This window comes from Pedobacter antarcticus (assembly GCF_900103515.1).
GTDB lineage: Bacteria > Bacteroidota > Bacteroidia > Sphingobacteriales > Sphingobacteriaceae > Pedobacter > Pedobacter antarcticus.
Genome location: NZ_FNGZ01000004.1, coordinates 230,685 through 288,355 on the forward strand (window position 1 = coordinate 230,685; position 57,671 = coordinate 288,355).

The window sequence follows — 57,671 nt, forward strand, 5'->3', positions numbered from 1 at the left end:
AAACTGTTTAAGGTCTGTACAGCCTTATACTTTTCCGGAACGGCTACATACAGGTAACCCCAGTCTATCCTGACATTGTCCCCGGACTTTTGAAGCATGGGCTGTGCTACAGTACCGGTTTTCAGATAAGAGATGCCAGTTGCTTTACCTTTCCAGGCAGACACGGCCTGATCGGGCGTATTCACGGCCAGATCTGATGAAGCTGTAAATACGACATTGACCTGATGCTTTCTGCCATCGGTAGCACGTACCATATAATTGATATAACTTACCGGCCGCTCAGTTAATTCCAGGCTGTTTAGTAATAAAGGCGAGAGAAAAGTGACTTCGAGGTTAACCCCACCACAGGTAAAGTTATAAATGGTTCTGGTAGCTTCTACTTTGACTGATGTCTGTCTTGCAATTAATTCGCCGCTTTTCTGTGGTATGCTGGTTACGAGTGCGGCGTCTATATGTCTGCCGCCAGCAGTATTTTTCACCTGCATGGACAGTAAATTCTTTCCTTTTTTCAATACAGACTTTTTCAGGGGGACATAGATATAATCATCTTCCCACCCATCTTTCTTAAAGATCTGCTCGCCATTCAGGTAGACAATTATATTATCGTCATGACTGATTTTCAGAAATAGATCCTGCTCTGGAACATCGGCAATTTCGATAGTCTTACGCAGATAGATTTCGTCCATATCCCAGCTGGTTTTAGCTTTGACAGGGTCATCTCCAAAGGGGGCTATGCCTGCATTCCAATCCTGATCATCAAAATCATTTGTATACCAGCCGGACTCCTGATGCTCAAAGGTATAACGGAAAGCCGCGTCTGGGGTCTTATCCAGATTCAGCAGCGGCTCATATTGTAAGGTTTGTTTACCCAGGAAGCGGTAGGATTTATTATCGACTTTTAAGATACCGGACAATGCCTGCTCTTTCCCCGTCCAGTGTTTGGTTACTGAAGCGTTCAGCTGATCGGTAAAAGACCAGATACTAAAATTGGAATGGTGGGTAATCAGCGGATAAGCTGGTGCGCGGTCTGTCTGCTGAGCTGAAAGCCTGCTGCTCAGAATGAGGCAGGTTAGTAAAAGGAATAGCTTTCTCATGAAGTATCTGTAATTTAATTTTTATATGATTTACGGTTTTGTACTTAGCGAAAATGGCCGGTCTGCGAGTTTTGTACCTCGCTGTTTCTCAGGCGAAGCAGACATTTCCAAACGGAGCAAACCACCATTGGTAATATCGCTATGTTTAACGTAGTTAGCTGCATAAGGTTTGCCATTCAGCGTCGCAGATTTGATATATACATGTTCTGCATCATTTCCATCTGCCTGAATAACAAACTGTTTACCGTTCTCTAAGTTAATAGTAATCTTTTTAAATGCCGGACTGCCTAAAACATACTGATCTGTTCCGGGCGTGACGCTGTAAAAGCCTAATGCACTCAATACGTACCAGGACGAGGTCTGGCCCTGATCTTCATCTCCGGGATAACCGTTCTCGGTGGCATTGTAAAGTTTGGACATGATATTCCTGACCTGATACTGTGTTTTCCAGGGCTGACCGGAGTAAGTGTATAAATATGGCATATGCTGAATGGGCTGGTTACCGTGTGCATACTGCCCCATATCTGCCATAACCATTTCGGTCATCTCATGAATCATACCGCCGTAACTGCCCACATTAACTGTATTTGGTGCAGTAAATACGGAATCCATACGGGTATTAAAGGCTTCATCTCCGCCCATCAGGTCGATAAGGCCCTGAACGTCATGAAATACAGACCACTGCCAGTGCCAGGCATTGCCTTCGGTAAAAGGCCCACCCCATTCATAGGGGTCAAATGAGGCATTCCATTTCCCCTGACGATCTCGCCCACGCATAAATTTGGTTTGAGGATCCATTACATTTTTATAGTTATAGACTGTTTTTTTGAAGATATCCGAGTAAAATGTCTGACCGGTCATCTCCGCAAGCTGAAAACCGCAGAAATCGTCATAACTGTATTCTAGCGTTTTAGCAGTCGCCTCGCGGACTTCAGGATAAGGGACATAACCTAACTGATAATAATCCTTCCAGCCATCCCGTCCGTTCGCAGGCCCCCATGGCCCTTTATTGGTTGCTTCATGTAAATAAGCTTTTAGTGCTTGCTGCGGATCAAATGTCCTGATGCCTTTTGCCCAGGCATCTGTTAGCAGAGAAATTGCGTGATTCCCGATCATACTGCCGGCTTCACTCGGGAAAGACCAGGATGGCAGCCAGCCACACTGTTCCCAGGCAGAAATAAGTCCCTGCATATAGCGTCCGTGCATTTCGGGATGCATAATCGTATTTAGCGGGAATTGTGCCCTGAAGGTATCCCAAAACCCAGTGTCTGTGTACATATAGCCTTCATGTACCTTGCCGTCATAAGGGCTGAAATAATAGGGCTTCCCATCTTTATCCAGCTCATAGAATTTGCGGGAGAACAGGCTTGCACGGAAAAAACAGGAATAAAAAGTTTCCTTATCTTCTTTCGTTCCTCCTTCTACTTCGATTTTACCTAATGAGGCGTTCCACACCGCAGCGGCCTTTCGCCTGGTATCTTCGAGTTGTTTATCGTTTCCGAGTTCAGTTTCCAGATTAAGCACAGCTTGTTCCGGACTGATATAGGAAGAGGCGACTTTAACCTGTACTTTCAGACCGGGTTTAAACTCGAGGTACGCTCCTTTACCTTTCCCTTCTGCGCTGAGATTACCGGTTTGAATGGTATTTTGCTTATTCTCCCAAGTACCATAAGCTTTAAAAGGCTGATCAAAGCGCATCACAAAGAAGTTCCGGAACCCTTCCTTAAATCCTTCGCCATTATTTACATAACCTGTAATGGTGCGCTTAGCGACATCTATCTGCACACCGCTTAAATTAGTATAACCGTCTAATACGAGAAAACTCTTTTTACCTTTCGGATAGCTGAAGCGCAGATGAGCTCCTCTCTCTGTAGGCGCGATCTCTGTCTGGAGCTGGTTCGCAAATTTAACCTGGTAATAATCGGGCTTTCCGGTTTCCTGATCATGACTGAAGGCAGTTGCCCGCTTGTCTTCGTCTACAACCAGACTGTCCAGCACGGGCATTAAGGAGAATACAGCGTAATCTCTTGACCACGAACTGCATTGATGTGCCTGCTGAAAACCTCTGATCGTTTTTTTGTGGTACTGGTATTTCCAGCCATCTCCATTTTTACCGGTCTGTGGTGTCCAGGTGTTCATGCCAAAAGGTAATGCCGTCGTCGGATAGGTATTACCCCTGGTGAGCTCATGCGTGGAATTGGTGCCCTGTAAAGTGTTAACATACTGAACGAGGTTTTTTTGCTGTGCCGAAAGACCGGCACTGCTCAGGCCAATGGCCAGTAATAATATTGCTTTCTTTGTTACCATCCGGGATTTTGTATTAATTCTGAGTCTACGTTGACATCATTTGAAGGAATTGGAAACAGGTAATGTCTTTTAGTAAACACGCGTGTCTCGAAAGTAACCACATTCAGGAAACCGGGCAGGTTTTTACCAATATCCAGTCCTTTCATCGGTCCATTGTCTGTCTGTTCTGCTATTTTCCATCTGCGGGTATCAAAGAAGCGGACATTTTCAAATGCTAGTTCCGAGCGGCGTTCTTTGCGAATCGCGTCACGCACCTGGCTTTGTCCGCCTGGTGCCGGTAAATCTGCAGATCCGTAAGTAGGAATGCCAGCACGTTCACGAATCAGGTTTACATATTTGATAGCTTCACTGCTTCCTGGTTCTGCTTCGTTTATAGCTTCGGCATAGTCCAGAAATATATTAGCCAGCCTGTACAAAATAACGGGTCGTCTGCTGACATCCCAATTGCCCAGACCCATAGCCTTTCTGACAACATAACCTGTGGGGCAATAGTCGTTTCCACCGGTTGCTTTACCTGAATTACCGGTATTATATAATTCGGTAGTAATCTCGCCTTCGTTAGTGTTTAACCAGGTACTCCCATTATAGGTGATATTTACATAGAACCTTGGTTCGCGCCCTACCCACTGATTGTAAATTCCGGCCTTAGTATATTTAGTTGGCTTTTCTGCAAATCCTGTAGCGAGATAACCGGAGCCTGCATCATTAATATCTCTTCCATTGGCCGTAAAGAAGGCATCTACCTGTCCTTGTGTGGCCCCTAATGCTCCGGAACCTTTAAAGTCACGCGCATATCCGCTATGGTAAGGGGTCATCTCATATTGTCTGGCTGAAAGGGAAGATTCCGGTCTGGCCAGAATCACTTCTTTATTCCAGTCTGTTAAAAACACATCTCTGCAGGAAAGGTAAGGGTCATATTTGCCATCGGCATCATTCTTACGGAACAGGTCGTATGTACCGGGGACGTATTTACTGATAAAGGCTTTATAAGCTGCTGCCGCTGCGGCCCATTTACCGGCATCAAAGCTGGAATTAATTAATTGTTTTCCATCGCGGTTCTGCAAAGCTGCAAAGTCTGCATTGCCGTTAAATAATGGACTGGCATTCAGCAAAAGTGCCTGTGCGCGGAAGGCCAGTGCTATTCCTTGTGTAATTCTTCCGTAGCTGTCGTCGTTAGCCGGCGTGACCGGGAGTTGCACTGCTACTTCTTCGAGTTCTTTAGTAATATAGGCGATGCACTCATCCATAGAACTTCTGGCGAGCTGCACGTCTGAGGCAGGCGCATCGGGTTCGATGATCTCATCTCCCATGAGAATAACCGGGCCATATAAGCGCACGAGGTAGAAGTAAAACATAGCGCGCAGTGCTCTGGCCTCTGCACGATATTGGTCTTTCAGCATTTGTGACATCTGAGGCACCTTGTCAATATTGGCCATAAAAAAGGTTGCTGACCGGATTCCGCGGTAATAATTACGCCAGTAATCGTTTACAAAACCAGAAGTGGCATCCCAGTTCCCAATGTTCATGCTGTTGGACTGCACACCTCCCCAAAGGAACTCTGCTTCATCTGATCCGGCAGTCCATAATCCTGCATTACGGTCTCCACCGGGATTGCGCTGCCCGAATTCATCGGGGATATTATTATAAATGTTATTCAAAAATTTCTCTGAGGTCTGACGGTTGGCAAAAGTTTCATCAAGCGTAAGCCGGTCATTCGGTACCTGATCCAGAAATCCTTTTTTACAGGAACTGAATTGAATCAGCACGAGAATTGAAGTGATATATATAGCATTTTTCATGTTTTCCGGTTTTAAAATTTAATGTTGAGTCCTAAGGATACATTGGCAGTCAGCGGATATTTATTTCCATTGGAGGTCTGCAGTTCGGGATCCCATAATTTAAATTTGCTGAAGGTGAGCAGATTGGTCCCGATTAAATAAACAGCCGCATTTTTCAGTCTCAGTTTCTCGGAAAAACGGGGCGGCAGGTTATAACTTAACTGTGCGGTTTTTAAACGTATAAAACTATTGTCTTTCACCCACCAGGAGCTTGCCTGCGTATTGTTAAAGTTCTGGTCTTCTCCATAAGCCAGTCTGGGATAGAAGACGTCCTGACTGGGGTTCTCTTCTGTCCAGCGGTTAGTGATATTGCTATAGGCATTGCTCAGCCCGCCACCGCCATTGAAAGGGAAAATAGCCGAGCCACCCAACATGATATCTGAATTATGCATAGACTGGAAAAGGGTACTCAAAGCGAAGCCTTTATAGGAGGCAGTGAAGCCAAAGCCTATAATCAGATTGGGTACGTCACCACGGCCGATACGGGTTTTATCGTAATCATTGATCAGTCCATCGCCATTGAGATCCTGATATTTGATATCTCCTGGTTTAATAAGCTGCTTTGATCCGGGTACAGCGCTTGCATCAATCTCTTCCTGGCTATCAAATAGTTTTTCGGCGATATAACCGTAACGGGACAGGATATTATCACCAATATGGCTCATCCAGGGATAGGCTTGTTCAGGGCGGTCATCATTAACGAGTTTATCTTTATTGTACGTGACATTTCCACGAATGCCGAGATCGACAGATCCTAGCTTAACATTGTATTCTACAGTGGCATCAATACCTCTGTTATCCACTACACCCAAATTCCCATAAGGCGAGTTTACCAAACCTATAAAGCTGGGAACAGACTGGCGCTGCAGAAAGATTCCGGTTCTTTTCTCGCGGAACAGGTCAACCATAATGTATAAGTTGTCATTAAGGGTCCTGATCTCCATGCCCAGATCTTGCTTTCTTGATTCTGCCCATCTGATCTCCACGCCGTAGTCGGTAATATTAATTCCACCGCTGTTATTGAAGTTCTTGCCCAACTGATAGCCGGGGGCATTATCGGAAAGTAAGGTGAGGTAGGCAAATCGCCGCCCGACGAGATCTCCATTGGCAATTTTACCAATTCCTGTAGTACCAATGGAGTACCGGAATTTCAGAAAGGATATCGATTTCTTGAGCCCTTCAAAAAACTTCTCATTGGACGCTACCCAGCCCAGACCTAATGCTGGAAAGGAGCCAAATCTATTCTCTGGCGCAAAAAGTTCGGAGCCGTTGTACCCGAAATTGAATTCTCCGAAATAGCGGTCATCATAAGAATAAGTAGCCCGGGTAGCCAAACCAACGAATCTTTCGGGAATGGACGAGGTAAAGTCTCCAGCAAATGGATTGGTATAGTCCTGCGTATAACCCAACATTAAACCTCCAAAGCGGTGCTTACCAAAAGCGCGATCGTAATTAACTGCTCCTTCTGTATAAAATTTTCTGTTTCCTCCACGGGATGGTTCATAACTCAGATAATTTCCACCGCTGTTAAATGTCTGTACCAGGTTCAGGCTTCCATCTTCATTATAGGGTTTATTGGTATCGGGGAAATACGTGCTTTCGCGTTTTGATCTTTTGATAGAGTTATTATTCTTGACATCAAAAGCAACCATTGCTGTCGCAGTAAGGCCCTCGGTCAGGAAATTGAGGTCTTGCGTTACTCTTAAATTGGTATACAACTGGTTATCAAATTCAGTCCTGTATCCTCTGCGTGTCAGGTCTGCATACGGGTTCCTGAAGCCACCGTTGGAAGCCTTACCCGGAATGAAATTGCCTGGATACATAACCGGATATTCTACGGGTGAGATATCCATTGCCGAACCAAAAATATCTTCTGTCTTCTCACCGGGATAGTTTCCATTGGATGCAAAGCCCTGTAGCCCGAGATCCATTTTAGTAGTTCCGGTTAGCTTCAGGTTAAGGTTACTCGTGAAATTATAGCGTTTATAATCCAGCTTGGAATTATACTGGGAAAGGTCATCAGTTTTAAGGAATCCATCTTCATTATAATATGCAAGGGAAACATAGTACTGTGCATTATCGACTCCTCCGCTTGCATTCAGGTTGGCCCTGCGGTTGCGGCTAAACCTGTTGAAGATTTCTTTCATCCAGTCTACATTGGGATACAGCAGCGGATCTTCTCTTGAAGCGGTCTTCTGAATCAGTTCCTGCGAGAACTTTGGATCCATTCCCCTGCCAGCTGTGGCCTCATTAGCCATATTCATATAGGTGACGCCGTCTGCCATCTGCGGTCTTCTGGTAAACGTACTGAAGCCTTCATTATAATCGAGAAAAATAGAGGGCTTACCGACTTTCCCTACTTTAGTCTTTACAATGATGACACCATTTGCACCCCTGACACCATAAACCGCGGTACCGGATGCATCTTTAAGGACGGTAAATGATTCAATGTCTTCCGGATCGATATTATCGATAGACCGCTCGACTCCATCTACCAGAATAAGAGGTGCACTGGAATTTCCACCGAAGGTAGAGATTCCGCGGATCCAGATGTCAGCAGTGCTCCTGCCCGGCTCGCCGCTGCGTTGCACACCTACAACTCCAGCGATACGGCCGGCCAGTGACTGTGTAATGCTGGCAACGGGTAGTTTCAGTTCTTTCGCATCAATAGTGGACTGTGCTCCGGTTAAGGATACTTTACGCTGAGTGCCAAAACCAACGACAGCAACTTCTTCCAGCGCATTCTCTGATGGCACCAGGTTTACTGTGAGCGCTTTTTGGTTTCCGGCGACTATCTCCTGGCTCTGGTAACCGACATAACTGATAATCAGCACCGCCTGGGGCGAGGGTACATCAATGCTGAACGCACCGTTAATGTCTGTTGTCGTCGTCTGCAGCGTTCCTTTGATCTTAATACCCGCTCCGGGAATAGTGACTCCTTTTTCATCTTTCACAATTCCACGCAGGATCTGCTGCGCGGAAATCTGCGGGATTGTTTTTCGTAAGGTGAGCACAATTGTCCGGTCTACAATATGGTAGTCTACGGGCAGGTCACCAAGGCATGCCTTCAGCGCCTGATCCAGGCCTGCATCTTTAACATTTACTGTGATGGATTCTTTCTCTGTGTCAAAGCTGTTGCTGAGAAAAACATATCCGGTTTGTTGTTTAATAGCTTCCAGCGCAAGCGAAAGCGGCTGATTTTTTTGCCGGATCGAGATCCGCTGTGCACGAACTGCCGCGCTGACCTGAAGCAGGCCAAAAAGCAGAAATAAAGTGGTTAATTTCATGAGCAGTAGCAATTTCGATAAAGTCGGGTGTCGTATTTTACCCGGCTTGAAAGCTTGGTTTTTCATAGAAAACAATGGGTTTGGGCGCAGGGAACCTGATACTAATAGCTGTTTAAGGCTATTGTATGCTATGGTAAGGTTTCCTACTTTTGGTTGATTTGGGGTAATAGGCAATACTGTTTTATCCTTCTGGATGGGTTAGCTCAAATCATACTCCCGGACAATGCTCGAACATTGTCCGGTTTTTTTTTGGCTACCCTGGCCCGGCCTTAGCGCGGCTTTGTGTCTATTCTCTTCATAATTTATATTTGGTTATTATTTGGTTTATCTAGATCCGGTTATAATAATTCGTTTGATTTCCGGATTACGCACAGACTGAACGACCCTGAAGTTTATACTAGCCATACTCAGCAGCCTGAGTGCCTGTGTAGCATTCATATCCCTGTAAACTTCCCCGTTAAACTTCAGATCGGGTATTTTACCTTCATAGGCAACATCGATTGCATACCATCTTGAGAATTCTTGCATTACCTGCTTGATCCCTGCATTTTTAAATTTAAAAAGACCGTTCTTCCAGGCGAGTGCCATACTGGTATCAACCTGATGTATTTCGATCTGCTGACGGGCCGCCCCTCTTCCCACAGTGGCCTGTTCCCCGGGACGAATCTTACGGGAAGACTGATTCTGCTGGTGAATCCTGATACTCCCCTCTGCCAGTGTGGTTAAAGTTTTATCGTTTTCTGTGTAGGCCTGAATGTTGAAATGGGTACCCAGCACTTCCACTTCTTGATTTTGGGTGCTAACTATAAACGGGACTTTTCCTGCTTTTCCTGTGGATGAAGCCACCTCGAAATAAGCCTCACCCTCTAAGCTGACCTTTCTTGGTTCTCCCGGAACAAATGAACTCGGGAAGCTGAATGTTGTAGATGCATTAAGCCAAACGCGTGTTCCATCGGGTAACTGCAGCTGAAACTTTCCGCCGGCAGGTGTCTTTAAAGTATGTATGGCGGGTATCTTTCTCTCTGATTGCCTGGCATCAACCGGAACATAAACCAGTAATCCGCCCTGCTGCTTTCTTATTTTAAGGTTCTGATTCCGGAGAAACTCTCCTTCGGGCAGTTCCGTCAGTGTGATGATCTTACCGTTCTCCACAGTTAGGGTTGCCTGATTAGTTCCCGGTTCCACGGTACCTGTATATTGCTGAAAGCTGATGTTTTTTCTGGAAGGAGTATTGGTTAGTGATAAATAACCTCCGGCTAGTATAAGCAGTGCTGCTATCCCGATTATTAAGCGTTTAAGTTTTATAGTTTTCCCATTGAAAGTGGGACTGTTGCTGTCGGATCTGAAGATTTCCTGCAGTATTTCTTCCTGCTGAATTTCACTTAAACCGTGTCCTGAGTATTGTTCATCTTGTATCGCAACCAGAAAATGGTGGATGAGGAGTTCATTTGCCGGGTCGGAAGCAAACCGCATAAATTCCAGGATTTCTGCTTCAGAGGCAGTCTGATCCAGGTATTTTTTGAAAAGAGGATAGTAATCTTTCCTTTCGGCGTTCATATAGTTTGAATTTGGTTCACACTACTGACGCAGCAAAAAGTAAACAGGGGTAATGGAAATGAAAATATTTTTTACCGGGAGTGTTTACCAGTAACGGTAAAGGAGTAATAATAAAATTCCCTGCTCTGCCACACCAAAGTTTGAACGGATAGTTTGCAAGGCAAGCTTCATATGCTTATGCACGGTTCCTGAAGAAATATTGAGCCGGTCGGCTACTTCCTGATATTTCAAACCTTGTTCATGGCATAACTGGTAAACCAGTTTCCTTTGTGGCGGAAGCATATTCACAATGGTATTGAGACGGTTCACAGATTCATCGTAGAGAATTCTATCATCGGTGCTGACTTCACTCGCAGGGTCTTCTCCGGAAAGCTCTGTTTCCCTAATCCGTTGCTTTGCGATAGTACGGAGTGCGGTATAACTTTCATTCCTGACTGCCCTGTTCAGATAAGCGCCGAAATTTTCTACTTCCCCCAATCTTTCCCTGCCCTGCCAGATTCGGATAAAGATAATCTGTACGACTTCAGTAGCTTTATCCTGAGATTTTAATAGCCTGAAAGCAAAATTGTAAACCATGGCATGATGCTGATGAAAAAGCTCAGTGAAGGCTCTTTGATCACCTAAAACGATTTTGCACAACAAGAGGCGTTCCCTATCAAAAGGGTTGGATTCAGGATTATACATTTGGTTAGCTTAGGAATGGTTTACTCAATAATATGCATAATATTCGAAAGCTTGTTAAAGCAATTACATTTTTCGTGTCCGTTAAGGTGAAAAATGATGATGATCAGCGGATAATCCTACCCTTATTTCGTTTCTTTGCAACACGAAGATGAGAACAAAAATACGCCGGCATGCCAGGAAGGCACGTTACATTCTGTACAAGGAAACATTAATTGATTTCAAAGAGCACCTATGGACTTTCTTAGGCTCATTCTGCGGAATCGGTCTGTTGAGTCTGCTGCACAGCGACCACTTCACGGCAAATGACAACTTATTTCTGATTGCTTCATTCGGTGCGTCAGCAGTCCTGATTTTCGGAATTATTAACAGTCCGCTCGCTCAACCGCGCAACTTTATCGGAGGACATGTGCTCTGTGCAATAGTCGGGGTTACTGTCCACAAGCTGATTCCGGGGGAGATATGGCTTGCTTCTGCGTTATCGGTTTCTTTATCAATTGTGCTGATGCAAATAACCAAAACACTGCATCCTCCGGGTGGTGCTACTGCACTGCTGGCCAATATTGGTTCCGAAAAGGTTTTAAGCCTGGGTTACTGGTACGTTTTAAGTCCTGTACTTTCAGGTGCATTAATCTTATTGATGGTAGCGATTTTCTTTAATAACAGAACCAGCCACCGCTCCTATCCTGCAAATAAGCAATGGTATCTGTTCTGGAAAAGGCGTCAGCGGAAGGCGCTAAAATAAATTTATACTTCTTTCAGCTCGTCAATCAGCGTTTTAAGCTGACTGGCGTAGCGTCCGTACTGTTTAGAGACATATAGTTCTGTAATAATGGTAACTGAGACCATCACAACGATAAAGGTCGTGGTTGCCCATATTACCTGTGTATCTTTCAGGCCATGTTCCACAATCATTTTCATCAGTTTACCATCGCCTGCATTTAAAATAACTAATGCACCAAAAATCAGGGCAAAAGGTGACAGCGAATAGGTAAATGATTTATACACTTCAATATTCAGTTTAAGATTATAATAGGTTTCATACAGACTATCTTTAGTGCTTAATGTACTTACATCCAATGTTTTGTAAAAAATAATTAGCTTGGCCAGGTAATATGCACACAAACTGAAGAATACGGCATACATACCGTAAAATGGTAAGTACAATGACTGACTGAAATTTAGAAGTTGTGGTATAAAGGCTATCAATATCACAGAGATCACCTGCACATAAAATTCTCCATGCATTTTCCTTCTTAACTGTTCCACCGGCATATGTGCAGTTTTTAATTTCTCTATTGTTGCCGGTACTTTTATATCTGCTGCCTGCTCATCATTCCAGGCTGTTTTAAAATCATCAAAATTCATATCCTTGTAGTTTTATCAGTTCTTTAATTTTGTTTTTTGCCCGGTTTAGTTTTACCCGGACGTTTCCTTCTGTTATACCCAGACTTTCACCGATTTCCCGGGAGGAATAGTCTTCCAGATGATAAAAGATAATCGCTTTCTCGACTTTCTCCAGCTGTTGTACTGCCTGATAGAAATGCTTAAGCCTGGCTTCTTTTTCGTTATGCTGATCTTCTTCCTGCGCTATATTTTCGGGAAATTCGCCACTGGTATCTAGTTTCTTTTTCTCTTTCCTAAGAAAGATAATCGCCGTATTAAGTGCTACACGATACATCCAGGTAGAAAATTTACTATCGCCCTTGAAAGCTGCATATGATTTCCAAAGCTGGTATACGATTTCCTGAAACAGGTCCTGCTGATCATCCCGATCGTCCATATACATTTTGGTGATCTTATGAATGATGCCTTTATGCTGCTCAATCAATGAAAGAAATTCTTTTTCCCGGGTTTCCAATGTCTATTTAAATATAGGTTTAACCTGATATCCTTTAGCTCTTAACAAATGGATCATACCGTTTTCGCCAGGCAGATGTGCCGCGCCTACTGCAAAGAAGTTTGTTTCCTTTTCCATCATTTGCGGCATCCGCTCTGCCCAATTGTGATTACGTTCCGTCAACATATATTTCACGGCAGTCTCATCCATAAACTGTGGTGCTGTTATCGTATCATAGACCTGTTGCAATTCTCCCGCCTGATACTTCTTGCCCATTGCTGTTAACATGTTTGTAAGCCGGTCATAGTTTTTGAAATCTGCAATAGTACGCTCGTCCGAATACGCTTTTTTGAGATAGTCGAGTTGCTCGGTTACACGCTCGATCTGACCGGTTGCAATTTTATTGTCCGCAGCAATCTTCAGAAACTCGAATTCGAAGGATTTGCTCTCTTTACAGGGTGCTGCCTTAGCTAAAAGCAGACTTGAAACTGTTTGCAAGGTTAGCATATCAAAGTTCTTAAGCGGCGCGCCTGCTTTAAGCTGCACCAGGGAATCTACAGTCCGTTAATCGGCGGCACTCAAGGTCTGGCTTAGTGGTTTCTCGCCCATCATACCCTTCTGTAATTCTGCAAGCGTTTCTTTATTACTGAAGTCGAGCTCCATAACCAGCCTGTCGCTTGATTTGATTTTCTCTGCCACTACTGGTTTAATTTCAAAGTTCTCAGCGCAAATCAAATGAATAGTGCCGAAAAGGTAAGATGGCTTCTGTAATCCTTTACCGCTAATTTCCCAAAGCATAGCCTTCTCTTTAATAGGTTCCAGAGCTGCTTTATTTTTAGTCTGTGCTTGTGCAGGGCCGTTTACTAAAGATAAACCAATTAGTGCGATGCCTGCTGCGAATATTTTGAATGTCTTTTTCATGTTCTGTTTTTATTTTAGGTTGGTTTACTCTCGGGCCCTGAAAGATTTTTTATACTCAATAAGTAGCTCATCTCTAACTTTCGTTACAGCACATTGAAAATATTTACATGTTTTTAGAAAAAAGCAGGAAACGACGTTTATCTGCGAACCTTACGACCCTACCTTTGTTTTATAAAAAACATTTAAAATTTAAAGGAATGAAACGTAAAGCAAACGCCGTCTGGAATGGCACCATTAAAGAAGGAAACGGACATCTGACAACAGCAAGCACCGTCTTAAATCAAACTCCATATTCATTTAACAGCCGCTTTGCAGAAGGCACCGGTACTAACCCGGAAGAACTGCTGGCTGCCGCCCATGCCGGTTGTTTTACTATGAAATTAAGTCTGGATCTTACCACGGCGGGTTATGTACCTGATGAATTAAAAACAGAATCTACCGTTACCCTGCTGGATGGAAAAATTACCCAGTCTTTATTGGTCCTTGAGGCCAAAGTTCCCGGAATAACAGAAGAAGAATTCCAGAAAATTGCTAAACAAGCTGAAGAAACATGTCCGGTTAGCCAGGCTTTCAGCTTTGAGATTGTTCTGCAGGCTACTCTTATTCAATAATCCACGGATTCAATAAAGCGGACAGACCAATCATTTAATATTTCATTGATAAAAAACAGTTTTATGGCACAGGAAAGAAAGTTTAAGGCAGAAGAGGATCCACAGATCTTTGCTGAGGTAAGGTCCTTTTTAAAAGGTCTTAATTCTGCCGGCGGTAAGCCTATGGAGGAATTAAGTCCGGCAGATGCCCGGCAAGTCCTGGTTGGCGCGCAAAAATCGGTACGATTCGATTATTCGGACATCGTGGAATCGGAACGCACAATCTCTCAAGGTGGATATGACGTGAAAATTCATATTACCAAACCAGAAGATGTAGCCGAAAATGCCCCGGTGTTTGTCTTTATTCATGGTGGCGGCTGGGTGCTCGGAGATTATGATACCCATCGAAGACTGGTACGTGATCTGGTCGTTCAAAGTGGTGCAGTAGCTGTTTTCCCAGACTATACGCCCTCGCCTGAGGCGCAATATCCAACTGCCATTAATGAAATCTATGCAACAGTTGAATGGTTGGCAGAAAATGGTAAAGAAATAGGTGTAGACGGCAAAAATATGGCTATCGCAGGAAATAGTGTCGGTGGAAATATGGCTACTGTCGTCGCCTTAATGGCTAAAGATAAAAAGGGTCCGGAGATTAAATTGCAGGTATTATTATGGCCGGTTACCGATGCAGATTTTGATACCGATTCTTATCATACTTACGCAGAAGGAAGATTCCTGACCAGAAATATGATGAAATGGTTCTGGGATAACTACCTGCCGGATACGGCAAAAAGAAATGAGATTTATGCCGCTCCGCTCAAAGCTGATACTGAAAGGCTAAAAGGTTTACCTCCTGCTCTGGTTCAGACCGCAGAAAATGATGTTTTAAGAGATGAGGGTGAAGCTTATGCCAGAAAACTGGATGAGGCAGGAGTTCCTGTAACGCTAACCAGATATGGTGGCCTGATCCATGATTACGGCCTATTAAATCCAATCGCCGGAGTGCCTGCTATACAAACTTCAGTTTTGCAGGCCGCAGCAGTAATTAAATCAGCACTGAAATAATTAAAATTATGGGTTGATCTGCGGGTCGGCCCATTGTTTAACTTCCTGAAACCGGCAACTTGAAGAAAAATGTGGTGCCTTCTCCGGGCTTGCTCTCCACCCAGATCTGACCATGATGGCGCTGAATAATTTCCTTACTCAGATAAAGTCCGATACCAAAACCAGATATATGCTGGGTATATAGATTATCGACACGGAAAAAACGGTCGAAGATCTTCGGTATGTCTTCTGGTTGAATTCCTATTCCATGGTCTTTTACACTCACTTGAATATGCTCGCCGACCTGTCTGCAACCCACATTCACTACCCCGCTTAAGGGTGCATATTTGATAGTATTGGTCATAAAATTATAGATAACCTGACCAATTTTATCTCTGTCTGCTCTTACCAGCATGATTCCTTCAGACGTTTCTGGAATGAAGTCATGTGTTGTACTGCTGCTACTTTTCACGTCTTCGATAGTATCAGAAACTAACTGGCAAATATCAAACTCTTTAATATTAAGCTTAATCTTGCCTGTTTCCAGACCAGAGAGATTAAGAAAACCATTAATTAGCGTCTGCATTTTAATAACCTGCTTCTCGACCTTACTTAGTGTATTACTGCTAAACTCATCTTCTTTTTTCACAGCTTTCTGATGCAGCATTTGGATATACCCTTTAAGTGATGTTAAAGGTGTTTTCAACTCATGGCTCACCATACCGATGAAATCATTCTTCCTGATCTCATCTTGTTTCTGCTCTGTGATATCGATAGTCACACCGGAAAAATGCCGGACCTGATGTTTAGGGTTATCATATAATCTGCCAACAGCAAGCAGCCATTTAATTTTCTGATCATTAAATCCGATGATTGGATATTCTACCCGGTACGGCGCCCCTTTTTTAACTGATTCGTAAGCCAGTCGTTTGACATCTTCCTGATAAGCGGGGTCAATCTGATTAATAATATCCTGCTCGCTGATCTGGTATCCTGCATCAAATCCAAATAACTCATTCATTCTTGCCGAGGCTGTAAATACCCTGCTGTCCAAATCCATATGCCAGGTACCGATAGATGCAGTATCTAATGCTACACGCAGTAATTCTTCGGCTTTAAATCTTTCCTGGCTGGTATGCACGAGCTCTTCATTCATTGCGAAGAGTTCTTCGTTCGCAGTAATCAATTCTTCGTTGAGTTCCTGCTCTCGCTTACGGCCATGGCCCTGAAACTTAATTTCGCTTTGTTTCTGCTGAAGAATAGTTAATCTCGCTTCTGTTTCATTACTGACCAGCTGAGCCAGATCCTGAAGTACCGCAGCGTCATTATCGCTGAATGTTCTTTCTTTCTGATCGATAAGGCACAATGTTCCTAAAGCATAACCTGCGCCGTTTAATATGGGTACTCCCGCATAGAACCGCAGCTGAACCGGTCCGGTAACCAACGGAAGATCTTTGATAAATGGTTCTGATAAGGGCTGTGTAAATACAGTGGGATCCTGACGCAAAATGGACAGTGCACAAATGCTTTCTGCACGCGGAACAGACTTTACTCCGGGCAGACCAACATTCGCTTTAAAAAACACCTCTTCTTTGTTAATAAAGGTAATCAGCACGATGGGAACCTGAAATATTTTAGCCGCAAGACCTGCGATGTGATCAAATGATGGTTCCGCTGCCGTATTGAAGATCTGATATTTCTCCAAACTTTCAACACGTTGACTATCATTGTCCGGGATAATACTCATCCCCAAATTATTATTCATTTATATTGTTTTGCATCTGCAACAGCAACAGCAATTTATGAACCAATTATAAAGCAGTGCTTTTAATTTGACAATTCCGGGTTCTCAATCTCTGGTTCAGCGCATTTCCCGCAGAGTTTCGGAGATAAAAAAAGAGGATGCCTTTTTTAGGCATCCTCTTTTCCACATGTTATTAACATCATGTTAATAACGTCTTACTTCCTGTTTTTCACATATTTCTCTAACCAATTATCCTGCTCATAGAAGGTATGCAATATAGATTCACGGCTCCTGTAACCGTGGAATTCTTTAGGTAAAAGCACCAGGCGTACTGTACCTCCATGGCCTTTGATCGCGCTATATAAGCGTTCACTCTGAATTGGAAACGTACCTGAATTCTCGTCATCAATACCATGTGTTAGCAGAATCGGAGTTTTGATCTTATTCGCATAATTAAATGGTGACATTTTATTATACACATCTTCTGCCTCCCAGAATGTTCTGGACTCACCCTGGAAACCAAAAGGCGTAAGGGTTCTGTTATAAGCTCCGCTTCTTGCAATTCCTGCTGCAAACAGATCTGTATGCGCCAACAAATTAGCTGTCATGAAAGCACCGTAAGAGTGTCCTCCTACACCAATTCTCTTCCTGTCTACAACACCCAGGTCATCGGATACGTAATTAATGAGCGCTACTGCATTGGCTTCTATCTGATCAAGGAAAGTATCATTTGGTTCTTCTTTACCTTCGCCCACAATAGGCATGTCTGCCTGGTCTAAGACAGCATAACCACGGGTTACCCAGAATACCGGAGAGCGGAAAGCCAGCCTTGTAAAGCGATACGGCGACCCTTTAACCTGTCCTGCTGCTGCCAGTGATTTGAACTCTCTTGGATAAGCCCAAACCAGTGCTGGTAATGGCCCGTCTGATTTCTTATATCCTTTTGGTAAATAAAGGGTTGCAGATAACTTTACACCGTCTTTACGTGGATAAGACAGCAGTGATTTCTGTACGCCTTGTAAAGATGGATAGGGGTCTGCGAATTGGGTTAATGCAGTTTCTTTTTTGCTTTTCAGGTCTGAAACCAGGTAGTTTGGTGCTTGTTCTGCAGATTCTCTGGAGAAATATAAATACCCTGTGGCATGGTTATAATATACCGGCTCTTCGTAATAAGGAGCTTTAGATTTGAATAAGGTATCTTGTTTGTTATTAAGCAGGTTCCAGCGCATTAAAAATGGACGGTCTCCCTGTGGTGAAGCGCCGCCTCCAATGGTGTAGACCACAGGATTTGCTTTATCCAGTAAAAGGGTTCCGCTTCTGCTGATAATTCCTTTGCTGGAAACAAAATCTCCCGGATCTGTATAAGTATCTTCTGAAGACCGCTGCGCAATGACTTTTACAGTTTTACCGGTTTCGGGATTAATAAGACTCATTTTTACAGTACGATCTTTTCTCCAGTTTTCTTTGAGGATAGCATACTGCTGATTTCCCCAGCTAATACCGCCATAACGCAGGTTTAGTTTGATCAGTTCTTTTGGCGCTTCCGTAAATGGTGCCTTAAGCGTGAACAGTGCATCTCGTACTTCTGTTTTTACCGCAGGGTCTCCTTTATCCTGAGCTTCTGCCCAGACTACAGTTGACGGCACATCTTTTCGCCACTCAAATGATCTTGGTCCGGTAGCTACCGCATCGAAGCCAGAGGGTAATTTCTCTGCTAATGGAGCATCGTACAATACTTTAACTGCTTTAGTATCCAGATTCAGAATACTCGCCTGATAAGGAAAGTAATATACAGGCACCAGGTACGAGTATGGTTTTTGTACAACCTCACTCAGCAGGTATTTTCCATCAGGAGAATAAGATGCCGAACGGTAAATTGCCGGCTCACCAATAAACTTTACGCCACCATCCAGGTTTACCTGAACTAATTGCGAACGGAGATAATATTCCATCAGCTCCTGATCGTAATTATTCTGAAGCAGGTTCTGATAGGTTCTCGAAGGTGTTACCACACCCAGGTTCTCCTGAACCACCGGCCCTGTTGGTACAATCGGCTGTACCGGCGCAGCTCCGCGGGAAGGGATAAACTGGGCTAATATAGACTTGCTGTCCGGGCTCCACTGTAAAGTAGTTCCGAAAGCATCATTCAAATGATCGCTGGTTAATCTTGTTGCAGCCATAGACTGCAGGTTTACAAACCAAAGTTCTACGCCTTTAAGCGTATTGTTACTGAATGCAAAATGCTGACCGTCTGGACTCCAGCTGATATTAGTTAAACGTAATTCTTTTGGTAATCCACTGATCTGCTGATCTTTTTTACTAATTAGGTTCTTAACGGTTATTCCATTGAAAACGCCCGAAAGCTCACCCTCTGTGGAGTTATTCGCGGGGTTTATTCTTAGTCCTGCCAGGCCAATAACGGGTTGTGCAACCTGTTCGATAGAGGCATAACCGGGAGTCTGCAAAATAAGCATGAGCTTACCGTCCGGACTGAATTGGACCGATGGACTCGTGGCTGCGTCTACCAGGTCTACAATACTTTTTGGTGGAAGCTGATAGCTTAAATTTTCTTGTGCATAACCGGTGACTGTCAGTCCCGTAGCCAGGCAAATACTGAGAAGAAAGGTCTTCATTTTCGATAAGTTTGGTTTGTTCGCCTAAATTACCTTTTTATGAAGGAACAGGGTTCAACAATTTAGTTACACGAATGCAAAAAGGCCCCCTTTTTTATGGAAAAGGGGGCCTAAAGTTTTATAATTGGAATTCTTCTGCGTTTAAGCGGTCTGACCGAAAGGCTCTACCTTCTCTATCCGGTATACTTTCAGGCCTTCGGGCATTTCCCACTGGATTTCAGCACCTTCCTGATAACCCAGCATGGCTACACCTATCGGGGAAAGAATTGAAATTGTATTATGTTTTCTTTTCGCTTTAGCAGGCGCCACCAGATGGTGAACATGAATACTTCCGGTTGATACTTCTTTTACGGTAACCTTAGTATCTACAGTTACTGTTCCTGCCGGGATTGCTTTGCGCAATACCTGCTCCGCGGAACGTAGTTCCAGTTCCAGCTTATCTTCATTGTACTTGCTCAGTTTTCTTCTTCTCAGGTGATCTTTCAGCAGATCAAAAATTCCACGTGATAAAATGATTGGTGTTTCTGTAATTTTAACGGCTGTTGTTTGCATAATTTTAAAGATTTAGAGCTGCCCTGCGGCCTGCTCCGGGTTTATAATTAAATTGAATTTTTAATCGTAAGCCTCTGGTCTTCTTTTAATTCTGCTTTTTTATATATAGTAAACTCCATTGCGGTTTCTCCAGCATGAATGCGGTTATTGAAAATAGAAATGTGATAATTAACAGCATAGGGTTACATGCCCTGTTGAGGGCATGCCGCAAATATTTCTTCATAAATAGATAGCTTCTTTAAGACCAGAAGGTGTACCCCATACCGCAAAGGATGGGGTTTAAGAAATAAAGTCTTTGCTGCTTTTCAGAAAGGAGTCGCCCAGTTTATACTGCTGCGATAAAAAACGGTGATACATCGCTTCAGCTGCCAGCATTTGATTGGCAAACTGAGCAAAAAATATATCATATGTCCGTTTTGTTGGATTCATTGATACAAAGGTAAGGTATTAACGGAGAATACCTTACTATTTCAGAAATACTCATCTTAAAGAACGTATGAATCAATACAAACGAGCTTGTATTATTACAATAACAGCCCTAAACTGACTTTGTTTTGTTACAAAATTAACGTAAATTTGGTTTTGTTTTGTTACATACATTAGAACTTTAATCGTACTATGTCATTTAAAAGGAATATTGAAACTTACCTAAACAACTGGAAACTAAGTGATAATAGAAAACCTCTTATTATACGAGGAGCCCGTCAGGTCGGAAAAACGACATTAATAAGAAGTTTCGCAAAAACTTACAGACATGCTATTATACTTAACCTTGAAAAGGTTAATGACCGCCGTTATTTTGAGAACTTTGACGATGTTCAAACAATTTTAGAAGCCCTGCTTTTAGCTACCAATATTCCCTCATCCGATATTGCAGATACACTTTTATTCATCGATGAAATACAGGAAAGTCCAAAAGCAATTCAGGTATTAAGATACTTCTATGAAGAAGTGCCCGGACTTCATGTAATTAGCGCGGGTTCACTTTTAGAGTTTGCGATGAGAAGGGTAAATAGCTTTCCGGTAGGCAGAGTAGAATTTCTATACCTATACCCGCTAAATTTTCAGGAATATTTAGAAGCTACAGGCAAACAAGAGTTGCTGAAATATCTGAATTCTGTTCCGGTAAAACCAGTCGCCCATCAATTATTAATGGATGCCTTTCATCGTTATGCAATCATCGGCGGAATGCCAGAGGTAATAAAAAGAGACGTTCAACATCAGAATCTTTCAGATTTACCAAGGACATATGAAAGTATTTGGGCTACTTATAAAAATGATGTGGAGAAATATACTTCTAACGACACAGAAAGGAAGATTATTAAGCATGTAATGGATACCGCTCCGTTATATCTCGATGAACGCATTAAGTTTCAGGGCTTCGGTAACTCCAATTACCGATCACGCGAAGCAGGAGAAGCATTCAGGACACTGGAGGATGCAAAAATTATACGTTTGATTTACCCTACAACAGACATGGTTCCACCTCTTAAAACTGATCTGAAGAAATCACCGCGTTTACAATTTTTAGATACAGGCCTAGTCAACTATTCGCTTGGTATACAACTGGAAATGTTGGCGATGAATGATTTGAATAGTGCTTATAAAGGTGCCGTTATACCGCATTTAGTAACACAGGAACTTATATCAATCCAAAGCATTTCAGCACATAAACCTAATTTTTGGGTAAGAGAAAAATCTCAATCAAATGCAGAGGTTGATTTACTTTATAGTCATCAAAATATGATTATACCCATAGAAATAAAATCAGGAAGTACCGGGAGTCTGAAATCACTTCACCAGTTCATTAATGCTTCAGACCATCATTATGCTGTCCGTATGTATGGAGGTAGTTTTAATATTGAAAAAGCAGTTACACCAGGTAAGAAACCCTATATACTGATGAATTTACCTTACTATGCGGCTACCTGCCTGCCTGCGTACATTGCATGGTTCGTTCAGCAGGAACTTTAAATATTTTTAAACAAAAAAGCGCCTGAAAAATGATTTCAGGCGCTTTTTTGCTTTGCAGATCCGGCTTTATTTATTTGGGTTATCCCACCATACTCTCGCATCGAGGTTGTCCGATCCTCCATAAGGGAAGGAACTTACAGCCTGGTTATAATTATTGGTATTATTCAAACGTTCCTGAGTCGGGTAACCCTCTCTCCTGGGAATCTGCTTGTTATTATTATTCGGTGCCGGTGCTAATACAGGAAAGCCGGTTCTGCGCCATTCAGACCAGGATTCATACCCATTTAAAAAGAGATGCACCCAGCGTTGGGTTGCAATCTTACGGGTTCCTTCCGCTGCGGTATAAGCAACTTCCGGCTGCGTAAGGAAGTTATCAAGTCCGGTGACATCATTATTATTCCACTGTCTGACGGACGCTTCAATAGCTTGTTTATAGTTAGTTTCTGCAGCAGCATCTCCTCCCGGAATCCAGCCGGCTTTAGCAGCTTCTGCTTTCGCAAACAGCGCCTGTGCGTAAGTAACCAGATAAACGGGCGAAGTCTGCTTACGAAGATTGGAACCCAGCAGCGAATATTCTTCTACCTTTACCGCGTCACTTAAGCCATAAGCCAGGCCTACGTAATTCCCTTTCGCATTTTTATCTGCATAAGTGGCCAGACGCGGGTCGGCGGTGCCTTGCATCAGATCTACCAGCGGTTTACTAAGTGCATACCAGTTTCTCCCCTGACGGGTATAAGAAGTATACCAGTAGTTCTCATTAGTTTCTTCTGCCAGGTGCTTATAAACGAAATTGGCAGCATTATTATCTATAATTCCTGCATTCAATGCTTTATTAAATTCCGTTTTTGCCTTATTTTCATTCACCTTGGACAGGCGTAAAGCCATCAGCAAGTGAATCGTATTGGCAAACTTTTTCCAGCTTAAAGATGCTCCGCCATAAACGATATCATTTTTAATAGCACCTGTTGAATTGGTTAAAGTCGCATTTGCTTCGTCCAGCAGCAGGAACAGATTATCATAGATCTGTTCTTGTTTATCGTAGGCCGGATTTAAATTCTCACTGCCTTTCAGCGCCTGAGAATAAGGCAAATCTCCCCAACGATCCGTCAGATGCCAGAAGAAATACGCTTTCAGGATCTTAGCTACAGCGACCTGGTTCTCTACCGGGCCTTCATTTCCGTCGAGCGTCTTGGAATTAATTACACTTTCCAGGTTCATCAGCGGGCCGTAATACAAGGAATAGAAATTAAAATTAACAGTTGTATAACGGGCATCATCAATATAGGTGGTATTGGCTAAGTACTGAGGATACAAACTGCCATATGCATTATTTGCAATTCCGGGCAGATACATTTCTGAATTTGCAATGAGCTGCGTACCGGATACTTTTGCGGGTTTATTGGGGTTTGTATTGATGTCATCATCAAATTTGGTACATCCGGTAAAGCATACACCGGCTGCCAGTATGAGTATGTATTTATTAATTTTTCTCATGTGTCTTTCTTTTATGCATTCAGGTCGGACCTGCATGCCGTCAATTAAAATGTCAGGTTCAGGTTTACGCCGTAAGAACGAACTGTTGGTAATTGGCCTTTTTCTATCCAGCTGATAGAAGCTGCACCGGCAGAGAGATCTGAAGGATCCAGTCCTTTTGGTGCTTTCTGCCAGATCATCCATGGATTTCTAGCCATCAGCGCAATTCTTACTGCTTTGAACGGTAATTTCGTCAGCATTTTCTGATTCAGGTTATAAGCAATACTTACTTCCCGAAGTTTAATGTAGGAGGCATCCATAAGCCACTCTTCATAAACCTGTGTACCGAGTGTATTCCGGTAATAGTTCTTGGCATCGACATAGGCTGTTACTTCCTGCCCTGTTGCCTTAGAGATACCATTTACCTTTACACCCCCGCCTTCTGCAAGCGGATCACGTACATTTTTACCCTGATCATTTAATGCTGCTGTCTCTGGTGCCTGACCTGATTTTACAGTGAGCATCTTACTCCAGCTAAAGAATTTACCCCCGGACTGGAAGTCAATCATTGCACCGACATCAAACCTGCCGATATGAAAAGTATTGGAGAAACCACCAGTGAATTTAGGTAATACGCTTCCAAAGTCATGGTTGGCTTCATAAAGCGGCAGATTATTAGCATCCAGCAGTATTTTACCCGTAGCTGCATCACGCTGATAAGCCTGACCAACCAGGTTACCAAATGGCTGCCCGGTGGTGGCATTCAGGTATACGTTTACTTTTGAATAGACGTTTGCATCCAGTTGATAGATATCGATTCCCGGATATAACTCTTTAATCATACTCTTATTACGGCTAAAGTTAACTGCGACATCCCAGCTAAAACCAGAAGAAACAACCGGTTTTCCATTTAAGGCAATCTCAATACCTCTATTTTCAATCTTTCCGGCATTAATTACTGAAGATTCATACCCACTCGCCCCTGACACTTTAAGCGGAATAATCTGATCTGTATTCTGCTGTTTATACCAGGTAAGTTCTATGCCCACACGGTTCTTAAGGAATCTCAAATCGATCCCTGTTTCTACAGAATGTGAGAATGAGGGCTTAATCTGTGGATTATTCAGCTGATCGGGAATATACTGTGTATTGGTGTTGGAGGTTTCTGTTTTATAGGTATTACCCGTCTCATAAAAGAATGCAGTCTGATAAGGAGAAAGATCAGACCCTGCAATTGCATAACCTGCTCTGATTTTACCATAACTTAAAGGTGCCCATTTAACTAGCTCACTGAACACAAAACTTCCGCTCACGGATGGATACCAGTAGGAATTATTGTCTTTTGGCAGTGCTGATGAAACATCATTACGGATAGTCGCATCCAGGAAGTAAGTGTCTTTATAGCCAACTGATCCTGTTGCATATACACTCCTTACTTCTTTTCTTCTTTGATAAGATACGGTCTCCGGTCGGTCTATAGAAGCTTCTATATTATAAAAACCAGGGCTGGACAGGCCGCCTCTGGTGGCTTGTCTGAGGTAAGTATATTTTTGGGTCAGAATGTTTGCACCTACATTTGCACTTACAGAAAGGTCATTCCAGCTTTTGGTATACTGACCTAAGAATTCGTAGTTATTCTCTGTATTCTGATATTTACCGGCTGTATATCCTTCGGTCTCAAACCCGCCTAAGGCTCTTTTACTGGTAATATTCTGCGTAAACATATCTGAACGGATAAATCCGCTTAATTTTAACTCTGGTATAACCTGATAAGTGGCGTTGATATCTCCGAAGAAACGGTCACGGTTATCGTTATTCAGGTTTTCATAAAGATCAAAGAACGGATTATTCCAGTCACTCGGTTTGTTGTTGGCGATTAATCCGGTAGTCGTATTAGGATTTACATTCCAGTTTTTGATCGTTCCGTCTGCGTATTTATAGTTTTTGAGTTCGTTCATATCTATATTCCGCTGGAACCACTGTACAGCACCTGTCCCTGAACCCTGATAACCTTCTGCAGGGCGCTGTCCATTATTATTCGCATAATTCAGGTTAGCACCAACGCTCAGTTTCGGAGTAAGATCCAGTGATCCGTTTACACCGAGGTTATTTCTTTTTAACCAGGTATTTGGCAGTACTCCTTGTGTATAAGCATTATTATAACTGAAGCGCAGAGCGGCATTTTCATTTCCTCCGGCTACCGAAATATTATTATTGAAAGTGTATCCGGTCTGGTATAGATCTTTAATGTTGTTTGGCTGAGGTACAAATGGAGTCTGCTGTCCGAAACGTTCATCCTGCGGATAGAAACTATAATACATTCTTACCGGTGTGCCATCCATTTTTGGTCCCCAGCTTTCGTCATTCCCATTTACATATTTCTGTCCGTTAGCCAGCGTCAGGAAGGTCTGGTTATTTCCCACACCATAGGTGTTTTGTAATGGCATAAAATTACCGGTCTTATCTATCGTAAATGCAGAACTGAACTGTACGTCTGTTTTTTTAGGACCTTTTTTCCCTTTTTTAGTCGTAATCAGAATTACACCATATTGGCCTCTTAAACCATATAGTGCAGAAGCGGCCGGTCCTTTCAGGACATTCACAGATTCTATATCTTCTGAATTGATATCCTGCGCCAGGTTCCCATAATCGGCACCGTTAGAGGTAGTATTAGAGAAATTGGTATTAGAAATAGGCGTTCCATCGACTACCATCAGGGGCTGATCGTTCCCTGAAAGGGAGTTGGCTCCACGAATCTTAATCTTCTGCGTACCACCCATACTAGCACCGGATGACCCGGTAACCTGTACACCTGCAACTTTACCCGCCAGTGAACCTAATACATTCTGTTGTTTGGCTATAGTAAGATCTTCTCCTTTTACACTTTGAGTGGCATATCCGAGTGACTTTTCGGAACGTTTAATTCCCATCGCCGTAACGACAATTTCTGAGAGATTCTGGTCATCTGATTTCAACGCTATATTTACGGTATTACCCGAACCAACTGCCACTTCCTGCAACTGGAATCCGATAGAACGGAAAACAAGAACGGCTCCAGTGCCGGCCTTAATCGCATATTCTCCCTGTGAATTGGAAGAGGTTCCATTGCTGGTTCCTTTAACTGTAATGCTAACTCCGGGAAGTGGTTGTCCGTCTTCTGAGGAAGTGATTTTACCCCGGATGTCTTTCTCCTGCGCCCGTAAAAGACCGGCGCAACAAAAGAATAGAATGAGTAGAGTAATGGTTTTTTTCATAAGTTTTGGTTTAGGTTGTTTTGGTTTATTTTATTTTTTGCCGGTATTCTGGTAAAAAGGGTTGTCTTCTACCCGGCTGACCTGTGCACTGCCGACTGCGGTTAACATTCTTCTTGCACTCACCAGTGTGCGGGACTGAAAATCTGCATAATCAGCAGCCGATGGGATCATACTGTTGATTCTAACTAAGCCTGCCGCCTGAATAAATACGCCTTCTCCGATATAAATGGCTGTATGTGTAATCCGGGGATTCACCACTCTTCCTTTGGACGATGCAAAAAAGAGTAAATCTCCAGCTTTGAGATTCTGGAGACTCTTCTGCAGATTTACGGTGTCTGCTTCATAAATATCGACTGCTTCTCCTACCAGTGCCTGTTGTGATGCATCTCTCGGCAAAACAATTCCGTTTAGAAAATAGGCACTTTTGGTAAAACCGCTGCAGTCTACACCTTTAATGGAGGTACCACCCCAGAGATAGGGCACACCGACAAATAATTTAGCAGTTTCCAAAATCTGATCTGCAGTAGGATTAGGTCTGCGAAGCCATTTATTATAGTCTACAGCATCTTTGGTATGGATATATCCTGCTCTCCCATCTGGATAAAGGATATGATAATATTTACCTTTCTTTCCGGTTATACTCAGGATATTTCCTTTAACCAGATCTGATACGCGCAGCGATTTTTCATCCGGCTCTGTATAAGAGAACCCATTATCAGCAATGTAAACTATCTTTTTCTCTTGTTCCCACTCTTTGAAACGGGCGTCATCCATCAATGCAATAGATTCATTTTCCAGCCAGGAGATATAGTTATCCGGGGACCGGACCAGGGAATAGCCACGTTGCTTTTTAAGAATCTGCAGCGGTGTACCTAAAATAGTCTGTGTGACCATCTCCGCAGCATGATCTGGTGTTTTACGATTATTACCGACCGAGAGTTTAACTACGCCGCGTGTTACTGCACCTGGCTCTGCCAATGGCAACAGAGTTTGCTTTATAATGGTACGAAGGCCAGCCTGGTTATAAGCGGCCTGTAATGCTGTAGTAGCGCCGGCTATGGTAGTTTCAAGATTGATGGTTACGGGATTTGTTCCTTCGAGTTCGTATTGAAACACATCTGTACGTTTGTCGGGCACCAATAATTTACCGGTGTTTTCTGTAAGCTGCCGAACCTGAAAGTATTGCGTACTATCAGGAGATTGAAAAGCCAGCGCATTCAGACTTCCTCCCAGAAGGAGAACCATCAGGATATTGCTATATTTCATGTTTTTGGTTAGATAAAGGTTTTATGGTATACTAAATGTAATTTTTTTTCATCCATAATTCCGTGATGCAAATCAAAAAAATCGTTTTTAATAGAGAAATCACGTATTATTTTTGCTAAAAGGAACATTTTGCCTGCTTTCCAGGAAATACTCAGACCCAAAACCTGTATTTCCAAAGACACAACCACAAATCTTTGTTCTTTAACCTGCGCTAAGGTTAAAAACTGTTAAATCATTTCGAAAAAAATCTGAGTAAGACACCAATAGTTATCTTGTAATGATGGAAGCCAACATCATCTTAAAGGAATTATTCCTGATGTAATTGTAAATCTGACGATACAAGGCATAAGTTCCGGCCGGGACGAAATACTTGAGGCAGCTTTAAAGATGGCCGGGCATGAGTAAGCTTACTATAAAGATGGAAGACGAAGAATTCCGCCTTTTAAACTAAAGAAAGATTTATTCGGATAGGCTTCTTTCAAGATTTCCGCGGCAATTAAACTGCGTACCCCGGCATGACAGAATAAAATAACCTGATTCTGCAGCAGGAATGGGATGGACCGTTGCAATTCTGAAAGGGGAATTTTAACGAAAGGGAATCCTTTCGCTTCCGGCATTTCACCTGGCTCCCTTACGTCAATCACAAGATAAGAGGGATTATCCTTGATCAATAAAAAATCTGCTGGGCTGATTTCCGGGGCATCCATAACGTAAAACTACATCCGGTAACGTAAAGATACAGAGCGGCCTAAAGCCTGTGCCAGTTCGGGCTCAATTGCAAACTCGCCTTCTTCCTGCATCCATACTTTATTTGTATTCTTATGCAACGTAACAGTTTTTCCGTTTAATAATATTTTAAGCTCGGCCGTATCCTTTGTTATTCCGGCGCCATTTATAATCTCGTACACATAATCTGTGTCTTTGTACGTGATTCGCATTTTCAGTCCCATAATCTTCTTCTCGACCCCAAAGGTAATTAAAAAACCATTACTTTTCCTGAGTAGGGCAAACAACACTCAGGACCAGTAATGGCATAATTCATTGGGCGTAATATAACAGATCAGGGAGAAAAAACGAAATAAAATAGTAAGGAATTAAAAAACTCGCAGGAGCTATGTCTCGGAGGTGTCAATTAATTATTTAAATTTGGTCTTTTACATACATACCAGAACATTTGTATATGACATATCAGGAAAAATTAAGCGAAATACGTAAACAGATGAAGGCCGACCAGGTGGGCGCCTATATTATTCCTTCTGCCGATCCGCATATCAGTGAATACCTTCCCAAACATTATGAATGTATCCCCTATCTTTCTGGTTTTCACGGATCTGCCGGTACTTTGGTTATCACTGCCGATTTCGCAGGTTTATGGACAGATTTCCGCTATTTTGAACAGGCTACTGAACAACTTAGTGGTAGTGGATTTGAATTGGTTAAACAAAAAGTGCAACATGCGCCAGAATATATTCAATGGTTAAAGGATACATTACCTGCAGGTGCTACTGTAGCTGCAGATGAGAAATTATTATCTATTCTTCTGGGTGAATTAATAACTACAGAAATTGGTCTGGCCGACCTTCATTTGAGCCATAAAGACTATATCAGCCCGATCTGGCAGAACCGTCCTGAATTGCCTGTTGAACCGGCTTATTTAATCAGCGCGGAAGCAGCGGGAAAAACTGTGAAGGAGAAATTGACCGCAGTCCGCTTAGCAATGGAGCAGGCAGGCACCGATTTTCACCTGGTTTCTTCCCTTGATGATATGGCCTGGTTATTCAACATCCGTGGAAAAGATGTGAATTATAACCCGGTTGTACTGAGTTTTGCACTCATCAGCCAGGATCATGCGACTATATTTATCCAACCCGATAAATTGACAGAAGAGGATAAGATTGAGTTGCTGAAAAGTGGAACTGAGGTTCTCGCTTATACCGAAATTGAACGTTCTATCAGTCATATTCCTGCCGGAAGTAAAATCCTCCTTGATCCAAAAAGAAATTGCTATGCCTACCTCAAATTATTACCTGAGTCGGTTAAAATAAAACGCGCAACCAACCCGTCTACAGTATTAAAAGCGGTTAAAAATGAAACAGAAGTTCAGAATACACGTGAAGCCATGCGCAAAGATGGTATTGCAATCACGAGATTCCTGATCTGGCTGGAAGAAAACATTGGCAAAACGACGATCACGGAATTGTCGGCAGCGGCCAAACTCGGAGCATACCGTGCTGCTGACCCCGCCTATGCGGGCGATAGTTTTAACACAATCAGCGCCTATGCTGCTCATGCTGCATTACCGCATTACGGTGCTTCTGAAGAGAGCAATGTGCCCCTTTTAAACAAAGGTCTGTATCTGGTGGATTCAGGAGGCCAATATTTCTACGGTACGACTGATATTACACGCACGATACCTCTCGGCGAAACGACCGCAGAAGAGAAAAAAGATTATACGCTGGTACTGAAAGGTATGATCGAAGGCTGCAGATTGAAGTTTCCTGCAGGTACTAATGGATACCAGGTTGATGCTGTCTCAAGAAGACCGCTTTGGGAGCACGGAATCAACTATGGCCACGGAACAGGTCATGGTGTTGGATATTTCCTGAACGTGCATGAAGGTCCACAGGTTTTTAACCCTGCCGCAAATGCAGTAGCTGTAGAGCCAGGGATGATTACTTCTATTGAACCTGGTGTTTATCGTCCGGGCAGACACGGAATCAGAATTGAAAACCTGGTATATACCATCCCGGCTGAGAAGAATGAATTTAATGATTTCCTTGCATTTGAAACGTTAACTCTTGCCCCTATCCATACCGGAATATTACAAATGGAATTACTGGAAAAAGCACAGATAGAATGGTTAAACAGTTACCATGAGCTTGTTTATGAGAAACTAAGCCCGGGTCTAAACCCTGCCGAAGCAGCCTGGTTAAAAGAAGCAACCAAAGCTATTTAGCAAAAACAAAAAGAGAGGGATAACTGATGTGTCCCTCTCTTTTTGTTAAGTTACGATTTGACTCCTGCATGTAAGTTGAACAGGAGAGTTATCTATATTTTATTTGACTTGTTTCAGCAGATAAGCGCCATAACCACTTTTCACAAGCGGTGTAGCAATAGCGATTAATTGCTCTTTACTGATAAAGCCCATTCTGTAAGCTACTTCTTCTATACATCCGATCTTCAGGCCCTGTCTTTCTTCGATCACCTGTACAAATTGCCCGGCCTGCATCAAAGATGCAAATGTACCGGTATCCAGCCAGGCTGTTCCACGGCTCAAAACGCCTACCTTCAATTTACCCTGTTCCAGATATACTTTATTTACATCTGTAATCTCATATTCTCCGCGTGGTGACGGCTTTATGTTCTTAGCAATTTCTACTACGCTATTATCATAAAAATATAAACCGGGTACTGCATAATCTGATTTTGGAACGGCTGGTTTCTCTTCGATTGAAATTGCATTTTTATGCGCATCAAACTCAACTACTCCATATCTCTCTGGATCTGAAACGCGGTAAGCAAAAACGACTCCGCCTTCGGGATCACTACTGGACTGCAGCAATCTGGCCATCCCGTCTCCATAAAAAATATTGTCACCCAGTACCAGTGCAACTTTGTCGGTCCCGATAAAGTCAGCTCCAATTACAAAGGCCTGCGCAAGTCCATTTGGTTCCTGCTGCACAGCATAACTGAATTTGCATCCCAAAGCACTTCCGTCTCCCAATAATTTTTCAAAATTAGGTAGATCGTGAGGGGTAGAAATAATTAATATCTCTTTAATCCCAGCCAGCATTAAGGTTGATAATGGATAATAAATCATGGGTTTATCGTAAACAGGCATCATCTGCTTACTCATGACTAATGTTAGGGGGTGTAATCGCGTACCGCTCCCTCCTGCTAAAATAATTCCTTTCAAGACGTCTTAGTTTTGGTTATAGATTTGAAGATACACTATTTTCGAGTTCAGCATACCATTCCTCTCCATATTTTCTGATCAGCGGTCCTTTCAGAAACGTATATACTGGTACTTTAAGCTCACGCCCGAATACACAAGCATCGGAACAAATATGCCAACGGTCATAATTTAAAACATCAAACTCCGGATAGCTGGTTACCCGAATAGGGTATAGGTGACAGGAAATCGGTTTCTGCCAATCTACAATACCTTGTTCATGAGCCTTTTCAATTGCACACTTGGTAATTCCGTTTTCAAACGTTACATACGCACACTCTTTATTTCCATCTACACATGGGGTGGTCAGATCTCCATCAGAATCTATCACCGATGTTCCGTATTCCTCTATCGCCGCTATGCCTTTTGGCGCAAGCAGGTGCTTAATTTTCGGGTAAATTTCTTCCAGAATAGCTGTCTCTGCATGTTCCAATGGTGCACCGGAATCTCCTTCTACGCAGCAGATACCTTTACATTTATTTAAATTACACACAAAGTTTTCGCGGATAACATCTTCGTGAACCAGAGTGTTCTGTACTTCTATCATGATTTATTTTTCTTGGACTAAAGGATATTTTAAACCTTTGGCCGATTTAATTTCCATTGTAACAGCACCGACTAAGATCTCAACCTGTGCCTTTACAGGGACTCTGTTGCCATCATCTGTGATCCAGAGATATAATGCGCTGTCTTTTCTAAAGATTCTTCCTGGCTGGATGCTTGGACTGAACTTCAGACATCTGATCTTCCCCAGTTTACTTTTAACTACTTCTTTGCCAACATATTTAACCGTAAGGCTACTGATCTTATCGCCCAAAAAGTAATTCAGTTTAAATTCATCTCCTATTTTCAAACCCGATATGTCGAGACTACGGGCAAAATAATAGGCTGAAACGAGATCAAATGTCTGATTTGTTGGCGCTGTAAACGTACCCCGGTTACTTACTACCTTTTTACTTCCCTGAGTAAACCTGGCTTTATCCTGTCTCTTATAAGACGCCTCCCTGATATTTTCCTGATAGAAATATGGAGTCAGTGTCTTTTTATCTATATAGGAATCGTAATGATCCCTTATTTTGTAAAACACATCAAATGTTCCTGAAGTTTTTGCATCTACAACCAGATTATATACCGGCTGATTGTCAAACTTCATATCTGAATTTAAAACCTTAATCGTTGCTTCTGCGGCTGTAATGAAACCATAGCGCAATTTGTACTCCAGCTCCTCCCCCGCCTGAAACACAGGTTCACTCTTTAAAGGAAGTTCCTGAGAGAATCCGCAAAAGGATGACAAAACGAAAAAGGAAAGCATGGTAATTTTTCTCATACCCCTGTAAAACAAAAAGTAATCCAAAATCATCAGGCCTTTCGTTTGAACACAGGTACGGTAGAACAAGGTTCACCATACATTATGCTTTTAACAACCGGCGTAAGCAGGTTTGTAATCTCCACATAGGCAGCAACCGGAACGGTGACGTCAGCACAACCTTTGATTACAATACGTTCGTCCCTGAAAGATTCCAGATCGATTTTTGCAAGAGCCCTGGTAAATAATACGGCTTCCAGTGTTTCCAGATTACCAAAAACTACCTCGTTTGCATAAGGTTTCAGTTTTGTAGCGAGCAGCATATACGCCCAGGTAGGTACAATCGCGTCTGCACTGCAGATCACTGCGACGTTTTTGCCGGCATAGCTTTCCCACTCATGTGTCTTAATAAACTCTCTGAAATCCTTTTCACGTAACATTAAACCGTGAAACAGGTTATCTTTTATATCGTAGATTATTCTTTCTCCCTGGTCATAATATGATTCCAGGTTCAGCGTAATTAATCCACTGGCAGCAACTTTGTTGACTATATTTTCCTGAATTTCCATAACATTATTAAATAAAAAAAACCGGAAGCATCAGCTCCCGGTTTCAAAATTACGTAAAATAAGATTAATAGAATTTCACCCTATTGTCTTTTATCTCGCTTTTATCTTGCAGAGCCTGGAAAGCCGCACCTAAAGTACGTTGTCCCAATGCTTGCAGCATCATTTCTTTCTGTTTAAACGTATTACCCATTGGTGCAGGATTTGCAAAACCATTTACGGTAAATACATAAACACCATGCTCCCCATCTATTGGTTTAGAAATTTTGTTTACCGGTGAACCAAATACAGTTCCTACCAGTTTGTTTTCCTGAGCAGCTCCTGGAATTACAGGGTTTGAGAATACAATATTCTGCACTGGTGTAACAGTTCTTCCGACCTTCTGTGCAACCTGATTCAGGTTGGCAGCGCCTTGAGCAGCCTTAGCTAATTTATCTTTCAGCATCTTCGCTTTAACGGCATTGATAACCAATGGTTCGATATCTTTTTTAATAGATTCCAATGGAAGAACTCCTTTTGGCTTAACGTCAGTAACATGTGCTACAACAAACGCATTATCCATTTGGTACACTTCAGTTAACACATCGCCTTTTTTTGCTGCAAATCCATCACGGATTAACTGACGCGGATTATCAAGTCCCGGAGCATAACCCTGGCTACCTGTAATTCTTTCAGCCACACTAACTGTATATCCTTGTTTCTTTGCTTCAGCACTGAAGTTATCGTCTTTAACTGCATTCAGGAAAGCCGATGCTTTTTTATAAGCCTGATCTTTTGTTCTGCTGCTTGGTGTAAGGTTTTTTTCTATGTAAGCGATCTTAGCTACTTTAGAAGATCCGATTTGTTTTTCAATTTTCAAAAGGTGTACACCAAACTGTGAGGTAACAACTTTAAGATCACCTACCTGGCCATTAAATGCTGCATTCTCAAATTCAGGAACCATCATACCTCTGGAGAAAGTACCCAATTCACCACCTTTATCTTTCGAACCATCTACACTATAGATTTTAGCTAATGCTGCAAAGTCGGCACCTTTCTGAATTAATGTTTTCAAAGAGTCAGCCATTTTTACCGCCTGATCGACACCACCCAATTTTGCTGCGTCTAGCAGAATATGGCTGGCTTTTACCGAATCTGGTGAAAAACGCACATCTTGTATTTTAGCCATTTTATAAGAACTTCCAGAGAATACCGGCCCGTAAAATGAACCTGCAGGAAGTGAAAATACTGCCGAATCAACTTGTGGGTCCAATTGTCCTTTAGTGATATAAGTATATGGAACTTTAACATCTGAATTGATTGCTGAAAACAATGAATCTGTTTTAGATGCTCTGAAATCTGCAGCCAATTTCTCTACCTGAGTTTTTACTGCTGCTGAATCTTCCTTAGTAGGATTTACGCTGAAAGCTACATATTCAAATGAACGTGTTTCTGCAGGATTATCAAATTTCTTTTTGTTATCGTTATAATAAGCTGAATAGTCTGCATCTGTAGGTTTCACAGCAGCATCCGGGATACTCGCATATTCAAGATTTACATAGCTGAAATCTGCCAGTTTATTTCTGTTGATATATTCATCGCTAGCTTCCAGAGTGGTTACATAAATTGAATTTTTAACCAGATTAGCATATTTCTGCTGTAAAGCCTGTTTCTCAATTTCAGCTTCCAGCAAATCCCATTGTTGTTTTAACTGCGGGTTAGATGATTGTTGCTTTAAAGAGTTAATAACAGCGGCACGATCTACCTGTCCTGTCTGAGGATTACCGAAATACTGAACGATAAGCGGGCTGGGATTTTTACCCTGATAAAGATCAAATAATTCATCACCGGAAATATCCAGTCCTAAACGCTGGTATTCTTTTGAAAGCAAGATCGTAGCAAGTTCACCATTCCACGCATTGTCAACAGCCATAGCTGTCATTTGAGGATTGGCACTACCGCCGTATTGTTGTTTAAACTGCTGTAAATTCTGATCTACTTTAGGGCCGAAATCGTCAATGTTGATATCTTCACCATCCACAGTTCCGACAACTTTTTGAGAAGCAGCCCAAAATGGCTTACCTACGTTAATTGCATCACCGACTAAAAATGCAACAATTGCAAAACCGATGGTGCCAACTAAGATGATGCCCATGCGATTCCGCAAAAATGTCATAAAACCCATAATATCTATTATTTATATTTTTTTTAAGAGCGCGCAAGATACAACTTTTGCCAAAAAAAGAAAACAATAAAATGTATTTGAATAAGTATTTAAAAATTAAGGGAATAGGGTTTATGTAATCTAACTATTATGGAGTCAGATCGCCCTTAACAAAGGTCTCCCCTGAGCCTTGTTCGAAATCTACAGAGCTGAAATCTTCGGGTGCACTGAAATTAACAGCGTTGAGAATTGTACCGTCTGGTCTGGTCACAATTCCACGTGGAGAGAAGTATTTTTTTTTGCGTTCGTCCCAGGTGAGCTCTTCCGTGTTAAAGGTCAGATCTTCACGAACTACTACGACATTCTTTTTGAAAACAGTAATCCCTTCTGTCTCTTTACGGATAGCATAATCAGAAGTGATTGTACCAGTAACTTTCTGCAGCGGATCGAAGAATGTTATTTTAACTCCTCCCGGCATCTCCTGATATTTACTTCCTTCAGAAGGGTTAACCTGATCCAGTACAGGCGCATAGCCTTTAGCTTTAACAACGGCAGAATCACTAAATGTAATGTCTACGCGCAGGGATCGGTCTCTGGTGAGCGTAACTTTTTTTGCGGATATTTTAGCCGCTTTTTTTAAGTCGTCTTCATTGCAGGAACTTAAAAAAAGCGGGATCATGCACAGTATAGCCAATCGGAAAAGTATACCGGCAGTTTGCATTAGTCAAATTTAAATCTTCTGAACCACATATCGTTAAGAGTGAATCCAAGGCGCAGATTGATAAAGTTTTCCTGCAATGCATTTGCCTGCATTGTGCCACGTTTACCGATCTCAGTTGTAAAATTCACTTTATAGAACGCTCTTGTTGTCAGCGCGTTTGCCAAAGGTAATCCCAGACCGAAACTCAGTGCCATTTCTTTCACATCTTTATCGGCAAGTTTAATATAAGATTTATCATAGCTCAAGCCAAAACGGTAATCGACTCTTTTGAAATAACTATTAATGGAGGTAATATCTGGAGTAATCTGGCCACCGACCGATACACCGTAACTATCTTCTAATCCCTGATTAACCTTGTTTAAGCTAAATTTAGACCAGCTACCCATCCTGAAATCAGCACCTATAACCCATTTATTATCGCGTTGTAAGGCAATACCAAAATTATGCGTTAAAGGCACTCTCAGGCTTGACTTTCCCGATTTTAAAGAATCAATTGACTCTACAGTCGTGTTTCCAGTTCCATCAGTTTCGCTGCCTATCCTGTATTTCGAAGCAACATAGCTGCGGGTTGAATTAATATCATTTGCCGATGAGCCGGAATACCCGAAGTTCAGTGATGTTTTTGAATTTAATTTGATATCATACTGAATACCATAAGAGAAGTTAACTCCTCCGATACTATTTTCATTTCTCAGACGGGTAGCCATAGCTACAGGATCTTCAAACTCAACTCTTCTGTCCTGAATAATATTTCCGAAAAGGTACTCAACATTACCTCCGATACGTAAATGATCGCCTATCTGGTAACCATAACCTATATAAGCTTTTGTTAAACCACCCTCACCTGTATAGATATTAGACACATTTTGAGTAGCGGGATTTCCAGTATTAGAACCACTGGAAATTGTACCTTTTTCTGCAAAATCATAACCTACCTGAGAATAAGGCATTACACCAAAACTCATTGCCGACTTTTTAGTAATTGGCATTGCAATCGTCAAATGGCTCAGGGTTCCGTTAAAAGAACTGCTTTTATCAGACCCCCTGGACAGGTTAACAATACTTCCTGCAAGCCCCACATCAATTGTTGTTAAACGGATTCCACCATAAGACGCTGGATTCTGTACGTTAATATTGTTGTAGCCTGTTGGTTTATTGATAGCCGTAGATACTCCTCCCATAGCCCGAAACTGCGGAAGCGGAGAACCCATAAGATTACCAATTCCAAACCTTGAGTAAGGTGACTGACTAGTAATTTGTGCATTTACAGAAATGCTGGCCAGCAGAACTAAAACTGCAGTGATATAATTAATCTTTTTGTACATATTCGAATGCAATGACTTCGTTTAATCCTTTTAATACCAGATAAGGATCATGACTAATTTGAGAGGCATAATTGCTGTTTTTTAACTGATCAAGCAAAAATGCGGCATCTCCTCCTGTAATCACAACCTTCAGGTTTTTATATTTATTATTATGCAGGGCAATAAAACCCTCTACTTCATTTACTACTCCTTGTAATACGCCATTGGTAATAGCAGTATCGGTACTAATCCCATCGGGAATACGCTGAACTTCCCTGTCCCAGCCCACCAGAGGCAATTTACCGGTAAAATGGTGAAGAGCCTGGAAGCGCATTTGCACGCCTAAACTGATACTTCCTCCAAAATATCTTTCCTGATCGTCGAGCAGATCATAGGTTATACAGGTTCCTGCATCTATAACCAGGCAATTCTGCCCCGGAAAACCCTGATGAACAGCTATAATTTTAGCCCACCTGTCCTGACCCAGCGTTGACAGGGTCTGGTAATGGTTTTGGACACCGGTATTCAGCCGGGTCGAAAAAGGCAAATATTTCGTATTGGCTTTTAAAACCGAGATCAATTCAGGATCTTCAGGTTTCACACTCGAAAGCGCAGCATATTCTACGCCTTGTTCCTTTATAAAACTTGCCAGAGTGGCCTTATTCAGTTCGGGAACGCTTTGAAAAAAAACCAGCAGTTTACCTTTAAAAACAGCTAATTTAGTATTAGTGTTGCCTATATCAATAACCAGATTATGCATTAGCCTGTATGAACGTAACCTGCTCCGGGAAATTGACAACTCCAAACTTCATTTTACAAAGCTATTAATCTTTACCAAGTTTCAAGGTATCAAATTGTTAAAAAAGGTTAAACAAACAAAAAGAATTGGATCGCAATAACGAGTATCAGGAACAAACTTTCATAGAACCAGCGTTTTGTAGCATTAGAAAAATAATAAGCGAGCAAAACTGCACCTGGAGGAACACATAAAAGGAAATGATAAAGTTTAAAGTTAGATTTCGTGTAGCAGCTTAAAATTGCAATCAGAAACATGAAGAAAAGCATCTGAAAAGCCTTTCTTGTACTAATAAAACTTCTAAAAAAGTTTTCTCTCAGCTGAATGAGGGCAAGAACCATCATGATAACCACCGGAAGGAGAACCAGATAATCATTATAGTGGATTGTAAACACCGAAGGGAACTTATTTTTTAATGGTAGCCAGATTTGATAAAACATATTCAAACTGTCATTCCAATAGTAAAATACGGCCAGAAAGAACGTTATACTGAGAAAACCGACGAGTCCGGAGATCCATTCTCTCCAGTTGAAACTTCTGTACAACAATAAACTCAGCCAGATCAGGAGCAACATCATCACAAAAGGAAAATAGATCAGTGTCCCTAATGCGATAAACAATCCAACATCAAACATGAGCATAATTGCATTCGGCGCTTTTCCGATTTTAAGCAATTTATCCATCACAAGAATCAGCAAAAAATTGCAGATCAGAACAGGGCTCAGGATCAGAAATGGATCGAATAAACTTGCACCTGTAATGTAAAGCAATGCAGGTAAGAAACTTGGTTTCGCAAGAAGTTGATGATTGTTGACAATCCGGTTAAAATAAATCGCCTGAATATAGATTAAAACGCCGGCGAGCATGATATTTCCAGTCACAGACATCGAACTGCCCAGCGGAATCTGAATCATAAATTTAGTGTACGATTCCAAAAACTCGAAGTTCAGCCTTGGCGGTGGGTTTATTAAAAAAGCAATCCGCATAAAAAATGTATATGCAAAAAGCAGCAACAGGTTTATGGGGTTTAAAGTTTTGAATTGATTGATCATGCCATTGATAGATTGGCAAAGTAAAGAAATTTATCTGGCAAAAGAACTGACAAGTTTGTCAATCACAACCGATGTTTCATCTGGAAAATTATAACACCGGCCTTCCGGCATAGCAAGCCACGAGCGTATAATTCCCTCCCATTTCTTTTGACCGGGCCAGATCACAGGAAAACCCATTTTCTCGAGTGCAAAAGCATTACAATGCTGTTCATACTGGGATTTCATTGGAATAACCAAGAGTTTTTTACCTAGAAACAATGCTTCAGATGGCCCTTCGAACCCGCCTCCGGTCAGCAGTCCGGCAGCAGAAGCCAGACTCGCATTAAACTGATCATGATGAACGGGTCGCACCCACACGTTAGCACTAACATACTCCTGACGGCTGTGTTTAGAAAACACATGCCACTGCTGATCTGAAAACTGATGCAGTAAGGGTAACAGATGCTTCTCATCCATTGCTGGTAAGTAAACTGTATAATGTCCTGCGTTGGTTATTTTGAGCTCTCTGATTGCCTTTCGGATCACAGGCGTATGAATAAAGTCATCGTAGGGCTCGAAATGGAACCCAATGTGCCTGGTGGCTGGTGCATAATATTTGAGGATCATTTTTTCCCAGCCTGCGCCCGTCGCTTTTGGAACAAGTGGTGAAAAGAAAGAAGCCTGATGGCTTAAAGCCACACTAGTAATGCCCTTCAATCTGCATGCCCAGGCTGTCACCGGCTCAAAATCGTTCAGCACAAGATCATAATCCTTAAGTGGGATACTACGCATGTCTTTAACCAGGCGCGGAAGGTTCATCTGCCTCCATGTCGCATAATGATCAACGCCACCCTTTTTTCCGAAAATAAAACTAAAGCCGTGAAGCTGATGCCGCACAGGTTGAGTTAATTTCACATCGGCCTGTGTGCCGCTGATTAAAAGATTCACCTCACCATACTGCTGTAAAACAGGGATAATTTCCCTGGCCCGGCTTATATGACCGTTTCCTGTTCCCTGTATAGCATAGAGTATCTTCATCTCAGCCTACTTTCATCTTTTGCAGCAAAAGACCTATATCTAGTTTACTGCGCAGATCTTCACTATCAGACAGTAAACCTTCTTCCTGCTCATCTTGTCCGAAGTCATGCTGCTCATACCTGAAAATACTCCAGGCCCCGTCCTGATACTCCAGAGCGGTCATGTTTTCCACCCAATCGCCGCTGTTCAAGTAAACAACCTGCCCCCCATCTGTTTTCACCTGCTTCATCTCCGGTTGATGGATATGTCCGCAGACCACATACTGATAGCCTTCTTCTACTGCAACCTCTGCAGCTGTCTGTTCAAAACTATTGATAAACTTAACCGCATCTTTAAACTTCGCCTTAATTTTTTTTGAGAAGCTCATTTTTTCCTTTCCCATTAATTTAAGAAACCAGTTCACACTGCTGTTTAACAAAATTAGACTGTCATAGCCTATGGCGCCCAATTTTGCAAGCCATTTAGAATGCTGCATAGTGACATCAAAAATATCGCCGTGAAAGAACCAGACTTTCTTCCCGTCTAATTCCAGCACGAGCTTATTTTCCAGGTGAAAACTACCCATATTCATCCCCGCAAATTTGCGCAGCATCTCGTCGTGATTACCCGTCAGGTAATACACCGGAACACCTTCCACAACAAATTTCATTAGCTTTCGTACCACCTTCATATGCGTCTCCGGCCAGTACCTTTTACTGAACTGCCAGATATCAATGATATCGCCATTCAAAATAATCATCTTCGGCTTGATACTTTTCAGATACCTGAGCAACTCTCTGGCCTGGCAACCATAAGTACCCAGATGAACATCGGAGATCACGACAATTTCGACTACTCTTTTAGATATCATCCGTTTACGATAATTAGGATTATACACTAACACATATTAACTTATACAAAGATCAGTTTGGCAGGTTAAGTGAATGTTAAATAGAGATGATCATACGAACTTGTTAACATTGCTGAATACTGACGCGGTATTAAGTCGGTATTGAAAGGGTATTGATACGGTGTTGATTTACCATTTTACCGTATCAATACCGACTCAACACCGTATCAATACCCTTTCAATGTACTCCCAAATCAAAACAAAATCAGGAATTTGTCTCAGCTCAGTTCAAAAAAAAAGCAGTAACGAATCGTTACTGCTTTAAAATCTAGTTTCTATTTATTATAAAAGTCGCCGCAAATTCCCGGCCTTTCTAAAAGGGAATGTCTTAAGCTTTTTTCTTCTTCTGATCTGTGTAGAATGCAAAGCCTAAACCTGCAAGCAGGATCAAAGATCCGGCAAGTGATATTTTTTCACCCAGATAATAAGAAGTTGGATGGAAGACAAATTCTACTTTATGATTTCCTGCAGGCAGTTGCGCAGCACGCAAGATATAGTCAGCTCTGAAATAAGGCTTTTCGACACCATCTACCAGCATTTTCCAGCCCTTATCATAATATACTTCTGAGAATACAGCAACAACATCTCTAGGCGCACTGTAAGAGTACACCATATGATCAGGATGATAGCTATCCAGTTTAATCAAGGCAGAATTTCCAGGAACACCAGCACGTGCGGTATCAAGTCTGTCTTTAAAGGCGACGTCTACAATCGCTTCTTTTTTAGGATCAAAACTGCTGACAGCTTTCATTTCCTCATCTGCATTTTTAACAAACTGAACGCGATCTACAAACCAGGCATTACCAGCAGCTGTAGCGTTACGCTGCATTTTATAGGCGCCTGTCTGGCGATCCTGAGTAATAATATATTTGGTATTCAACATATCCAGCACGTCTTGATTTACACTTTTCGTGAACTGGTGGTCGATTAATTCCTGAATACGTTTTAAACGGGCCGAATGTGCACCACCAACTGTTTTATGGAAATAGGATGCATCTGCATTAGTGAAGGTTGGGATTGAGGCGTCATAAACCCGGAAATCGGGATCCTTGTCGGCCATAATGAAAGTATCGACATCCCTTGGCTGATAATGATTATTTAAACTCGCTTTAGAAACGAAATTTGTATTATTCAGATATCTTTTATCTACCTGCCACATATCAATCAACGTAACAAAAGCCAGTAGACCGAACACGGCTTCCTTCTTCATCTTATCTGTAATTAATGCCCAGATTAATCCGAAACCAATAATCAAGAACAATAAAGTACGCATAGCGTCTGCGCGTGCAAATGCAGCGCGATCGTCTACCAATGCATTTCCAATCGCCAAAGCGATATTCCTGTCATTGCCGAAGTTCTGTGCAAGTGCATCCAGAAACTGCTGATGAGATGATGTTTTAAAGCTGAAAAATAACGTAGGGACCACCGCAACAATCAGCGCAAAGCCACCCGTAATTCCGAAAGACCAATATAACTTTTTCAGTATATATGCTTTATCATATTGCCCTTCCTGCGCTTCTTTAACTGCAAGTAAAGCCAGTATTGGGAACAAAAGCCCAATAACTGCGAGAATGGACTCAACAGCCCTGAACTTGTTATACAGCGGCACATAGTCGAAAAATATATCTGATATAAACGGGAAGTTTTTACCAAAAGAGAGGAGAAGGAACAAGATCGTAGTCGATAAAATCCACCATTTCATTCTGCTCTTTACGATAAAAAGGCCGAATATAAAAAGCATACAAATAATTGCTCCGAAGTAATAAGGCCCTGCGGTAAATGGTTTCTCGCCCCAGTAAACGGGCAATTGCTGTGCGAAACCCGCAGCCTGCTCAGGTGTAGCGCCTACTTTGGCCAGTTCTTTAGCCACATTGGAATTAGCATCCAGACGTTCATTACCCCCTCCATATAAATCAGGAATCAGAAACGTCAAAGATTCACCTACACCCTGGCTCCACTGATAGGCATAATCTTTTGGTAAGCCGTTATCTGGCTCGTACGAGTCTGCAGTAAGGTTTGATTTACCACGTATAGTTTCTTTACCGTACTCGTAAGTAGTCCAGAGATTACTTGCATTAACCATAACGGAAAGTACAATAGCTAATCCGAGGTAAGACAACACTTTGGTTAGTTCTTTCGTTTTATTGGCTTTTACTGCGTGATAGATTTCAATTCCGACATAAATTAGCAAAGCCAGGAGGAAATAATAGGTCATCTGAACGTGGTTCGCACGCAGATTTAATGCTAAAAAAAGTGCCGTAAGTGACGCACCCATCAGATACTTGCCTCTGAAAGTGAGAATAATACCTGCAAGAATCGGTGCAAAAAGACCTATAGCAAGGGCCTTGTTACTATGCCCCGCAGCAATAATAATAAAGTTGTAGGAGGTGAATGCAAAAGCAATCGCACCGGCTGCAGCGAGCCAGGGATTTATTTTCATTACACAGAATAGCAGATAGGCGCCCAAAAGATAAACCAGCACTGTTCCGACGGGATCAGGTAATATATCCTTAATTATTGAGATCCCGTAAGTTGTTAAGTTTAGTGGATATTGAACCCAGATCTGGTACGCAGGCATTCCGCCGAACATCTGATTGGTCCATAACGGACCTTTGCCGTCTTTGGCTTTGTAATCCATTATCTCTTTCTGCATGGCTTTTGCCTGCAGCACATCACCTTGTGCAGGAGCCTTTCCCTGAAGAACAGGACTGAAATAAACGAAACATAAAATTACAAAAAACGCACAGATGGCCAGGTGTATGCCATTCCTTTTTAACCAATTATTCATTAAGGCTTGTTTAATTTAAACTAATCCCAAAAATATAAAATTGATACAGATTAGAAAGGAAATTTATGCATTCGGCAGAAATACTTTATTTCAGTTCTTCGTAATCGACAAAATCACCCAGTTTATCTGCGTTTCCCTGCTTTGGCTGTGGTGGTACATAGTCGATAGATATCTGACCTTCTGGTTTAGAAGGGCGGCGTTGCTGCTGTTGCTGCTGACCGGTGTAACCACTCTGCTGCTGCTGCATTTTTCCAAATATATTTCTGATCAGTAGCGGGAATATCAATCTTAAAAGAATGCGTATTACCCACAGGATCAGTATAGTGATAAAAAGAAATTTCAATAATCCCATTTGTTTTTTACTTTAAAATTTTCTTCTGTCTATATAGCAAAAGATTAGCTCCTGCCAGCTCAGTTCAAAGAACTGTTGCGGCTTTATAAATCGTGAAGAGAAAGCCGTTGGTACCGGCCTTAAACATCTTCACCTATAAATTTAAACAGGCTCTTTCAAATATAGACAGAAACCTGTGCTGATTATTACAAATAACGTCCAATTCTTGCACAAGAATTACAATTTGAAGCCTAATCTTCCACAATCTCGGCAACGCGACCGACTTGCCCGTCTTCCAAACGAACCTTAATCCCTCTGGAATGATAAGGTGATGAGGTCAGCAGATTTGCCACTATACCCCTGGTTAACTTGCCGGTACGCTGATCTTTTTTTAATATTATTTCCACTTCCAGTCCAGGATAAATATCTGCTCTGTTTTTTCCGTCCATCTTATAATTTAATCTTTTTTGTTGTTTGCGCCCCGAATCTGTCCGCAAAAACTTTCTCCATTGCGAACATTTCATCCCTGAGGCGGGCAGCCATCAGGAAGTCCATATCTTTGGCTGCTTTAGCCATATCTTTTCGTGTTTTATCAATTGACTTCTGCATCTCAGCCTGCGTCATATACTGCACGATGGGGTCCGCAACCATACTTGCCTGGTCGACTTCAACGTAAGCCTTTTTCCTTTCCGCATTCGCAGAAAAATCAAGCACAGAAGTTTGCTCGAGAATTGCTTCCCTGCTTTTCCCAACCGTTTTAGGAGTAATTCCGTTTGCGAGGTTATAAGCCATTTGCTTTTCTCTTCTTCTACTGGTTTCATCCATAGTAACAGCCATGGAATCCGTGATTTTATCGGCATACAAAATTACACGACCCCTGTCGTTTCTTGCCGCACGTCCAATAGTTTGAATCAGGGAGCGTTCGGAACGCAGAAAACCTTCTTTATCTGCATCCAGAATAGCAACAAAGGAAACTTCCGGAAGATCCAGACCTTCCCGCAGCAGGTTAATCCCAATCAGCACATCAAATTCACCAAGTCTTAACCCTCTCAAAATCTCCACCCTTTCCAGGGTTTTTACCTCGGAGTGAATATATCTGCACTTGATATTAAGCCTGTCCATATATTTGGTTAGCTCTTCTGCCATGCGCTTGGTTAACGTAGTGACCAGCACGCGGTCACCCATCTTAATAGTTTTATCAATTTCATCCAGCAAATCGTCAACCTGATTAACTGCCGGTCTTACTTCAATCAGTGGATCCAGCAATCCTGTAGGACGAATAACCTGTTCTACTACAATACCGTCAGATTTCTGCAGTTCATAGTCTGCAGGAGTGGCACTGACATATATGGTCTGCGGAGCCAAACGTTCAAACTCCTCAAAATTCAGTGGACGATTATCCAGTGCAGAAGGCAAACGGAAACCATATTCTACCAGAGACATCTTTCTGGACCGGTCTCCACCGTACATTGCGCGGATCTGCGGCACGGTCACATGACTTTCATCTATAACCATCAGGTAATCATCAGGGAAGTAATCCAGTAAGCAGAAAGGACGCATCCCAGGTGATCTGCCGTCAAAAAATCTGGAATAATTCTCAATACCTGAACAGTAACCAAGTTCTTTCATCATCTCCACATCAAAATTCACCCGCTCCTCGAGTCTCTTCGCCTCCAGTAACTGCCTGTCTTCGATCAGTTGGTTTTTCCTCACCTCTAATTCCTGCTGAATTCCCCAGATCGAAGAAGCAAACCGGTCTTTCGGCGTTACAAAAAGGTTGGCCGGATAGACAGCCATATCTTCCAGTTTCTCCAACGTTTTTCCGGTAACGGGATCGATGACACTCAATTCTTCTATATCGTCACCAAAAAACGAAACCCGGTATGCCGTATCCAGATAGGCCGGAAAAATATCGACTGTATCGCCTTTTACACGGAACGTACCGCGTTTAAAATCATTGATTGTTCTTGCGTATAGAATCTCAACAAGGCTATGCAAAAATGAGTTTCTGGAAATTCGCGTACCTACAGCGAAACGGAATACAGAGCGGGAAAAGTCTTCCGGATTTCCCATACCATAAATACAGGAAATGGAAGATACAACTATGATATCCCTTCTTCCGGACATTAAAGCCGATGTTGTACGTAAACGTAATTTCTCAATTTCTTCGTTAATACTCAAATCCTTTTCGATATACGTATTACTGCTCGGCATATAAGCCTCCGGCTGATAATAGTCATAGTAGGAAACGAAATAATTGACCTGGTTTTCCGGAAAAAACTGCTTGAACTCGCCATAAAGCTGAGCAGCCAGCGTTTTATTATGACTGAGAATCAGAGTCGGTTTCTGAGTCTGTTCAATCACATTTGCCACTGTAAAAGTCTTTCCTGAACCGGTTACTCCCAGTAAGGTCTGATAGTGTTCATTATTGCGAACTCCGGTTACCAGCTGTTCTATGGCACCGGGCTGATCGCCTGTCGGTTTGTACTCAGAAGTCAGTTGAAATTTCATAGGTATTCAAAGATAAGGAATATTGATGTATTGATATGTCGTGATTATATCCTAAATTTATTGGCCATGAAGCTATTGGTATATGTCCCGCTGCTTACACCCAGAATAAAGTATATTTTTAACTTTATTTTCACTGACATACTTCATACACAGGTTGGCTTCAGTTCTAACCTGCAGGAGTATAACGAATCGGACCTGCCTAAAATTTCCTATGCAAGCAGACCGGTCAAAGATGAACTCTTTTTCAAACAGGATGAATTCCTGCTGGGACACAGTATAAAGCCTCCTACGATCCGCACGTCCATTTATGGCGATATGATAGTCCCCTTTGCAGTGGAGGGTGGCATACTGCCTTTCGATATTTTTGCCGCATCTTTTTATTTTGTCAGCCGGTTTGAAGAATACCTACCGTTTGAGGCAGATGAAAATGGTAATTTTCCCGCTGAGCAGAGTTTGCAGAGTAAACTTAAACTCCTTGAGTTTCCGGTTATAGACGGATGGGCAATGTTACTCAAAAACATTTTACTTAAACAGTATCCGGGTCTGCATTTTGGCAAAAAGAAATTCGAGATCACCCCTTTGATTTGCCTTTATCCAAGTACAGCAGGCTCCTCTTTCAATCTGTTCAAGCAGGTTTTTACACATTTCGGAAGTTTACTGAAATTCAAAAAACAAGTGAGGACACAACCAGGAAAGCTTAGTAACCTGCAACTTTTTCTGGTAGGGCAGCATACCCAGCACAATCTCAATGCTGTGTATTTTTATCGTCCCGCACTGGAAGTAGACAGTGTGACCGACAGGCAGCTGGTTTTCCCTAACAGTTATCTGCACTTAATAAAACATGGCCTGCAGAAGGATTACAGAATGGGTTATCTGAATAAACCAGGATTTCGCGCAGGTACCTGCACGCCTTTTTACTGGTATGATCTGCAGTTGGAAAAGATGACACATTTACGCATTCATCCGGTTCCTGTCAATGATCTTATTCTGAAGCAATCCCGAACATTCGATAAAGATAAAATCCACGATCAGTGGGGAACTATGATTAACCACGTCAGAAAACTAGAAGGCAGTTTTTATATGGTCTGGCATAAAGACACCTTGCCAGAATACGGTAAAGGAAAAGCAGGGAGGCAGCTATACGCACAATTATTAGCCGATTTTTCTAACTTTGCACCATGATATTTGAACTGAGTAAGACAAACTCCATTGCTAATACATATGTAGCTGAACTTCGTGATGAAACTATACAGAAAGACGCAATGCGCTTTCGTTACAATCTGGAGAGAATTGCTGCCTATTTCGCATTGGAAATCAGTAAATCAATGGATTATGAGCAGATAAATGTACAGACTTCGCTTGGTATGGCCCCGGCTGTAAAATTAAAAGAACAACCGGTACTGGCAACCATTCTCCGTGCAGGGCTTCCCATGCAGCAGGGACTTATCCAGATTTTTGACCTTGCTCCTTCTGCATTTATCACTGCCTACCGGAAAACGCATGACAATGGCATACCTGAGATCATGGTCGATTACGTTTCCACCCCAGACCTTACCGGCAAGACCCTGATCATGGCAGATCCGATGCTGGCTACAGGTTTATCTATGGTACTTTGCTGCAAAGAACTCCTGAAACGTTTTAAAATTAAAGAATTACATCTTGTAATTGCCATTGCAAGTGCCGCAGGCGTTGCCTATGTAAGAGAACATCTACCCGAAGCCAAATTATGGATTGGTGCGGTTGATGCAGATCTGGATTCCAAATCTTACATCATTCCCGGACTGGGAGATGCTGGAGACCTGGCCTACGGCAAAAAACTATAGAACTTCATGAAAAAACATATCTTTTTCGACCTTGATCATACGATCTGGGATTTTGATAAAAATGCAGAAGAAACACTTACTGAACTTTATGGCCGTTATTGCCTGGATCAGTATGGTTTAAACTCCTGTACAGATTTCATAAAAACATATACCCACAATAATCAGCTTTTATGGTCTGCCTATCATTTGGGCCAGATCACTAAAGAGACTTTAAGGTCAGAGCGTTTTTATAAAACATTTGTTGAGCTTGGAATTGCGCCGGAATTAGTTCCTCATGAATTTGAAGCCGACTATGTACGGTTGAGCCCGACAAAAAAACACTTATTTGATGGATCGTTCGATGTGTTAGGTTACTTGCAGGATAAATATACTTTACACATTATTTCAAATGGCTTCAAGGAAACTACCTTAATGAAAATGGATCTTTGCCAGCTGAATCCTTATTTCACCAATGTTGTGATTTCGGAAGATGTGGGAGTAAACAAGCCAGACCCGGCCATATTTGAGCATGCATTAAGCCTTGCAGGTGCAACCAAGGAAGAAAGTATCATGATCGGTGATAGCCTGGAGGCAGATATTAAAGGTGCACAATCTTACGGCATAGATGCGATTTTCTTTAATCCGATGAAACTCGAAAAACCGGCTTATGTAAACAAGCAGATCCATCATCTTGAAGAACTGATACAACTCTTTTAGCATCTTGATGTTTATCTGATGAACATAATCAGCTAACGCGACAAAACCAATCTATGCAGCACAACAAGGTATTCGATGAACTGAAAGAAATTACACAGACCTATAACCGCTTTCTGGAAAAGATTCCGGTTGCAGCCTTCCAGCAGACTCCTGCTTTCGGAGGTTGGTCTTACAGTGAGGTGTATTCGCATATATTTGATTCCAGTATTTTATCAATTCAGGCCGCAGCGTCCTGTAAAACTAACGGTGAGCTCAATAAACCTACATCTTTTGCGGTTAAGCTTGTCCTTTTTTTTGGAAGTTTTCCACCGGCTGCCCGGTATAAAGTACCGAAACGACTAGAATCCAGGGTACATAAAATCAGTCCGGAAGAAGCCTCTGTTTTAATGCATAGTTTCCTGGTACAGCTCGAAAAATTTGCTCCGGTAATCCAGAATGCAGGAAGCAATTTAAAAGTTAAACATCCGCGTTTAGGTTTTCTGAATGCCACCCAATGGATGAGATTTACTGTAGTCCACCTGAAGCATCATATGAAACAACTTAGACGGATTGAGAAAAGAAGTTAATTTCACATCTTTGCACAGATGAAGATACCCGGTCTTAAAGGTTTTGATGAAGCTGCATTCCAGAAATATGTAAAGAATACGGGATGGCTAATGTTCGGCAAGATCCTGAGTATGTTCGTCGGCTTTATCATTGCACGGTATCTCGGTGCAAGTGCATTCGGGGAACTGAGCTTTGCAGATGCCTTTACAACTATTATTGCTGCTGTCGGCGCACTCGGTCTGGACAGTTTTATTATCCGTGAAATTATTAATGACCCGAAACGGAAGGAAGAGATCCTGGGGACTTCTCTCTTGTTGCGACTGAGCATAAACGCATTGCTTATTCCCATTACTGCAGGTATTTATCTCTTTTTTCATCGCAATTCTGAACAACCTGGCGATCCGTTAATCTGGATCATCGTAATTCTCGCATTCGCATCATTCTTTAAATCGTTTAATATAATTGACTCCTACTTCCAGTCTCAGGTTGCGTCAAAATACGTCGTCAAAGTGCAGAATATCTGCGTAATTCTATCCGCGGCGATTAAGGTATTCCTGGTTTACATGAATTTACCCCTCATCTGGTTTGCCGTTGCCCTCACTTTTGACAGCGTAATGCTGGCCGTCGGACTTATCATCATGTATCAGGCCAGAGGTGAAAATATTTTGCGCTGGACCTTTAGTAAAACCCGGGCATACAGCTTGTTGAAACAGTCATTTCCCCTTATCCTGTCTGCAGTAATGGTCTCTATTTATATGAAAATTGATCAGGTCATGTTAAAAGAAGTCGGCAGCGTTGAAGTGGGGATTTACAGCGCCGCAGCCAAAATCAGTGAAGCCTGGTACTTTATTCCAATTGCTATTGTAACTTCTGTATTTCCGGCAATCATTCATGCAAGAAAAACAGATCCCGAACGTTATCTAAAACGGCTGAGGAACCTTTACGATCTCTTGGTCTTTATTAGTCTGCCTGTTGCTATTATCGTGAGTTTTTTTGGGTCTGATATCATACATTTTTTATATACAGATAAGTATCAGGGTGCCGGAGATATGCTCTCCATACATATATGGTCCGGGATCTTTGTTTTCCTGGGTAGTGCGAGTTCACAATATCTGCTTGCCGAGGGGTTTACGTTAATTTCATTTCAGCGTACTGCCATGGGGGCAATTGTAAATATTCTTTTAAATTTATGGCTTATACCGCTATATGGCGGTGTTGGTGCATCCGTTGCAACATTGATAGCTTGCATGGTCTCGACCTTTTACCTGCTGCTGATTCCTAAAACAAGGGCTCAGGGCATAATGCTTTTAAAATCATTATTTTTGTTTACCGCATTTCAAAAAATATTTAAACGTTGAATAAACTTCAGGCATTTGCCACATTAATCACTAACCCGGACAGGCTGAAAGCCTTGTTATCATACGGGCATAAAGGCTATCTGGCCAGCATTGGCTGGTTCAGGGCTTTTGATCAGCAACAGGCGGTAGCTGCCAATGGCGATCCACTGCCTTGGGTAACGTATTCTTTTATTGATTTTATAACCCCGCGCGTACTTCCTGAAATGCGAATTTTCGAATACGGATCTGGAAGTTCTACTTTATTTTATGCCAAAAGAGTTAAGGAAGTGGTCTCAGTTGAACATGATCAGGCCTGGTTCGAAAAAATAAAAGGCACTAAACCTGCAAATGCAGAGTTGATTTACTGTGCCCTTAAACCAGATGGAGAATATGCACGTAAAGCAGCATCTCTTGACCGCCCGTTTGATCTGATTATTGTCGATGGCCGTGATCGTGTGAATTGTTGTATACATGGTGTCAGCGCATTAAGCAATAGCGGAGTAATCGTCCTGGACGATTCCGAACGTCCGGAATACCAACCGGCAAGAGACTTTCTGATTAATGCAGGCTTCAGAGAACTTTCCTTCTCGGGTATTTCACCAGGTTTGTTTTATCTTAAGGCTACATCCGTGTTTTATCGTTCAGACAATTGTTTAGCTATCTAATAATTTATGCAGGTTTTCGCTCCCATAGCCCTTTTTGTATATAACAGACCGCAGCATACTGCGCGTACCTTAAAGTTCCTGCAACAGAATGAGCTGGCAGCAGAGAGTCGTTTATTTATTTTTTCTGACGGGCCTGCAAAAGAAAGTGATGAAGAACTGGTTGCCGAAGTACGGGAAATCTTAAAAAATACTGAGGGATTTAAATCCGTTGAAATACTGGAACGCAAGACTAATCTCGGGCTTGCAGATTCGGTAATTGCAGGCGTAAGCCAGCTTATTAAAAACTATGGACAGGTAATTGTCCTGGAAGACGATCTGATCACCTCTCCCTATACGCTTACTTACTTCAACGAAGCACTGCAACGGTACAAAAAAGAAGAAAAAGTCATGCATATCGGTGCCTATATGTACCCGTTGAAAGGTACGGATCTGCCTGAAACATTTTTTTACAGAGCAGCGTCAAGTTGGGGATGGGCAACCTGGGAAAGAGCATGGAACCACTTCGAGCCTGATATAGATGTTTTGATATCTAAATTCAGTCATCAGCAAAAAGCTGCATTTTCGATTGACAATCAGATGAATTTCTGGAAGCAGATGATGGAATTTAAAAAAGGAAAGAATAACAGCTGGGCGATCCGATGGTATGCATCAATTTTCCTGCAGGGTGGCTTAACTTTAAACCCATCACATTCCTTGGTGAATAACATTGGCCATGATGGTACTGGTGTGCATTCCGGTATCAATGAAATTTATAATGTAATTATTAACCCTAAGCCTATCCGGACTTTCCCTGAAAAGATCGCAGAGAATAAGGAAGCTTACCTCGCTATCAAAGCATTCCTTGGTAACAGAAAAGGGAATATCTGGGAGAGGTTAAAAAGGTTCGTCAAACAAAAATTACATAATTTTAAAGCTTAGCGGCTTACAATTCCTTTTTTGCCTCTATCAGGATATAAGGAGAAAGTGCTTTTGAGTTAAAAGGAATAATCTTCGTAAGCACTTTGCCTGCAATCCAGGTGGCTTTTTTGAATAATCTTACAGCCACCGGCTTTTCCTTCTCTTGTTTCAGCCATAAACTAAAGTGTCCAAAATAGCGGGCTTCCTTTACGGTTAGTCCCTCCTGTTTACAAATACCGGCCAGAAGCTCCGGATCCATACAATGGATATTATGTTTCTCGTAATTCTCCCGATCAAATTTACGTTGGAACCAACCATTTAACGCCCTGAAATTCGGGAGCGTGATGAATAATGTGCCGCCAGGTTTAAGAAACTCCACATGCTTTTTGACAATATCCCCGGTATCATTAAAGTGTTCTATCAAACCGCAGGACAGCACCATATCATATTTACCCCGCTCCTGATGATTAAATAAATCTGCTTCTATAACGTGTATATCTCCGGCCTGCAATGCATTGGTCTCCAGCAGATCATCAGTTACCGGGGGGTGAATAAAATAATCCAGCAACGTGACATCCAGCTTAAAATATTTACGCAGAAAGACCGCATAATATCCAGGAAAACCACCCAGTTCAATGGCAGTTTTAATTTTTTCCCTGTCAATAATTTCCTTTAGTTCTTTATGAAACAGATAGTTTTCCGGTATTCGAAATGAAAGCCCTTTTTTACTAGTCCAATAATTCACCCAAAAATCTCTATCTGTTAATAGATTTACCATATTCAATTTGTTAGCTTTCTGATTATTATCCCCTCTACCTATAATCATGCCGGGACAAAGAGAACGTAATATGAAGCTAAATATATATCTTCCTGTCCGGGGAATTCACTGGAAAATATAATTATTTGTAATTTAGTCGCATTGAAAGTTATCCATATCAATACATACGAAGGGAATGGCGGAGCAGGACGTGCCTGTCTCCGGCTTAGTGACGCACTGAAAGCACACGGTACTGACTCTAGTGTTCTGGTATATTATCAGTTTCAAAAGAGTGAGAAATCCAGGGCATTCAGCCATTCCATATTCCAAAAAATCAGCGCTGTTTATCATATACTTGCAGAGCGTTATCTGTCTAAATTTCTGACAAAAGCAGCGCTCAAAACACCTTTTTCCCTACAATGGTTCGGCAGCAATATAGCTAGTCATCCTGCGGTACAATCAGCTGATATTATCCACCTGCACTGGGTAAACCACGGCTTTCTTAAGCCATCTAACCTGGCTGATTTAGAGGAACTAAATAAGCCGATCGTCTGGACTTTTCATGACAGTAACGCCTTTACCGGTGGCTGCCATGTCCGCTATGCTTGTGAAAATTTCCATAAACAATGCGGTAACTGCCCCTTATTAAAAATGAGCGGTAAAAATGATCTGTCTCACTGGAACTGGCTAAAAAAGAAGAAGGGATATGCAAACCTCGATTTTCATATTATCGCCCCCAGTAACTGGATGGCATCTTCTGTCAGGTTTAGCAGCCTGATGGGTGTAAGGCCGCAAACGGTTATCCCAAACACCATTGAAACAAACGTCTTCAAACCGTATGTTAAATCAGAAGCCCGGAGAATCTTTAATATCGCACCTGAGAAATTTGTAATTCTGAGCGGATTTATGCCCTCAAAAAATGACAAACATAAAGGGACAGCATATCTTGTTGAAGCTTTGAACGATTTGGCTAAACGTCCGGATATCGACCCGGGAAATATAGAACTGCTAATCTTTGGTAATAAAGATGGCATAGAAATGCCCGAATTCCCTTTTAAAACCACGCTACTGGGAACTATCAGTGATGATACGCAGCTAGCGAAATGTTATTCGGCCGCCGATGCCTTCATTACACCGTCACTGGAGGATAATCTACCCAACACAGTAATGGAAAGCCTAGCCTGTGCTACGCCGGTAATCGCATTTAAAACGGGTGGCATCCCGGATATGGTTAATCACCTCGTAAATGGTTATCTGGCAGACTATGAATCGGCAGAAGATCTCGCTACCGGAATGGAATGGTTATACCATGAAGAGCACGCGCCTGAAATACAGAAAGAAGCGAGATTAACTATACTGAAATACTTTTCCGAGGAAGTAGTAGCTAAACAACATCAGCAATTATATCAGTCATTAATAGACGCCCATGTATATTAATCCAAATTCAAAATGCAGCCTACACTGAGTGTAATTACCATTGTCTATAATAATGTCCGTGACATCGAGAGAACTATCCGTTCTGTTTTGGGCCAGTCCTATCCGCAGATCGAGTATATAATAATTGACGGAGCTTCTACCGACGGTACAAAAGAGGTGATTGCGAAATATGAGAATCGTATCAGCCAGTATATTTCAGAAAAGGATAAAGGAATCTATGATGCGATGAATAAAGGGATAGCAATGGCAAAGGGCGATTATATCCTGTTCATGAATTCAGGTGATGAAATATATGCAGCCAATACTGTCGAGAACGTCTTTGCAACTCGTCCTGGTGCCGACATCTACTACGGTGAAACTGAAATGTATAACGACAACTGGGAAAGTCTGGGCAGACGCAGACATCAAGTACCGCAATCCTTCACCTGGAAGAGCTTCAGATACGGCATGAATATCAGTCACCAGGCAATTTATGTTAGCCGGAAAATTGCAGAACCTTACAATCTGGAATACAAATACAGCGCGGACATAGACTGGATAATCAGGGCCGCAAAAAAGGCAAAGGTTATCGTTAATACCCACCAATACGTCGCAAAATACCTCGTTGGCGGCATATCCAAGCAAAAACACCGGGAGAGCCTTAAAGAACGGTTCCATATCTTCAGTAAATACTACGGCTTTGTTCCTAACCTGATAAACCATGGCATTATTGCTTTCAATCTGGCTCTCTATTATGTCAAGAACCGCAGAACCAATGATTAAATTCCAGCGATAGCAAGACTGCTCAGGGTTTGCAGGAACTATTATGGGTTTCAGAATGCCAACAGAAAAAGAAACCGAGCCCCTCTATAATTCCCAATTTCAGATAATGACAAACAATCTTTTTTCTGACTTGTAGTAATTGTACATCAAAATTCAATTATTATGGGAAGATTAAATAACCGCAACATAGCTGTACTTTCAGCAAATGGATTCGAAGAATCAGAGTTAACCAGCCCTGTTGCCAGACTTAAAGAAGAAGGTGCCTCCGTACATATAGTTTCCTTGGAAACAGGTAAAATACAAGGAATGAAAGACGATAAGGAATGGACCGTGGAAATTAACGTGGACCAGACAGTGAAAACTGCCCATCCAGATGACTACCAGGGTCTGCTAATTCCTGGAGGTGTCCTCAATCCGGATAGCCTGCGTAAAAATGAAGATGCCCTTAACTTTGTAAAGGCCTTTTTCAAAGCTGGTAAACCGGTCGCAGCCATTTGCCACGGACCACAGGTACTGATCTCTGCGGAAGTTGTGGAAGGAAGAAAACTAACCTCCACCAAAACCATTAAAATAGACCTCGTAAATGCCGGGGCCCTATGGGAAGACTCGGAGGTCGTGGTCGACCAAGGTCTGGTAACCAGCCGCAGCCCCGCCGACCTGCCTGCCTTCAACGATAAAATCGTGGAAGAATTTGCAGAAGGTGTGCATGACGGGCAACATGCCTAATCACATTCCGACTAAATAAAAACCAAAATAAAAAAGGAGATTTATAGCTAAATCTCCTTTTTTATTTAACCTTACCCCCCGATACCAGCACCCGGCGCTTATTTAGCTCTTCACAGCACCTTAAAAAAACAATGAAAATAGTTATTGAAACCAGCAGACTACTTATAAGAGAGCTTACCCATACCGATTATCCTGGAATATTTGAGCTTGACTCCGACCCTGAAGTCCATCAATTCCTCGGTGGAAATCCTATAAGCAGCATCGAAGATGCTAAAAAAAGCATTGAATTGATCCGTACCCAATACATCCAAAACGGAATTGGCCGATGGGCCTCCCCGATCGAGACCTTTACTTACGAGGGCGTAACTCACATCTGGTATGAAAAAAAGCAGTAAACAAATCCCTCCACAAAGCCTCTCAACCTGCCTAACTAAAAACCCTAAAAGCCTTCCATAAAGCCTCTCAACCTGCCTAACTTAAAAAACCTAAAAGCCTTCCACAAAGCCTCTCAACCTGCCTAACTTAAAAAACCTACCACATTACCTACCTAACTTACTCCCAGACCGGCATGATTCTCTTAATAATAAAATCTTC

General features: G+C 42.1%; 49 protein-coding genes and 1 pseudogene (1 of these 50 only partly in view). 16 read left to right on the plus strand and 34 right to left on the minus strand.

Going from position 1 to position 57,671, the window contains the following annotated elements:
• The 6 genes from BLR53_RS10895 to BLR53_RS10920 form a co-directional block, all read right to left on the minus strand.
• Positions 1–1,094: the 5' portion of a glutaminase family protein gene (locus BLR53_RS10895; RefSeq protein WP_074589596.1), read on the minus strand. 1,327 nt of this gene lie to the left of the window's left edge; 1,094 of the gene's 2,421 nt are visible here — the first part of the coding sequence; the start codon lies at positions 1,092–1,094; the stop codon falls past the left edge of the window.
• A 30-nt stretch (positions 1,095–1,124) separates the two neighbouring features.
• Entirely contained in the window at positions 1,125–3,401 is a 2,277-nt protein-coding gene (locus BLR53_RS10900; protein ID WP_074589599.1) for a GH92 family glycosyl hydrolase, read from the minus strand.
• Positions 3,395–5,200: a RagB/SusD family nutrient uptake outer membrane protein gene (locus BLR53_RS10905; RefSeq protein WP_074589601.1), complete on the minus strand. Its 1,806-nt coding sequence runs from the start codon at positions 5,198–5,200 to the stop codon at positions 3,395–3,397. Before BLR53_RS10905 ends, BLR53_RS10900 begins: the two co-directional genes overlap by 7 nt.
• A gap of 11 nt (positions 5,201–5,211) precedes the next feature.
• Positions 5,212–8,592, minus strand: a complete 3,381-nt coding sequence (locus BLR53_RS10910) for a SusC/RagA family TonB-linked outer membrane protein (RefSeq protein ID WP_083332055.1) — start codon at positions 8,590–8,592, stop codon at positions 5,212–5,214.
• 258 nt (positions 8,593–8,850) lie between these two features.
• Positions 8,851–10,083, minus strand: a complete 1,233-nt coding sequence (locus BLR53_RS10915) for a FecR family protein (RefSeq protein ID WP_074589604.1) — start codon at positions 10,081–10,083, stop codon at positions 8,851–8,853.
• Positions 10,084–10,167: 84 nt separating this feature from the next.
• Positions 10,168–10,767 carry an RNA polymerase sigma factor gene (locus BLR53_RS10920; RefSeq protein WP_074589606.1) on the minus strand — a complete coding sequence of 200 codons (600 nt, stop codon included), beginning with the start codon at positions 10,765–10,767 and terminating at the stop codon, positions 10,168–10,170.
• A 148-nt stretch (positions 10,768–10,915) separates the two neighbouring features.
• Here BLR53_RS10920 and BLR53_RS10925 point away from each other — a divergent pair, with 148 nt between their 5' ends.
• Positions 10,916–11,509, plus strand: coding sequence for an HPP family protein (locus BLR53_RS10925; RefSeq protein WP_037441824.1), 594 nt, complete (start codon positions 10,916–10,918; stop codon positions 11,507–11,509).
• A 2-nt stretch (positions 11,510–11,511) separates the two neighbouring features.
• On the opposite strand, the gene BLR53_RS10930 is transcribed toward BLR53_RS10925, so the two are convergent.
• The 3 genes and pseudogenes from BLR53_RS10930 to BLR53_RS20165 all read right to left on the minus strand — a co-directional run bounded on the left by BLR53_RS10930 (position 11,512) and on the right by BLR53_RS20165 (position 13,525).
• Complete coding sequence (locus tag BLR53_RS10930) at positions 11,512–12,132, minus strand: hypothetical protein (protein WP_074589609.1); 621 nt, start codon at positions 12,130–12,132, stop codon at positions 11,512–11,514.
• Positions 12,122–12,625 (minus strand): RNA polymerase sigma factor, encoded by a 504-nt coding sequence (locus BLR53_RS10935; RefSeq protein WP_037441830.1) that lies wholly within the window; start codon positions 12,623–12,625, stop codon positions 12,122–12,124. Before BLR53_RS10935 ends, BLR53_RS10930 begins: the two co-directional genes overlap by 11 nt.
• Positions 12,626–12,628: 3 nt before the next feature.
• Positions 12,629–13,525: pseudogene (locus BLR53_RS20165) on the minus strand (TraB/GumN family protein).
• 197 nt (positions 13,526–13,722) lie between these two features.
• Between BLR53_RS20165 and BLR53_RS10950 the strand changes: the two are divergent.
• Together BLR53_RS10950 and BLR53_RS10955 are read left to right on the plus strand one after the other, a co-directional pair.
• Complete coding sequence (locus BLR53_RS10950; protein ID WP_037442051.1) at positions 13,723–14,136, plus strand: OsmC family protein; 414 nt, start codon at positions 13,723–13,725, stop codon at positions 14,134–14,136.
• 63 nt (positions 14,137–14,199) lie between these two features.
• The gene (locus BLR53_RS10955; RefSeq protein WP_074589615.1) at positions 14,200–15,180 is read left to right on the plus strand and encodes an alpha/beta hydrolase; all 981 of its coding nucleotides are present in this window, start codon (positions 14,200–14,202) and stop codon (positions 15,178–15,180) included.
• Between the two features lie 37 nt (positions 15,181–15,217).
• On the opposite strand, the gene BLR53_RS19690 is transcribed toward BLR53_RS10955, so the two are convergent.
• From BLR53_RS19690 to BLR53_RS19945, 4 genes are all read right to left on the minus strand, one after another.
• On the minus strand, positions 15,218–16,924 hold the full coding sequence (locus tag BLR53_RS19690; RefSeq protein WP_083332056.1) for an ATP-binding protein: 1,707 nt from the start codon (positions 16,922–16,924) through the stop codon (positions 15,218–15,220).
• Positions 16,925–17,118: 194 nt separating this feature from the next.
• Positions 17,119–19,536 carry a S9 family peptidase gene (locus BLR53_RS10970; RefSeq protein ID WP_074589617.1) on the minus strand — a complete coding sequence of 806 codons (2,418 nt, stop codon included), beginning with the start codon at positions 19,534–19,536 and terminating at the stop codon, positions 17,119–17,121.
• Between the two features lie 141 nt (positions 19,537–19,677).
• Positions 19,678–20,088: a GreA/GreB family elongation factor gene (locus BLR53_RS10975; protein WP_074589619.1), complete on the minus strand. Its 411-nt coding sequence runs from the start codon at positions 20,086–20,088 to the stop codon at positions 19,678–19,680.
• Between the two features lie 279 nt (positions 20,089–20,367).
• Complete coding sequence (locus BLR53_RS19945) at positions 20,368–20,517, minus strand: hypothetical protein (RefSeq protein ID WP_157282874.1); 150 nt, start codon at positions 20,515–20,517, stop codon at positions 20,368–20,370.
• A gap of 189 nt (positions 20,518–20,706) precedes the next feature.
• Here BLR53_RS19945 and BLR53_RS10980 point away from each other — a divergent pair, with 189 nt between their 5' ends.
• On the plus strand, positions 20,707–22,062 hold the full coding sequence (locus BLR53_RS10980; RefSeq protein WP_074589623.1) for an ATP-binding protein: 1,356 nt from the start codon (positions 20,707–20,709) through the stop codon (positions 22,060–22,062).
• A 66-nt stretch (positions 22,063–22,128) separates the two neighbouring features.
• On the opposite strand, the gene BLR53_RS10985 is transcribed toward BLR53_RS10980, so the two are convergent.
• The 5 genes from BLR53_RS10985 to BLR53_RS11005 form a co-directional block, all read right to left on the minus strand.
• On the minus strand, positions 22,129–23,556 hold the full coding sequence (locus BLR53_RS10985; protein WP_074589812.1) for a SusD/RagB family nutrient-binding outer membrane lipoprotein: 1,428 nt from the start codon (positions 23,554–23,556) through the stop codon (positions 22,129–22,131).
• Positions 23,557–23,600: 44 nt separating this feature from the next.
• Complete coding sequence (locus BLR53_RS10990; protein ID WP_074589625.1) at positions 23,601–26,789, minus strand: SusC/RagA family TonB-linked outer membrane protein; 3,189 nt, start codon at positions 26,787–26,789, stop codon at positions 23,601–23,603.
• Positions 26,790–26,819: 30 nt separating this feature from the next.
• A complete protein-coding gene (locus BLR53_RS10995) occupies positions 26,820–28,055 on the minus strand; it encodes a C40 family peptidase (protein ID WP_074589629.1) in 1,236 nt (411 codons plus the stop codon).
• Positions 28,056–28,465: 410 nt separating this feature from the next.
• Positions 28,466–28,762: a rhodanese-like domain-containing protein gene (locus BLR53_RS11000; protein ID WP_037441849.1), complete on the minus strand. Its 297-nt coding sequence runs from the start codon at positions 28,760–28,762 to the stop codon at positions 28,466–28,468.
• A gap of 9 nt (positions 28,763–28,771) precedes the next feature.
• Positions 28,772–29,071: a hypothetical protein gene (locus BLR53_RS11005; protein WP_234797553.1), complete on the minus strand. Its 300-nt coding sequence runs from the start codon at positions 29,069–29,071 to the stop codon at positions 28,772–28,774.
• A 164-nt stretch (positions 29,072–29,235) separates the two neighbouring features.
• On the opposite strand from BLR53_RS11005, the gene BLR53_RS11010 reads away from it, so the two are divergent.
• Positions 29,236–31,011 (plus strand): aminopeptidase P family protein, encoded by a 1,776-nt coding sequence (locus tag BLR53_RS11010; RefSeq protein ID WP_074589633.1) that lies wholly within the window; start codon positions 29,236–29,238, stop codon positions 31,009–31,011.
• Positions 31,012–31,110: 99 nt separating this feature from the next.
• On the opposite strand, the gene rfbA is transcribed toward BLR53_RS11010, so the two are convergent.
• The 15 genes from rfbA to uvrB all read right to left on the minus strand — a co-directional run bounded on the left by rfbA (position 31,111) and on the right by uvrB (position 47,431).
• Entirely contained in the window at positions 31,111–31,971 is an 861-nt protein-coding gene (rfbA, locus tag BLR53_RS11015) for a glucose-1-phosphate thymidylyltransferase RfbA (protein ID WP_074589638.1), read from the minus strand.
• 16 nt (positions 31,972–31,987) lie between these two features.
• A complete protein-coding gene (locus BLR53_RS11020) occupies positions 31,988–32,554 on the minus strand; it encodes a DUF3109 family protein (protein ID WP_037441860.1) in 567 nt (188 codons plus the stop codon).
• Between the two features lie 3 nt (positions 32,555–32,557).
• The gene (locus BLR53_RS11025) at positions 32,558–33,334 is read right to left on the minus strand and encodes a DUF3108 domain-containing protein (RefSeq protein WP_074589642.1); all 777 of its coding nucleotides are present in this window, start codon (positions 33,332–33,334) and stop codon (positions 32,558–32,560) included.
• A 32-nt stretch (positions 33,335–33,366) separates the two neighbouring features.
• Positions 33,367–33,882: a DUF2480 family protein gene (locus BLR53_RS11030; protein ID WP_074589647.1), complete on the minus strand. Its 516-nt coding sequence runs from the start codon at positions 33,880–33,882 to the stop codon at positions 33,367–33,369.
• A 64-nt stretch (positions 33,883–33,946) separates the two neighbouring features.
• The gene (locus tag BLR53_RS11035; protein ID WP_074589651.1) at positions 33,947–36,043 is read right to left on the minus strand and encodes a peptidylprolyl isomerase; all 2,097 of its coding nucleotides are present in this window, start codon (positions 36,041–36,043) and stop codon (positions 33,947–33,949) included.
• Between the two features lie 127 nt (positions 36,044–36,170).
• Complete coding sequence (locus BLR53_RS11040) at positions 36,171–36,716, minus strand: LptA/OstA family protein (RefSeq protein ID WP_244889488.1); 546 nt, start codon at positions 36,714–36,716, stop codon at positions 36,171–36,173.
• Positions 36,717–36,742: 26 nt separating this feature from the next.
• Positions 36,743–38,068 carry a BamG family beta-barrel-assembly machinery protein gene (gene bamG / locus BLR53_RS11045; protein WP_037441865.1) on the minus strand — a complete coding sequence of 442 codons (1,326 nt, stop codon included), beginning with the start codon at positions 38,066–38,068 and terminating at the stop codon, positions 36,743–36,745.
• Positions 38,052–38,807 (minus strand): type III pantothenate kinase, encoded by a 756-nt coding sequence (locus tag BLR53_RS11050; RefSeq protein ID WP_037441866.1) that lies wholly within the window; start codon positions 38,805–38,807, stop codon positions 38,052–38,054. The genes bamG and BLR53_RS11050 overlap by 17 nt, the downstream gene beginning before the upstream one ends.
• A 107-nt stretch (positions 38,808–38,914) precedes the next feature.
• On the minus strand, positions 38,915–39,757 hold the full coding sequence (locus BLR53_RS11055; protein WP_234797551.1) for a DUF6427 family protein: 843 nt from the start codon (positions 39,755–39,757) through the stop codon (positions 38,915–38,917).
• Positions 39,758–39,925: 168 nt separating this feature from the next.
• Positions 39,926–40,912 (minus strand): glycosyltransferase family protein, encoded by a 987-nt coding sequence (locus tag BLR53_RS11060; protein ID WP_074589656.1) that lies wholly within the window; start codon positions 40,910–40,912, stop codon positions 39,926–39,928.
• Between the two features lies 1 nt (position 40,913).
• A complete protein-coding gene (locus BLR53_RS11065; protein ID WP_037442067.1) occupies positions 40,914–41,759 on the minus strand; it encodes a UDP-2,3-diacylglucosamine diphosphatase in 846 nt (281 codons plus the stop codon).
• Positions 41,760–42,129: 370 nt separating this feature from the next.
• Positions 42,130–44,589, minus strand: a complete 2,460-nt coding sequence (locus BLR53_RS11070) for a hypothetical protein (RefSeq protein WP_074589658.1) — start codon at positions 44,587–44,589, stop codon at positions 42,130–42,132.
• Positions 44,590–44,674: 85 nt separating this feature from the next.
• A complete protein-coding gene (locus BLR53_RS11075; RefSeq protein ID WP_037441875.1) occupies positions 44,675–44,941 on the minus strand; it encodes a DUF4834 family protein in 267 nt (88 codons plus the stop codon).
• 230 nt (positions 44,942–45,171) lie between these two features.
• Positions 45,172–45,369 (minus strand): YwbE family protein, encoded by a 198-nt coding sequence (locus BLR53_RS11080; RefSeq protein ID WP_037441876.1) that lies wholly within the window; start codon positions 45,367–45,369, stop codon positions 45,172–45,174.
• Between the two features lies 1 nt (position 45,370).
• A complete protein-coding gene (gene uvrB, locus BLR53_RS11085) occupies positions 45,371–47,431 on the minus strand; it encodes an excinuclease ABC subunit UvrB (protein WP_037441878.1) in 2,061 nt (686 codons plus the stop codon).
• A gap of 66 nt (positions 47,432–47,497) precedes the next feature.
• Between uvrB and BLR53_RS11090 the strand changes: the two genes are divergently transcribed.
• Genes BLR53_RS11090 through BLR53_RS11120 form a run of 7 tightly spaced genes read left to right on the plus strand, consistent with a single transcriptional unit; the run spans position 47,498 to position 53,416 of the window.
• Positions 47,498–48,613, plus strand: coding sequence for a DUF7033 domain-containing protein (locus tag BLR53_RS11090; RefSeq protein WP_074589661.1), 1,116 nt, complete (start codon positions 47,498–47,500; stop codon positions 48,611–48,613).
• The gene (upp, locus tag BLR53_RS11095) at positions 48,610–49,254 is read left to right on the plus strand and encodes a uracil phosphoribosyltransferase (RefSeq protein WP_074589663.1); all 645 of its coding nucleotides are present in this window, start codon (positions 48,610–48,612) and stop codon (positions 49,252–49,254) included. Before BLR53_RS11090 ends, upp begins: the two co-directional genes overlap by 4 nt.
• 6 nt (positions 49,255–49,260) lie before the next feature.
• Entirely contained in the window at positions 49,261–49,950 is a 690-nt protein-coding gene (locus BLR53_RS11100; RefSeq protein ID WP_037441885.1) for a YjjG family noncanonical pyrimidine nucleotidase, read from the plus strand.
• A 53-nt stretch (positions 49,951–50,003) separates the two neighbouring features.
• Positions 50,004–50,516: a DinB family protein gene (locus BLR53_RS11105; RefSeq protein ID WP_074589666.1), complete on the plus strand. Its 513-nt coding sequence runs from the start codon at positions 50,004–50,006 to the stop codon at positions 50,514–50,516.
• Positions 50,517–50,534: 18 nt separating this feature from the next.
• On the plus strand, positions 50,535–51,854 hold the full coding sequence (locus BLR53_RS11110; protein ID WP_037441892.1) for a flippase: 1,320 nt from the start codon (positions 50,535–50,537) through the stop codon (positions 51,852–51,854).
• Positions 51,851–52,498, plus strand: a complete 648-nt coding sequence (locus BLR53_RS11115) for a class I SAM-dependent methyltransferase (protein ID WP_074589668.1) — start codon at positions 51,851–51,853, stop codon at positions 52,496–52,498. Before BLR53_RS11110 ends, BLR53_RS11115 begins: the two co-directional genes overlap by 4 nt.
• 6 nt (positions 52,499–52,504) lie before the next feature.
• Entirely contained in the window at positions 52,505–53,416 is a 912-nt protein-coding gene (locus BLR53_RS11120; RefSeq protein WP_074589671.1) for a glycosyltransferase family protein, read from the plus strand.
• A gap of 4 nt (positions 53,417–53,420) precedes the next feature.
• Here the strand turns inward: BLR53_RS11120 and BLR53_RS11125 are convergent, their stop codons facing one another.
• Positions 53,421–54,173: a class I SAM-dependent methyltransferase gene (locus BLR53_RS11125; protein ID WP_074589817.1), complete on the minus strand. Its 753-nt coding sequence runs from the start codon at positions 54,171–54,173 to the stop codon at positions 53,421–53,423.
• Between the two features lie 141 nt (positions 54,174–54,314).
• Here BLR53_RS11125 and BLR53_RS11130 point away from each other — a divergent pair, with 141 nt between their 5' ends.
• The 4 genes from BLR53_RS11130 (at position 54,315) to BLR53_RS11145 (ending at position 57,472) form a co-directional block, all read left to right on the plus strand.
• A complete protein-coding gene (locus BLR53_RS11130; RefSeq protein WP_074589674.1) occupies positions 54,315–55,589 on the plus strand; it encodes a glycosyltransferase in 1,275 nt (424 codons plus the stop codon).
• Positions 55,590–55,601: 12 nt separating this feature from the next.
• On the plus strand, positions 55,602–56,351 hold the full coding sequence (locus tag BLR53_RS11135; protein ID WP_074589677.1) for a glycosyltransferase family 2 protein: 750 nt from the start codon (positions 55,602–55,604) through the stop codon (positions 56,349–56,351).
• A 162-nt stretch (positions 56,352–56,513) separates the two neighbouring features.
• Positions 56,514–57,077 carry a type 1 glutamine amidotransferase domain-containing protein gene (locus BLR53_RS11140; RefSeq protein ID WP_074589679.1) on the plus strand — a complete coding sequence of 188 codons (564 nt, stop codon included), beginning with the start codon at positions 56,514–56,516 and terminating at the stop codon, positions 57,075–57,077.
• A gap of 131 nt (positions 57,078–57,208) precedes the next feature.
• Positions 57,209–57,472: a GNAT family N-acetyltransferase gene (locus tag BLR53_RS11145; RefSeq protein ID WP_074589682.1), complete on the plus strand. Its 264-nt coding sequence runs from the start codon at positions 57,209–57,211 to the stop codon at positions 57,470–57,472.
• Positions 57,473–57,671 lie beyond the last annotated feature (199 nt).

Bases quoted from the DNA above. Each gene is read 5' to 3' on its own strand.
- BLR53_RS11110 (WP_037441892.1), top strand. From the start codon at position 50,535: ATGAAGATACCCGGTCTTAAAGGTTTTGATGAAGCTGCATTCCAGAAA.
- BLR53_RS10955 (WP_074589615.1), top strand. From the start codon at position 14,200: ATGGCACAGGAAAGAAAGTTTAAGGCAGAAGAGGATCCACAGATCTTT.
- BLR53_RS11080 (WP_037441876.1), bottom strand. From the start codon at position 45,369: ATGGACGGAAAAAACAGAGCAGATATTTATCCTGGACTGGAAGTGGAA.
- BLR53_RS11100 (WP_037441885.1), top strand. From the start codon at position 49,261: ATGAAAAAACATATCTTTTTCGACCTTGATCATACGATCTGGGATTTT.
- BLR53_RS11000 (WP_037441849.1), bottom strand. From the start codon at position 28,762: ATGGATGCCCCGGAAATCAGCCCAGCAGATTTTTTATTGATCAAGGAT.
- BLR53_RS11145 (WP_074589682.1), top strand. From the start codon at position 57,209: ATGAAAATAGTTATTGAAACCAGCAGACTACTTATAAGAGAGCTTACC.
- upp (WP_074589663.1), top strand. From the start codon at position 48,610: ATGATATTTGAACTGAGTAAGACAAACTCCATTGCTAATACATATGTA.
- BLR53_RS10905 (WP_074589601.1), bottom strand. From the start codon at position 5,200: ATGAAAAATGCTATATATATCACTTCAATTCTCGTGCTGATTCAATTC.
- uvrB (WP_037441878.1), bottom strand. From the start codon at position 47,431: ATGAAATTTCAACTGACTTCTGAGTACAAACCGACAGGCGATCAGCCC.
- BLR53_RS11075 (WP_037441875.1), bottom strand. From the start codon at position 44,941: ATGGGATTATTGAAATTTCTTTTTATCACTATACTGATCCTGTGGGTA.
- BLR53_RS11055 (WP_234797551.1), bottom strand. From the start codon at position 39,757: ATGATTCAGATTCCGCTGGGCAGTTCGATGTCTGTGACTGGAAATATC.
- BLR53_RS10925 (WP_037441824.1), top strand. From the start codon at position 10,916: ATGAGAACAAAAATACGCCGGCATGCCAGGAAGGCACGTTACATTCTG.
- BLR53_RS11070 (WP_074589658.1), bottom strand. From the start codon at position 44,589: ATGAATAATTGGTTAAAAAGGAATGGCATACACCTGGCCATCTGTGCG.
- BLR53_RS19945 (WP_157282874.1), bottom strand. From the start codon at position 20,517: ATGAATCCAACAAAACGGACATATGATATATTTTTTGCTCAGTTTGCC.
- BLR53_RS10980 (WP_074589623.1), top strand. From the start codon at position 20,707: ATGTCATTTAAAAGGAATATTGAAACTTACCTAAACAACTGGAAACTA.
- BLR53_RS11135 (WP_074589677.1), top strand. From the start codon at position 55,602: ATGCAGCCTACACTGAGTGTAATTACCATTGTCTATAATAATGTCCGT.
- BLR53_RS10915 (WP_074589604.1), bottom strand. From the start codon at position 10,083: ATGAACGCCGAAAGGAAAGATTACTATCCTCTTTTCAAAAAATACCTG.
- BLR53_RS11035 (WP_074589651.1), bottom strand. From the start codon at position 36,043: ATGGGTTTTATGACATTTTTGCGGAATCGCATGGGCATCATCTTAGTT.
- BLR53_RS11010 (WP_074589633.1), top strand. From the start codon at position 29,236: ATGACATATCAGGAAAAATTAAGCGAAATACGTAAACAGATGAAGGCC.
- BLR53_RS10985 (WP_074589812.1), bottom strand. From the start codon at position 23,556: ATGAGAAAAATTAATAAATACATACTCATACTGGCAGCCGGTGTATGC.
- BLR53_RS10995 (WP_074589629.1), bottom strand. From the start codon at position 28,055: ATGAAATATAGCAATATCCTGATGGTTCTCCTTCTGGGAGGAAGTCTG.
- BLR53_RS10930 (WP_074589609.1), bottom strand. From the start codon at position 12,132: ATGAATTTTGATGATTTTAAAACAGCCTGGAATGATGAGCAGGCAGCA.
- BLR53_RS10920 (WP_074589606.1), bottom strand. From the start codon at position 10,767: ATGTATAATCCTGAATCCAACCCTTTTGATAGGGAACGCCTCTTGTTG.
- BLR53_RS10950 (WP_037442051.1), top strand. From the start codon at position 13,723: ATGAAACGTAAAGCAAACGCCGTCTGGAATGGCACCATTAAAGAAGGA.
- BLR53_RS11105 (WP_074589666.1), top strand. From the start codon at position 50,004: ATGCAGCACAACAAGGTATTCGATGAACTGAAAGAAATTACACAGACC.
- bamG (WP_037441865.1), bottom strand. From the start codon at position 38,068: ATGTACAAAAAGATTAATTATATCACTGCAGTTTTAGTTCTGCTGGCC.
- BLR53_RS10990 (WP_074589625.1), bottom strand. From the start codon at position 26,789: ATGAAAAAAACCATTACTCTACTCATTCTATTCTTTTGTTGCGCCGGT.
- BLR53_RS11060 (WP_074589656.1), bottom strand. From the start codon at position 40,912: ATGAAGATACTCTATGCTATACAGGGAACAGGAAACGGTCATATAAGC.
- BLR53_RS11140 (WP_074589679.1), top strand. From the start codon at position 56,514: ATGGGAAGATTAAATAACCGCAACATAGCTGTACTTTCAGCAAATGGA.
- BLR53_RS10970 (WP_074589617.1), bottom strand. From the start codon at position 19,536: ATGAAGACCTTTCTTCTCAGTATTTGCCTGGCTACGGGACTGACAGTC.
- BLR53_RS10900 (WP_074589599.1), bottom strand. From the start codon at position 3,401: ATGGTAACAAAGAAAGCAATATTATTACTGGCCATTGGCCTGAGCAGT.
- BLR53_RS11020 (WP_037441860.1), bottom strand. From the start codon at position 32,554: ATGATAGAAGTACAGAACACTCTGGTTCACGAAGATGTTATCCGCGAA.
- BLR53_RS11030 (WP_074589647.1), bottom strand. From the start codon at position 33,882: ATGGAAATTCAGGAAAATATAGTCAACAAAGTTGCTGCCAGTGGATTA.
- BLR53_RS11125 (WP_074589817.1), bottom strand. From the start codon at position 54,173: ATGGTAAATCTATTAACAGATAGAGATTTTTGGGTGAATTATTGGACT.
- BLR53_RS11120 (WP_074589671.1), top strand. From the start codon at position 52,505: ATGCAGGTTTTCGCTCCCATAGCCCTTTTTGTATATAACAGACCGCAG.
- BLR53_RS10975 (WP_074589619.1), bottom strand. From the start codon at position 20,088: ATGCAAACAACAGCCGTTAAAATTACAGAAACACCAATCATTTTATCA.
- BLR53_RS11090 (WP_074589661.1), top strand. From the start codon at position 47,498: ATGAAGCTATTGGTATATGTCCCGCTGCTTACACCCAGAATAAAGTAT.
- BLR53_RS11025 (WP_074589642.1), bottom strand. From the start codon at position 33,334: ATGAGAAAAATTACCATGCTTTCCTTTTTCGTTTTGTCATCCTTTTGC.
- BLR53_RS10910 (WP_083332055.1), bottom strand. From the start codon at position 8,592: ATGAAAAACCAAGCTTTCAAGCCGGGTAAAATACGACACCCGACTTTA.
- BLR53_RS11050 (WP_037441866.1), bottom strand. From the start codon at position 38,807: ATGCATAATCTGGTTATTGATATAGGCAACACTAATACTAAATTAGCT.
- BLR53_RS19690 (WP_083332056.1), bottom strand. From the start codon at position 16,924: ATGAATAATAATTTGGGGATGAGTATTATCCCGGACAATGATAGTCAA.